This window comes from Streptomyces sp. HM190 (assembly GCF_009857135.1).
Lineage (GTDB): Bacteria > Actinomycetota > Actinomycetes > Streptomycetales > Streptomycetaceae > Streptomyces > Streptomyces heilongjiangensis.
The window spans coordinates 6,656,022-6,711,991 of the sequence record NZ_CP047318.1 but is presented as its reverse complement, the minus strand read 5'-3'; the positions used below and the strand labels follow the sequence as shown (position 1 = coordinate 6,711,991).

The 55,970-nt window shown below is 72.3% G+C and carries 52 protein-coding genes (2 of these 52 cut by a window edge); 15 read left to right on the top strand and 37 right to left on the bottom strand.

The window, feature by feature from the left end:
* On the bottom strand, window positions 1-531 hold the beginning of the coding sequence (ngcE, locus tag GSY65_RS28735) for an N-acetylglucosamine/diacetylchitobiose ABC transporter substrate-binding protein (RefSeq protein ID WP_159774085.1). It extends 939 nt beyond the left edge of the window; 531 of the gene's 1,470 nt are visible here — the first part of the coding sequence; the start codon lies at window positions 529-531; the stop codon falls past the left edge of the window.
* A 483-nt stretch (window positions 532-1,014) separates the two neighbouring features.
* Here ngcE and GSY65_RS28730 point away from each other — a divergent pair, with 483 nt between their 5' ends.
* Complete coding sequence (locus GSY65_RS28730; RefSeq protein ID WP_159774083.1) at window positions 1,015-4,812, top strand: GH92 family glycosyl hydrolase; 3,798 nt, start codon at window positions 1,015-1,017, stop codon at window positions 4,810-4,812.
* A gap of 347 nt (window positions 4,813-5,159) precedes the next feature.
* Here GSY65_RS28730 and GSY65_RS28725 read toward each other — a convergent pair whose 3' ends face one another.
* From GSY65_RS28725 to acnA, 3 genes are all read right to left on the bottom strand, one after another.
* Window positions 5,160-6,737: an IS1182 family transposase gene (locus GSY65_RS28725; protein ID WP_159775663.1), complete on the bottom strand. Its 1,578-nt coding sequence runs from the start codon at window positions 6,735-6,737 to the stop codon at window positions 5,160-5,162.
* Window positions 6,738-6,869: 132 nt separating this feature from the next.
* The gene (locus tag GSY65_RS28720) at window positions 6,870-7,943 is read right to left on the bottom strand and encodes a lytic polysaccharide monooxygenase (RefSeq protein WP_201452698.1); all 1,074 of its coding nucleotides are present in this window, start codon (window positions 7,941-7,943) and stop codon (window positions 6,870-6,872) included.
* Window positions 7,944-8,333: 390 nt separating this feature from the next.
* A complete protein-coding gene (gene acnA, locus GSY65_RS28715) occupies window positions 8,334-11,051 on the bottom strand; it encodes an aconitate hydratase AcnA (RefSeq protein ID WP_159774081.1) in 2,718 nt (905 codons plus the stop codon).
* Window positions 11,052-11,607: 556 nt separating this feature from the next.
* On the opposite strand from acnA, the gene GSY65_RS28710 reads away from it, so the two are divergent.
* Window positions 11,608-11,811: a DUF4236 domain-containing protein gene (locus tag GSY65_RS28710; protein WP_159774079.1), complete on the top strand. Its 204-nt coding sequence runs from the start codon at window positions 11,608-11,610 to the stop codon at window positions 11,809-11,811.
* Window positions 11,812-12,126: 315 nt separating this feature from the next.
* Here GSY65_RS28710 and GSY65_RS28705 read toward each other — a convergent pair whose 3' ends face one another.
* Window positions 12,127-12,348, bottom strand: a complete 222-nt coding sequence (locus tag GSY65_RS28705) for a hypothetical protein (RefSeq protein ID WP_159774077.1) — start codon at window positions 12,346-12,348, stop codon at window positions 12,127-12,129.
* A gap of 274 nt (window positions 12,349-12,622) precedes the next feature.
* On the opposite strand from GSY65_RS28705, the gene GSY65_RS28700 reads away from it, so the two are divergent.
* Entirely contained in the window at window positions 12,623-14,152 is a 1,530-nt protein-coding gene (locus GSY65_RS28700) for a helix-turn-helix domain-containing protein (protein WP_159774075.1), read from the top strand.
* 99 nt (window positions 14,153-14,251) lie between these two features.
* Here the strand turns inward: GSY65_RS28700 and GSY65_RS28695 are convergent, their stop codons facing one another.
* The 12 genes from GSY65_RS28695 to GSY65_RS28640 form a co-directional block, all read right to left on the bottom strand.
* Complete coding sequence (locus tag GSY65_RS28695) at window positions 14,252-15,067, bottom strand: histidinol-phosphatase (RefSeq protein WP_159774073.1); 816 nt, start codon at window positions 15,065-15,067, stop codon at window positions 14,252-14,254.
* Between the two features lie 4 nt (window positions 15,068-15,071).
* Window positions 15,072-15,860, bottom strand: a complete 789-nt coding sequence (locus GSY65_RS28690) for an SDR family NAD(P)-dependent oxidoreductase (protein ID WP_159774071.1) — start codon at window positions 15,858-15,860, stop codon at window positions 15,072-15,074.
* Window positions 15,857-16,858 (bottom strand): hypothetical protein, encoded by a 1,002-nt coding sequence (locus GSY65_RS28685; RefSeq protein WP_159774069.1) that lies wholly within the window; start codon window positions 16,856-16,858, stop codon window positions 15,857-15,859. Before GSY65_RS28685 ends, GSY65_RS28690 begins: the two co-directional genes overlap by 4 nt.
* Window positions 16,855-18,045: a methionine adenosyltransferase gene (locus GSY65_RS28680; protein WP_201452696.1), complete on the bottom strand. Its 1,191-nt coding sequence runs from the start codon at window positions 18,043-18,045 to the stop codon at window positions 16,855-16,857. Before GSY65_RS28680 ends, GSY65_RS28685 begins: the two co-directional genes overlap by 4 nt.
* 58 nt (window positions 18,046-18,103) lie before the next feature.
* On the bottom strand, window positions 18,104-19,120 hold the full coding sequence (locus tag GSY65_RS28675) for an NAD-dependent epimerase/dehydratase family protein (protein WP_159774065.1): 1,017 nt from the start codon (window positions 19,118-19,120) through the stop codon (window positions 18,104-18,106).
* Window positions 19,117-19,563, bottom strand: coding sequence for a type II toxin-antitoxin system RatA family toxin (locus GSY65_RS28670; protein ID WP_159774064.1), 447 nt, complete (start codon window positions 19,561-19,563; stop codon window positions 19,117-19,119). The genes GSY65_RS28675 and GSY65_RS28670 overlap by 4 nt, the downstream gene beginning before the upstream one ends.
* Window positions 19,564-19,629: 66 nt before the next feature.
* Window positions 19,630-20,802, bottom strand: a complete 1,173-nt coding sequence (locus GSY65_RS28665; RefSeq protein WP_159774062.1) for an acyl-CoA dehydrogenase family protein — start codon at window positions 20,800-20,802, stop codon at window positions 19,630-19,632.
* Between the two features lie 189 nt (window positions 20,803-20,991).
* Entirely contained in the window at window positions 20,992-21,645 is a 654-nt protein-coding gene (locus tag GSY65_RS28660; protein ID WP_159774060.1) for an HAD family hydrolase, read from the bottom strand.
* A 44-nt stretch (window positions 21,646-21,689) separates the two neighbouring features.
* Window positions 21,690-22,475: an ABC transporter permease gene (locus GSY65_RS28655; RefSeq protein ID WP_159774058.1), complete on the bottom strand. Its 786-nt coding sequence runs from the start codon at window positions 22,473-22,475 to the stop codon at window positions 21,690-21,692.
* Entirely contained in the window at window positions 22,468-23,472 is a 1,005-nt protein-coding gene (locus GSY65_RS28650; protein ID WP_159774056.1) for an ABC transporter ATP-binding protein, read from the bottom strand. The genes GSY65_RS28655 and GSY65_RS28650 overlap by 8 nt, the downstream gene beginning before the upstream one ends.
* Window positions 23,462-24,022, bottom strand: coding sequence for a hypothetical protein (locus tag GSY65_RS28645; RefSeq protein WP_236580102.1), 561 nt, complete (start codon window positions 24,020-24,022; stop codon window positions 23,462-23,464). The genes GSY65_RS28650 and GSY65_RS28645 overlap by 11 nt, the downstream gene beginning before the upstream one ends.
* Complete coding sequence (locus GSY65_RS28640) at window positions 24,019-25,059, bottom strand: hypothetical protein (RefSeq protein WP_159774052.1); 1,041 nt, start codon at window positions 25,057-25,059, stop codon at window positions 24,019-24,021. The genes GSY65_RS28645 and GSY65_RS28640 overlap by 4 nt, the downstream gene beginning before the upstream one ends.
* A 239-nt stretch (window positions 25,060-25,298) precedes the next feature.
* On the opposite strand from GSY65_RS28640, the gene GSY65_RS28635 reads away from it, so the two are divergent.
* Together GSY65_RS28635 and GSY65_RS28630 are read left to right on the top strand one after the other, a co-directional pair.
* A complete protein-coding gene (locus GSY65_RS28635) occupies window positions 25,299-26,573 on the top strand; it encodes an aspartate aminotransferase family protein (protein ID WP_159774050.1) in 1,275 nt (424 codons plus the stop codon).
* Window positions 26,574-26,637: 64 nt separating this feature from the next.
* Entirely contained in the window at window positions 26,638-27,600 is a 963-nt protein-coding gene (locus GSY65_RS28630; protein WP_159774048.1) for a class I SAM-dependent methyltransferase, read from the top strand.
* A gap of 29 nt (window positions 27,601-27,629) precedes the next feature.
* On the opposite strand, the gene GSY65_RS28625 is transcribed toward GSY65_RS28630, so the two are convergent.
* The 12 genes from GSY65_RS28625 to GSY65_RS28570 all read right to left on the bottom strand — a co-directional run bounded on the left by GSY65_RS28625 (window position 27,630) and on the right by GSY65_RS28570 (window position 38,832).
* Entirely contained in the window at window positions 27,630-28,358 is a 729-nt protein-coding gene (locus GSY65_RS28625) for a helix-turn-helix domain-containing protein (RefSeq protein WP_236580101.1), read from the bottom strand.
* A gap of 100 nt (window positions 28,359-28,458) precedes the next feature.
* Window positions 28,459-29,745 (bottom strand): DegT/DnrJ/EryC1/StrS family aminotransferase, encoded by a 1,287-nt coding sequence (locus GSY65_RS28620; protein WP_159774046.1) that lies wholly within the window; start codon window positions 29,743-29,745, stop codon window positions 28,459-28,461.
* Window positions 29,742-30,269, bottom strand: a complete 528-nt coding sequence (locus GSY65_RS28615) for a hypothetical protein (protein ID WP_159774044.1) — start codon at window positions 30,267-30,269, stop codon at window positions 29,742-29,744. The genes GSY65_RS28620 and GSY65_RS28615 overlap by 4 nt, the downstream gene beginning before the upstream one ends.
* Entirely contained in the window at window positions 30,266-31,237 is a 972-nt protein-coding gene (locus GSY65_RS28610; RefSeq protein WP_159774042.1) for a hypothetical protein, read from the bottom strand. The genes GSY65_RS28615 and GSY65_RS28610 overlap by 4 nt, the downstream gene beginning before the upstream one ends.
* A complete protein-coding gene (locus tag GSY65_RS28605) occupies window positions 31,234-32,268 on the bottom strand; it encodes a phosphotransferase enzyme family protein (RefSeq protein ID WP_159774040.1) in 1,035 nt (344 codons plus the stop codon). The genes GSY65_RS28610 and GSY65_RS28605 overlap by 4 nt, the downstream gene beginning before the upstream one ends.
* Window positions 32,261-33,373: an inositol-3-phosphate synthase gene (locus GSY65_RS28600; protein ID WP_159774038.1), complete on the bottom strand. Its 1,113-nt coding sequence runs from the start codon at window positions 33,371-33,373 to the stop codon at window positions 32,261-32,263. The genes GSY65_RS28605 and GSY65_RS28600 overlap by 8 nt, the downstream gene beginning before the upstream one ends.
* A gap of 443 nt (window positions 33,374-33,816) precedes the next feature.
* Entirely contained in the window at window positions 33,817-34,596 is a 780-nt protein-coding gene (locus GSY65_RS28595; RefSeq protein ID WP_159774036.1) for an SDR family NAD(P)-dependent oxidoreductase, read from the bottom strand.
* Between the two features lie 24 nt (window positions 34,597-34,620).
* Window positions 34,621-35,103, bottom strand: coding sequence for an NUDIX hydrolase (locus GSY65_RS28590; RefSeq protein WP_159774034.1), 483 nt, complete (start codon window positions 35,101-35,103; stop codon window positions 34,621-34,623).
* Window positions 35,100-36,194 (bottom strand): hypothetical protein, encoded by a 1,095-nt coding sequence (locus tag GSY65_RS28585; RefSeq protein ID WP_159774032.1) that lies wholly within the window; start codon window positions 36,192-36,194, stop codon window positions 35,100-35,102. Before GSY65_RS28585 ends, GSY65_RS28590 begins: the two co-directional genes overlap by 4 nt.
* Window positions 36,195-37,148: 954 nt before the next feature.
* Window positions 37,149-37,373: a heavy-metal-associated domain-containing protein gene (locus GSY65_RS28580; protein WP_159774030.1), complete on the bottom strand. Its 225-nt coding sequence runs from the start codon at window positions 37,371-37,373 to the stop codon at window positions 37,149-37,151.
* A gap of 205 nt (window positions 37,374-37,578) precedes the next feature.
* The gene (locus GSY65_RS28575) at window positions 37,579-38,223 is read right to left on the bottom strand and encodes a DUF305 domain-containing protein (RefSeq protein ID WP_159774028.1); all 645 of its coding nucleotides are present in this window, start codon (window positions 38,221-38,223) and stop codon (window positions 37,579-37,581) included.
* A 114-nt stretch (window positions 38,224-38,337) separates the two neighbouring features.
* Window positions 38,338-38,832: a DUF6153 family protein gene (locus GSY65_RS28570; RefSeq protein WP_236580100.1), complete on the bottom strand. Its 495-nt coding sequence runs from the start codon at window positions 38,830-38,832 to the stop codon at window positions 38,338-38,340.
* A gap of 165 nt (window positions 38,833-38,997) precedes the next feature.
* Here GSY65_RS28570 and GSY65_RS28565 point away from each other — a divergent pair, with 165 nt between their 5' ends.
* Entirely contained in the window at window positions 38,998-39,366 is a 369-nt protein-coding gene (locus GSY65_RS28565; protein WP_159774026.1) for a BlaI/MecI/CopY family transcriptional regulator, read from the top strand.
* Complete coding sequence (locus GSY65_RS28560) at window positions 39,363-40,274, top strand: M56 family metallopeptidase (RefSeq protein WP_159774024.1); 912 nt, start codon at window positions 39,363-39,365, stop codon at window positions 40,272-40,274. Before GSY65_RS28565 ends, GSY65_RS28560 begins: the two co-directional genes overlap by 4 nt.
* Before the next feature lie 81 nt (window positions 40,275-40,355).
* Here the strand turns inward: GSY65_RS28560 and GSY65_RS28555 are convergent, their stop codons facing one another.
* A complete protein-coding gene (locus GSY65_RS28555; protein WP_159774022.1) occupies window positions 40,356-41,063 on the bottom strand; it encodes a DUF5134 domain-containing protein in 708 nt (235 codons plus the stop codon).
* A gap of 200 nt (window positions 41,064-41,263) precedes the next feature.
* On the opposite strand from GSY65_RS28555, the gene GSY65_RS28550 reads away from it, so the two are divergent.
* The 4 genes from GSY65_RS28550 (at window position 41,264) to GSY65_RS28535 (ending at window position 44,753) form a co-directional block, all read left to right on the top strand.
* On the top strand, window positions 41,264-41,845 hold the full coding sequence (locus tag GSY65_RS28550) for a DUF4396 domain-containing protein (protein ID WP_159774020.1): 582 nt from the start codon (window positions 41,264-41,266) through the stop codon (window positions 41,843-41,845).
* A 217-nt stretch (window positions 41,846-42,062) separates the two neighbouring features.
* Window positions 42,063-42,917 carry a hypothetical protein gene (locus tag GSY65_RS28545; protein WP_159774018.1) on the top strand — a complete coding sequence of 285 codons (855 nt, stop codon included), beginning with the start codon at window positions 42,063-42,065 and terminating at the stop codon, window positions 42,915-42,917.
* A gap of 135 nt (window positions 42,918-43,052) precedes the next feature.
* Window positions 43,053-43,739, top strand: coding sequence for a class F sortase (locus GSY65_RS28540; protein WP_159774016.1), 687 nt, complete (start codon window positions 43,053-43,055; stop codon window positions 43,737-43,739).
* A gap of 204 nt (window positions 43,740-43,943) precedes the next feature.
* Window positions 43,944-44,753, top strand: coding sequence for a carbonic anhydrase (locus GSY65_RS28535; RefSeq protein WP_159774014.1), 810 nt, complete (start codon window positions 43,944-43,946; stop codon window positions 44,751-44,753).
* 95 nt (window positions 44,754-44,848) lie between these two features.
* Here GSY65_RS28535 and GSY65_RS28530 read toward each other — a convergent pair whose 3' ends face one another.
* Window positions 44,849-45,286, bottom strand: a complete 438-nt coding sequence (locus GSY65_RS28530; RefSeq protein WP_159774012.1) for a DUF6299 family protein — start codon at window positions 45,284-45,286, stop codon at window positions 44,849-44,851.
* 254 nt (window positions 45,287-45,540) lie between these two features.
* On the opposite strand from GSY65_RS28530, the gene GSY65_RS28525 reads away from it, so the two are divergent.
* On the top strand, window positions 45,541-45,729 hold the full coding sequence (locus GSY65_RS28525; RefSeq protein ID WP_055539473.1) for a DUF5999 family protein: 189 nt from the start codon (window positions 45,541-45,543) through the stop codon (window positions 45,727-45,729).
* An 86-nt stretch (window positions 45,730-45,815) separates the two neighbouring features.
* On the opposite strand, the gene GSY65_RS28520 is transcribed toward GSY65_RS28525, so the two are convergent.
* Entirely contained in the window at window positions 45,816-46,214 is a 399-nt protein-coding gene (locus tag GSY65_RS28520) for a RidA family protein (protein ID WP_159774010.1), read from the bottom strand.
* Window positions 46,211-47,350, bottom strand: a complete 1,140-nt coding sequence (locus GSY65_RS28515; protein WP_159774008.1) for an acyl-CoA dehydrogenase family protein — start codon at window positions 47,348-47,350, stop codon at window positions 46,211-46,213. Before GSY65_RS28515 ends, GSY65_RS28520 begins: the two co-directional genes overlap by 4 nt.
* A 177-nt stretch (window positions 47,351-47,527) precedes the next feature.
* Here GSY65_RS28515 and GSY65_RS28510 point away from each other — a divergent pair, with 177 nt between their 5' ends.
* A complete protein-coding gene (locus GSY65_RS28510; RefSeq protein WP_159774006.1) occupies window positions 47,528-49,126 on the top strand; it encodes an AMP-binding protein in 1,599 nt (532 codons plus the stop codon).
* A 15-nt stretch (window positions 49,127-49,141) separates the two neighbouring features.
* On the top strand, window positions 49,142-49,960 hold the full coding sequence (locus GSY65_RS28505) for a PaaX family transcriptional regulator (protein WP_159774004.1): 819 nt from the start codon (window positions 49,142-49,144) through the stop codon (window positions 49,958-49,960).
* Window positions 49,961-50,061: 101 nt separating this feature from the next.
* On the opposite strand, the gene GSY65_RS28500 is transcribed toward GSY65_RS28505, so the two are convergent.
* Both GSY65_RS28500 and GSY65_RS28495 read right to left on the bottom strand, forming a co-directional pair.
* On the bottom strand, window positions 50,062-52,506 hold the full coding sequence (locus tag GSY65_RS28500) for a bifunctional salicylyl-CoA 5-hydroxylase/oxidoreductase (RefSeq protein WP_159774002.1): 2,445 nt from the start codon (window positions 52,504-52,506) through the stop codon (window positions 50,062-50,064).
* Window positions 52,507-53,334 (bottom strand): enoyl-CoA hydratase family protein, encoded by an 828-nt coding sequence (locus tag GSY65_RS28495; protein WP_159774000.1) that lies wholly within the window; start codon window positions 53,332-53,334, stop codon window positions 52,507-52,509.
* Window positions 53,335-53,740: 406 nt separating this feature from the next.
* Here GSY65_RS28495 and GSY65_RS28490 point away from each other — a divergent pair, with 406 nt between their 5' ends.
* A complete protein-coding gene (locus GSY65_RS28490; RefSeq protein WP_159773998.1) occupies window positions 53,741-54,211 on the top strand; it encodes an ATP-binding protein in 471 nt (156 codons plus the stop codon).
* Window positions 54,212-54,285: 74 nt separating this feature from the next.
* Here the strand turns inward: GSY65_RS28490 and argF are convergent, their stop codons facing one another.
* The gene (argF, locus tag GSY65_RS28485) at window positions 54,286-55,293 is read right to left on the bottom strand and encodes an ornithine carbamoyltransferase (RefSeq protein ID WP_159773996.1); all 1,008 of its coding nucleotides are present in this window, start codon (window positions 55,291-55,293) and stop codon (window positions 54,286-54,288) included.
* A 121-nt stretch (window positions 55,294-55,414) separates the two neighbouring features.
* Window positions 55,415-55,970, bottom strand: the end of a protein-coding gene (locus GSY65_RS28480; RefSeq protein ID WP_201452695.1) for an arginine deiminase. Its footprint extends 668 nt past the window's final position; the window shows 556 of its 1,224 coding nt (coding positions 669-1,224); its start codon lies beyond the right edge, outside the window; it ends in the stop codon at window positions 55,415-55,417.

Below are 55,970 nucleotides of genomic sequence, written 5' to 3'. Positions count from 1 at the left end.
GGGGATGAGGGTGTCGCGGACCTTCTTGGCGGGGTCGTCGATCGAGGGGGCGTCCAGGACCGCGGCCAGGTCGAGGAGCTGGTCGTTCTTGTAGAGGACGTCGATCGGGATCTGCTGGGCGCCGGAGTCGTCGACGATGTCCGGCGGGTTGCCCGCGTTGAACCGGGGCTGGAGCTTGCCGGTGATCTCCTGGGTGCCGGTGTGGGTGGAGGTGACGCCCCACTTCTTCTGGAAGGCGGCCTCCCACGCCTTGGCGTAGGTGTCGCCGTAGCCGCCCTTGAAGATGACGACGTCGAGCTTGCTGCCCTTCTTGACGCCGAAGGGGTTGGACTCGGACGTCTCGCCCTGGGCGCCCTCGGAGGAGTCGTCGCCCCCGCCGCCGCTCGCGCAGGCGGACAGGAAGCTCATCGTGGGGACGGTGATCAGGCCCAGCGCGGCGGACCGCTTGATCAGATCGCGGCGGCCCACACCCTCCGCGGTGGTGGTGCCGGAAGCCTCGGGTTCGTTGTTCTCAGCGGTCGTGGATCCCATGCTCAAGTCCTCGCCTTCTCCAGGACTCAGGCGGTGAACCGGATCCTCCCGGCACCGCGATCGGTTCAAGCTGGGGTCGTGCGTGAGGATTCAACAGGGGTGGGACGGCGGTCCGCGCGCGGACACGTCCGCGCCCACCGGTAATTCCCCCCAGGTAGTGCCCGTCCACCGTCGTGCGACCACGATGCGGACGCCGACAGGTATAGTCCACTTCCCGCCAAGGGAGCAAGATCGAATGCAAGGTTGGCCGTCGGTCTTTTCCGAGTTGAGACCTCGCGGAAATACGAGCGTCCATACGGCACTCGACCACAAGTTCCCCGTCATTCGACCCGGATGGCTCACTCAACACCCTTGACACCACTTGTCACTTGAACCACTACTGGTCCCTGCGCAACACGGCAGACAACGTTGTCCACTTCTGGTCGTTCCGTGGTCGTCCACGCGGTCCAGCGGGCTGATCAGGCGCAGGGAGGGTGCTCGCGCATGCGGCACGGATGGGGTTCCACGGTGGCGCTCGGCGCCGCCGCGTTCGCTCTGGTGGTGGCCTCGCAGGGGGCCGCCGTCGCGTTACCGGCCCGGCCGGCGGCGGCCGACCGGGAGTTCCGCTCCTCGTTCGAGTCGGGGGATCCGGCTCCGGACTGGGCCGACACCGTCGACACCGCACCCGACGGCTCCCCCCGCGCCTCCGGCGTCGACGGCGGCTACGCCACCGGCATCCCCGGCAACATCACCGACCGGGTGACGGAGGTCAGGGCGAGCGGTGAGAACACCTCGGGCGGGGAGGTGAAGGAGAACCTGGTCGACGGGGAGCCGGGCACCAAGTGGCTCTCCTTCCAGCCCACCGCCTGGCTGGAGTTCGACCTCGACCGACCCGCCGAGGTGGTGACGTACGCACTGACCTCGGCGAACGACGTCGCGGGGCGCGACCCGAAGGACTGGACGCTGAAAGGGTCCACCGACGGCAAGGAGTGGCGGACCCTCGACACCCGCACCGGCGAGTCCTTCCCCGAGCGGTATCTGACCAGGTCGTACGACATCGCCGCCGACGCGGTCGCCGGGTACCGGCACTTCCGGCTGGACATCACCCGCAACAACGGGGCCTCCACCATCACCCAACTCGCCGACGTGCAGTTCTCCACCGGCGGCGGCCAGGCGCCCGCGCCGAAGGAGATGCGCACCCACACCGACCGGGGGCCGAGCGGGTCGGCGACCGCCAAGGCGGGCACGGGCTTCACCGGGAAGCGGGCGCTGCGGTACGCGGGCCGGCACACGGCGGACGGCCGGGCGTACGCGTACAACAAGGTCTTCGACGTGGACGTGGCCGTCGGACGCGACACCGAACTGGCGTACCGGGTCTTCCCGTCCATGGCGGACGGCGACCTCGACTACGACGCCACGCACGTCGCGGTCGACCTGGTCTTCACGGACGGCACCTCGCTCGGTGAGCTGCGCGCCGTCGACCAGCACGGGTTCCCCCTGACGCCGCGCGGACAGGGCGCGGCGAAGGTGCTGTACGTCAACCAGTGGAACGACGTGGTCTCCCGGATCGGGTCGGTCGCGGCCGGGAAGACGGTGGACCGGATCCTGGTGGCGTACGACTCGCCGAAGGGGCCGGCGAGGTTCCGCGGCTGGCTCGACGACGTGACCCTGCGGGTGCGGGCGCCCGAGCGGCCGAAGGCACACCTCTCCGACTACGCGGTGACCACCAGGGGAACGAACTCCAGCGGCGGTTTCTCCCGCGGCAACGCCTTCCCGGCGACGGCGGTCCCGCATGGCTTCAACTTCTGGACGCCGGTGACCAACGCGGGCTCGCTCAGCTGGCTGTACGACTACGCGCGCGCCAACAACGCGGACAACCTGCCGACCGTCCAGGCGTTCAGCGCGAGCCATGAGCCGAGCCCCTGGATGGGTGACCGGCAGACCTTCCAGGTGATGCCGTCGGCCGCCTCCGGCACCCCCGACCTGGGCCGCACGGCACGGGCGCTGGCGTTCCGGCACGAGAACGAGACGGCCCGGCCGTACTACTACGGCGTCCGCTTCGAGAACGGCGTCACGGCGGAGATGGCGCCGACGGACCACGCGGCGGTACTCCGCTTCACCTATCCGGGGGACGACGCGAGCGTCCTCTTCGACAACGTCACGGACCAGGCCGGCCTGACACTCGACAAGGAGTCCGGGGTCGTCACGGGATTCTCGGACGTGAAGTCCGGGCTGTCGGCGGGCGCGACCCGCCTCTTCGTGTACGGGGTGTTCGACGCGCCGGTCACCGGGGGCGACTCCGCCGGGGTGAGGGGCCACCTCCGCTTCGACGCGGGCGCGGACCGGACGGTGACCCTCCGGCTGGCCACCTCCCTGATCAGCGTCGACCAGGCCAAGGACAATCTGCGCCAGGAGATCCCGGCGGGCACCGCCTTCGAGAGGGTCCGGGACCGGGCGCGGGCGCAGTGGGACCGGCTCCTCGGCAGGGTGGAGGTCGAGGGCGCGACCCCCGACCAGCTGACCACGCTGTACTCCAACCTGTACCGGCTGTACCTGTACCCCAACTCCGGCTTCGAGAAGGTCGGTTCGACCCACCGCTACGCCTCGCCGTTCTCCCCCATGCCGGGCCCGGACACCCCGACGCACACGGGCGCGAAGATCGTCGAGGGCAAGGTGTACGTCAACAACGGCTTCTGGGACACCTACCGGACGACATGGCCGGCCTACTCGCTGCTGACGCCGTCGCGGGCGGGCGAACTGGTCGACGGGTTCGTGCAGCAGTACAAGGACGGCGGCTGGACCTCCCGCTGGTCCTCCCCCGGCTACGCGGACCTGATGACGGGTACCTCGTCGGACGTGGCGTTCGCGGACGCGTACGTCAAGGGCGTCGACTTCGACGCGGAGGCGGCGTACGAGGCGGCGGTCAGGAACGCCACGGTCGTCCCGCCGAACCCGGGCGTCGGCCGCAAGGGCATGGCCACCTCCCCCTTCCTCGGCTACACCAGCACCGACACGCACGAGGGCCTGTCCTGGGCACTGGAGGGCTACCTCAACGACTACGGCATCGCCCGGATGGGCCGGGCCCTGTACGAGAGGACGGGTGAGAGGCGCTACCGGGAGGAGTCGGCGTACTTCCTGGACCGGGCGCGGGACTACGTGGAACTGTTCGACGAGAAGGCCGGGTTCTTCCAGGGCCGGGACGGCACCGGCAGGTGGCGGCTGGACTCCGCCGCGTACGACCCCCGGGTCTGGGGCCACGACTACACGGAGACCAACGGCTGGGGCTACGCGTTCACCGCGCCCCAGGACAGCAAGGGCCTGGCGAACCTGTACGGCGGCCGGGCCGGGCTCGCGAGGAAGCTCGACGCCTACTTCTCCACCCCTGAGACGGCCTCGCCCGACCTCACCGGCTCCTACGGCGGCGTCATCCACGAGATGACCGAGGCCCGCGACGTACGGATGGGCATGTACGGCCACTCCAACCAGGTCGCCCACCACGCGATCTACATGTACGACGCGGCCGGGCAGCCGTGGAAGGCGCAGGAGAAGGTGCGCGAGGTGCTGTCCCGGCTGTTCGTCGGCAGCGGCATCGGCCAGGGCTACCACGGGGACGAGGACAACGGCGAGCAGTCGGCCTGGTACCTCTTCTCGGCACTCGGCTTCTATCCGCTGGTGATGGGCAGCGGCGAGTACGCCATCGGCTCACCCCTGTTCACCAAGGCGACGGTGCATCTGGAGAACGGCAGGGACCTCGTGGTCCGGGCCCCGGAGAACAGCGCGAGGAACGTCTACGTTCAGGACTTGAAGGTCAACGGCACGACCTGGCGGTCGACTTCGCTGCCGCACGCGCTGATCGCGAAGGGCGGGGTCCTGGAGTTCGACATGGGCCCACGGCCGTCGCGGTGGGGCACGGGCGAGAGCGCCGCGCCGGTGTCCATCACCAAGGACGACCAGGTGCCGTCGCCACGCTCGGACGCCGTCGAGGGCGCCGGGGCACTCTTCGACGACACCTCGTCGACGAAGGCCACGCTGACGACGGCGGACCTGCCGGTGCCGGCCCGCACCAGGGCCGTGCAGTACACCCTGACGTCCGCCGACCGCACCGAGGCCCCCACCGGCTGGACCCTCCAGGGCTCGGCGGACGGCGGCACCTGGAGGACCGTGGACCGCCGGTCGGACGAGTCGTTCGCCTGGGACCGCCAGACCCGGGCGTTCTCCGTCCCCGCCCCGGGCTCCTACCGCCACTACCGCCTGGTGCTCGACGCCCCGGCGACCCTCGCGGAGGTGGAGCTGCTGTCGTGACGCCGAGCGCGCGAACACGGTGAACACGCGGGGCCCGGCGGTTTTTCGGGTCCCAACTGACCTGACGGTGGGGGTCGTTGACGGGACAGAGTCTTGTACGGACCACTCGACAACGTTGTCCGGCGTCGAGGGTTCGTACGAGCCTTTCCTCCCCCGAGCCGGTCTCCCCCGTACCGGCCCGGCCCACGGACCGGGTGGGCACGCACCACCCGCCCACCCGGTCCGCCCGAGCACCTCAGAGTCTCACCGGGGCACACGGCCCCTGGAGCCTGCCGTTCGGATCACTAGAAGGCTCATGAAGATCTTGGTGAGGGGCTGTCCGGCCGTCAGGCCGGACAGCCCTCCGGTCATGTACCGGCTGGTGCGATGTGCCAGGTGCCACTGGTGTGGGTGAGTCCGAGGTTGATCAGTCGGCGGAGGTTGAGGGCGGCGGCCCGGGTGTGGAGCCAGGTGTCGTTCTTGATGGTGCCGCGGTAGCGCAGGCGCCGGTTGCCGTGGTGGACGAGCCAGGCGACGGCGCGTTCGACCGGTGGCCGCCAGCGGCGGTAGTCGGCCTGCCGGGCGGGGTCGGTGGCCTGGTGGCGGGCGGCTGTCTGGAGGTCGTGGTGCGGGCGGATGGTCAGGATGCGTCCGGCCCTGGCTTTGGTGCACTGCTCGCGCAGGTGGCAGCCGGTGCATAAGTTGCCGAAGATGGCTTTGCGTTGGCGGTGCTGCCCGCCGGGGTCGGACAGGGCCACGGTGTGTCCGGCCGGGCAGGTCACGGTGGCGGTGGTGGTGTCGATGGCGAAGTCGTCGAGGGTGAAGCCGCCGGGGACGGCGGGCCGCAGCGGTGCGGGCTTGAGGAACAGCCGGTGCCCTGCCCGGTGCAGGGCCTGGCGGGCGTCGCCGGTGGAGTAGGCGGTATCACCGAAGGCGTCCACCGGTGTGTCCTCCTCGGCAAGCAGGTCCAGTCCGACGGCGGCCTCGTGGTGTTCGGGCCCGGCGCCGGGCCGCAGGGCGACGGCGGTGTACAAGCCGGTCTCGGGCTCGACGGCCAGGTGGGCCTTGAAGCCGTCCTGCCGGTGGGAGCGGGTCTTGTGCACGTGCCGGGCTTCCGGATCGGCGGTGGAGACCATCCGGTTCGGGGCGGTGCCTTGGGTGATGCGCCAGCGTCCGTCGCGGCCGTCGGAGTCCTCGGCGGGCTCGACGTCCTGGCCGGCGACCAGGGCCAGGATGCCCACCGCGTTCGCGGCTTTGTCGCCGAGCTGCTGGTCGGGCAGGTGGCCCAGCAGCCGCAGGGCATCTGTGACCAGTGCGTCGACCAGCTCGGCGCGGGCCTGCTCGTCGTTCCAGGCGATGCGGGGCTTGCCCGGGCCGGTGTAGTCGTGCGCGGTGCATCGCGCAGAGGCGACCGCTTCGGCGCCGGGGACCTCGCGGATCACCGCGCGGACGGCGGCGATGATCTGGGTGACGGTGTCCTGGGTGGCGACCGCGTCGTCCAGCACGGTGGAGTCCAGCGCCCGGCGGTGCCTGCCCTTGAGGACGCCGGTGGCCTTCACGACCTCGCGCACGGCCTCGAAGATCCGGTTCGGGCGGGCGGAACGGGCCAGCCGGCGGCGGAAGTAGGCCAGCAGCGACGGATCGAACGCCATGTCGTGAAGTCCCAGCCCGCATGCGGCCTTCCACCGCAGGTCGCACCGCAGTTCCTGCACCGTCTCGAAGTCCGACAGCCCGTGCAGGGCCTGCAAGGTGATCGCGGCGGCCAGGATCTGCGGCGGCATGCTCGGCCGTCCGTTCGCCGACGGGTACATGTCCGTGAACATCTCAGCCGGGAACAGCTCGCCACGATGCTCGGCCAGGAACGCGAACACACTCCCCGCCGGAATCAGTTCCCGGCAGGTCTCCCACACGTCCGGCCCGACCGTCTCGCCGACCCACTCACCCATCGCCACATGACGAGTCTGGCCCTGCCGCTGACACGGCAGGGCCAGAACCCAAGATCTTCATGAGCCTTCTAGGGCGTGTTTCGAAAGGAGCGTCGTCTACCCGAAGGGCAGACGGGACTTTCCCGACACGCCCTAGCCCACCCGGCACGGCAAGGTCGTACTGGAATCACCTCCCGGCCCTTGGACCACGTACCCGAAGGTCGCTGTCGCGCCGGGGGCCAGTGAGCCGTTCCAGTTGGTGTTGTGGACCATCACGTTCTGTCCGCTGTAGGTGGCGGTGCCGCTCCAGAGGCTGTCGACCCGCTGGCCGCTCGGCAGGGTCCAGTCGACCATCCAGCCGAGCATCGGGACGTCACCAGTGTTCTTGACGACGACCTCGGACTGGTAGCCGCCGCTCCACGTGCCCGTCGTGCGGCGGGTCGCGGAGCACTGGCCGGGTACGGGCTCGGTGGGGTTGCCGGGCTGCTTGATGCCGGTCACCTCGCCGTTGCCGCCGTCGAAGACGACGTCGGAGCAGGAGTAGAAGGTCTCCTGGCTGTCGGAGCGCTGCCAGACCATGTAGATGATGTGGCGGCCCGACTTGTTCGCGGGGAGCTGGCCCCGCCAGGAGTAGTTGGCCTCGACGGTGCCGGGGCTGCCGTTCAGCGGCGGGTGGTCGACGCTCAGGAACGGCCGGTCCTCGATGTCGTTCCAGGTGAGCGTCTTCGTCGGGTCGAAGCCGTCCTTGGTGATGTACACGTAGAACCAGCCCGGGTGCGCCGCCCACGCGTTGTACGAGAAGTCGACGTTCGCCCCGGCGGTGAGGTGGGTCAGCGGCCAGTCGCTGCTGGGCGTGTTGAACCCGGTGAAGTTGGTGTTGCCGCCGCTGCACAGCTGACCGTCCGGGACGAAGCCCCGGGTGCGGCCGGCGCCGTCCGAGCGGAGCACCGAGAACCAGTTGTAGAACGGGGTCGTCCCGCTCGTCTGCTGCGCCGCGCGGCAGGCCGGGTTGACCGGTTTGATCTCACCGGTGTCGGTGAGTCCGTCCTGCCAGCACAGGAAGGTACGGCTGCCGGGCTTCATCGGCGTGCCGTGCGCCTCCGCCTTGCCGCTGCCGGCGGTGACGACGAGGCCGAGCGCCGGGATCGTCGTCACGAGGGCCAGCAGGACGAGCAGCAGCGCGCGATGCCGCTTGGGCAGCCTCAATCGCAATGTTGTCAAATGCATGACAAACGCTCCTTGGGTGTACGGCCTTGAGGAACGTGCGTGTGCGCAGGTGCGTGCGTTGCGGATGTACGGGCGCGTACACGCGGATGTACGGATGCGTGTTCCGTGGCTGTGCGGGGGTGCGTGTACGCATGAGTGGTGCGGGGCGGGAACGGTCCCCCGAGGGGCGGGTTCCGGTCCGCCGCTCGGGATGGGAGCGCTCCCACCCCCCACCTGCTTCGGAAGCTAGCGCGAAGTGGTTCGGTTGTAAACCGTGGGCGCAGGAGGGGAGCCGGAAGCGGCCGGGGACACCGGTCCCGGAGCACGCCGGAGAGCCCTTCGCCCGGTGCACGGCGCAGGGCCGCACCCCCGTCGCCGGGGATGCGGCCCTCAACTGCCCTGCCGGATCTCTCAGTTGCGGATCAGGTTGCGCAGCACGTACTGCATGATGCCGCCGTTGCGGTAGTAGTCGGCCTCACCGGGGGTGTCGATGCGGACGACCGCGTCGAACTCGACGCCCGTGTCGGTGGTGACCTTGACCGTGCTCGGGGTGGTGCCCTCGTTCAGCTCGGTGACGCCGGTGATGGAGAAGGTCTCCTCGCCGGTCAGGCCGAGCGAGTCGGCCGACTGGCCGGCCGGGAACTGCAGCGGCAGGACGCCCATGCCGATGAGGTTCGAGCGGTGGATGCGCTCGTACGACTCGGTGATGACGGCCTTGACGCCGAGGAGCGCGGTGCCCTTGGCCGCCCAGTCACGGGACGAGCCGGAGCCGTACTCCTTGCCGCCCAGGATGACCAGCGGGGTGCCGGCGGCCTGGTAGTTCTGCGACGCGTCGTAGATGAAGGAGACCGGGCCGCCCTCCTGCGTGAAGTCGCGGGTGTAGCCGCCCTCGGTGCCCGGCGCGATCTGGTTGCGCAGGCGGATGTTGGCGAACGTGCCGCGGATCATGACCTCGTGGTTGCCTCGGCGGGAGCCGTAGGAGTTGAAGTCACGACGCTCCACACCGTGCTCGGTGAGGTACTTGCCGGCCGGGGTGTCGGCCTTGATGGCGCCGGCCGGGGAGATGTGGTCGGTGGTGACCGAGTCGCCCAGCTTGGCCAGGACGCGGGCGCCGACGATGTCGGTGACCGGGGTGGTCTCCATCGTCATGCCCTCGAAGTACGGGGGCTTGCGGACGTAGGTCGACTCCGGGTCCCACTCGAAGGTGTCGCCGGTCGGGATCGACAGCGCCTGCCACTGGGCGTCGCCCGCGAAGACGTCCTGGTAGGACTTGGAGAACATGTCCTCGCCGATGGCGTTGGCGACGACGTCGTTGACCTCGGCCTCGGTCGGCCAGATGTCCTGGAGGTAGACCGGCTTGCCGTCCTGGTCGGTGCCGAGGGCGTCCTTGGTGATGTCCACCTTCATGGAGCCCGCGAGGGCGTACGCGACGACCAGCGGCGGGGACGCCAGGTAGTTCATCTTGACGTCGGGGTTGATCCGGCCCTCGAAGTTCCGGTTGCCGGAGAGGACCGAGGTGACCGCGAGGTCGTGGTCGTTGACGGCCTTGGAGACCTCCTCCGGCAGCGGGCCGGAGTTGCCGATGCAGGTGGTGCAGCCGTAGCCGACGAGGTTGAAGCCGACCTTGTCGAGGTACGGGGTCAGGCCCGCCTTGTCGAAGTAGTCGGTGACGACCTTGGAGCCCGGGGCGAGGGTGGTCTTGACCCACGGCTTGCGGGTCAGGCCCTTCTCCACGGCCTTCTTCGCGACGAGCGCGGCGGCGACCATGACGTACGGGTTCGAGGTGTTGGTGCAGGAGGTGATGGCCGCGACCGTCACCGCACCGTGGTCGATCTCGTAGGTGGAGCCGTCGGGGGCGGTCACGGTGACCGGGTTGGACGGGGTGCCGTTCGGGGCGACGGCCGGGGCGTCGGAGGCCGGGAAGGACTCCTGGCCGGCCTCGTCGACGACGTCGACGTAGTTGCGGACGTCCAGCTTGAACTGCTCGGCGGCGTTCGCGAGGACGATGCGGTCCTGCGGACGCTTCGGGCCGGCGATCGACGGGACGACCGTCGACAGGTCCAGCTCCAGCTTCTCCGAGAAGTCGGGCTCGGCGGCCGGGTCCAGCCACAGTCCCTGCTCCTTGGCGTACGCCTCGACGAGCGCGAGCTGCTGCTCGGAACGGCCGGTGAGTTTCAGGTAGTTGATCGTCTCGGCGTCGATCGGGAAGATCGCGGCGGTCGAGCCGAACTCCGGCGACATGTTGCCGATGGTGGCGCGATTGGCCAGGGAGGTGGCGGCGACGCCCTCACCGTAGAACTCGACGAACTTGCCGACGACACCGTGCTTGCGCAGCATCTCGGTGATGGTGAGCACGAGGTCGGTGGCGGTGGTGCCCGGGGTCAGCTCACCGGTCAGCTTGAAGCCGACGACACGCGGGATGAGCATCGAGACCGGCTGGCCGAGCATCGCGGCCTCGGCCTCGATGCCGCCGACGCCCCAGCCCAGCACACCGAGGCCGTTGACCATGGTGGTGTGCGAGTCGGTGCCGACCAGGGTGTCGGGGTACGCCTGGCCGCCTCGGACCATGACGGTGCGCGCCAGGTGCTCGATGTTGACCTGGTGGACGATGCCGGTGCCCGGGGGGACGACCTTGAAGTCGTCGAACGCGGTCTGGCCCCAGCGCAGGAACTGGTAGCGCTCCTTGTTGCGGCCGTACTCCAGGTCGACGTTCTGCTTGAAGGCGTCGTGCGTGCCGAACTTGTCGGCGATGACGGAGTGGTCGATGACCATCTCGGCCGGGGAGAGCGGGTTGATCTTCGCCGGGTCGCCGCCGAGGGCCTTGACGGCCTCGCGCATGGTGGCGAGGTCCACCACACAGGGAACGCCGGTGAAGTCCTGCATGATCACGCGGGCCGGCGTGAACTGGATCTCCTGGCTGGGCTGAGCCTGGGAGTCCCAGCCGCCGAGGGCACGGATGTGGTCGGCGGTGATGTTCGCGCCGTCCTCCGTGCGGAGCAGGTTCTCCAGCAGGACCTTGAGGCTGTAGGGCAGGCGAGCCGAGCCCTCCACCTTGTCCAGCCGGAAGATCTCGTACGACTCGTCGCCCACCTGCAGCGTGCTGCGGGCGTCGAAGCTGTTCGCCGACACGACAGTCTCCTTCATTCCATGTGCGCGTACCACCGCATCCTGCCGCCACGTCCCCTTGGCCGATCCGCTAAGGTAAGGCTAAGTTAGGTACCCCTTACCGGGGTGGCGGCCGCAGTGCGCCTCGGCAGATATCTCGATGTCGAGATAACTCTAGTACATGGGCGCGGACAGGTCATGCCCGGGCGGATGTGGCGTGTGCCAATGTCCGCGGACGGCGGGACCGGGCGGGGTCCGCCGGGCAGGCGTTCACCGGGCCGCGGCGCGGGGCTCGGGGTTCCGCGGGCCCACGGCGCGGCGCGGCGCCCGGGTTCGGTTCGGCCGTGACCGCGTCCGGGGTCGGCGGGCGGCGACTCCCTGAAGGCGGGCGAGCCGGGTGCGCCGTGAAGGCCGCGACGGGCTCGACGGGCTCGACGGGCGACGACACCGGACTGGGGGCGGCACCGGACGAGGCGGCGGGGCGACGGCGGGGCGTTCTGGCGAACTCCGCGCGTCGGGCCATCAGTTCGCCGAGTCGGGGTATCCGGAAGGCGTCAGTGACCCTTCGAGGGAGGCTTGCATGCCGCTCACCTTTCGCAAGAGCTTCCGGATCCTCCCGGGCGTACGCCTGAACATCAACAAGCGCTCGTGGTCCATCACCACCGGTGGCGCACACGGGCCACGCCACACGCACAGCAGCACGGGACGCCGTACGACCTCCATGGACCTGCCCGGCCCCTTCGGCTGGCGCCGCACACGCTCGACCCGGTCACGCAGGGGGTGACGCGGGCGGGAGGAGCGGGTGCGGTCACGAGAACCGCGCCGAGCCCTCGCACCGGGTACGGCCCGCCGTCGGGCCAGGGCCATCGCCCCGCCGGCCCTCCCGTCGGCCCCGCGGGCCCGGCGAGTCCCTCCCGCCGGGCCCGCTCCCGTTGACGGCGGGCCACCCGCCCCCCCCGACGCACGCCTGGCCCCCTCCGCGTCCTCACCGCCGCCCGCACCGGACCTTCGCCCCGAGGACGTGCCGTCGCGTTCCGCGACCGCCGGACCCGTACGTCGGCCACGTCGGCCGGCGGCACCGACCGCATGAAGGACCCCGTCACCGCTCACGGCGTCGACGCGGCGGGGCGACGATCTCGTCGTCCGGTACGCCGTCGGCCAGGTGCGCCACCCCCGCGGAGGCCATGGAGCCGTCGTGCACCACCGCGTACTGGTGGACCGCGGACGCCGGCGCGCCGGTGCCGCAGGCCGCGAACAGGGCCGCGGCGGTGGCGCAGCAGCTTTCCGTCCGCCGGTCCACGCGGCCCGGACGGGCCGTCATCTCGGCGGGTCCGGCTGTGGTAGGCCGCGTTCCGGAGGGGCGGGACGGGAGGTTCGTCACGAGGGCTCCTGGCGTGAGGGACCGTCAGGGCACCGCGACCGGGCCCGGCCCGCGCGACGTCCGCACCCCCCGTCGCCGTTCGGAGGACACATCCGTTACTCCTCGGGGGAGAAGTGGCATGCCTCACACGGGAGTACGAGCGACACCGGGCACCCCCACCCGTACGGCCCACCCGGACGTCATGCGCATCTCATATCTGAGATAGCCTCACCGCATGACCGACGACTACCTCGCACGCATCGGCAGGCTCATCCGTGACGCCCGGCAGCATCGCGGCTGGACACAGTCGCAGTTGGCGGAGGCTCTCGGGACGAGCCAGAGCGCGGTGAACCGTATCGAGCGCGGCAACCAGAACATCAGCCTTGAGATGATCGCTCGCATCGGTGAGGCCCTGGACAGCGAGATCGTGTCGCTGGGGTACGCGGGTCCGATGCATCTGCGGGTGGTCGGCGGGCGCCGGCTCTCCGGTTCGATCGATGTGAAGACCAGCAAGAACGCGTGTGTCGCACTGCTGTGCGCCTCCCTGTTGAACAAGGGGCGCACGGTGCTGCGCCGGGTGGCCCGGATCGAGGAGGTGTACCGCCTGCTGGAGGTACTCGGCTCCATCGGCGTCCGCACCCGCTGGATCAACGACGGCGTCGACCTGGAGATCGTGCCGCCGGCCGAGCTGGACCTGGCGGCGATCGACGCGGAGGCGGCCCGCCGCACCCGGTCGATCATCATGTTCCTCGGCCCGCTGCTGCACCGCGTGACCCACTTCAAGCTGCCGTACGCGGGCGGCTGCGACCTCGGTACGCGGACCATCGAGCCGCACATGATCGCGCTGCGCCGGTTCGGGCTGGACATCACCGCGACGGAGGGGCTCTACCACGCCGAGGTGGACCGGTCCGTGACACCGGGCCGCCCGATCGTGCTGACCGAGCGCGGCGACACGGTGACCGAGAACGCGCTGCTCGCCGCGGCCCGCCACGACGGTGTGACCGTCATCCGCAACGCCTCGTCCAACTACATGGTCCAGGACCTGTGCTTCTTCCTGGAGGCGCTCGGCGTCCGGGTCGAGGGCATCGGCACGACCACGCTCACGGTGCACGGTGTGCCGCACATCGACGTGGACGTCGACTACTCCCCCTCCGAGGACCCGGTCGAGGCGATGAGCCTGCTCGCCGCGGCGGTCGTCACGGAGTCGGAGCTGACGGTGCGCCGGGTCCCGATCGAGTTCCTGGAGATCGAGCTGGCGGTCCTGGAGGAGATGGGCCTCGACCACGACCGCTCGACGGAGTACTTCGCCGACAACGGCCGTACGCGTCTGATCGACCTCACCGTCCGGCCGTCGAAGCTCCAGGCGCCGATCGACAAGATCCACCCGATGCCGTTCCCCGGCCTGAACATCGACAACGTGCCGTTCTTCGCCGCCATCGCCGCCGTCGCCCAGGGCAAGACCCTCATCCACGACTGGGTGTACGACAACCGGGCGATCTACCTCACCGACCTCAACCGCCTCGGTGGCCGCCTCCAGCTCCTCGACCCGCACCGGGTGCTCGTCGAGGGCCCGACCCGCTGGCGCGCCGCGGAGATGATGTGCCCGCCGGCCCTGCGCCCCGCCGTGGTCGTCCTCCTCGCGATGATGGCCGCCGAGGGCACGTCCGTCCTCCGCAACGTCTACGTCATCAACCGCGGGTACGAGGAGCTCGCGGAGCGCCTCAACACGGTGGGGGCGCAGATCGAGACCTTCCGGGACATCTGAAGGTCCTCGGAGAGGACGTCGCCACACCCCTTCTGAGCTGTGAGAACACAAGTCAGGAGGGGCGGGGCGGCGTCTGCGGGACTTCTCCGCCGACCGGCTTCAGGCCAGGGGGACCGTGCGGGGCACGCCCCGGCGGAACACCGTCCAGGTGCGAAAGCCGATGTCGTGCAGCACGCGCACCACGTCCGGGTACTGGTCGCAGACGCGCTCGGGGACGTGCGCGTCGGAGGCGAAGGTGAGGGGCACACCGAAGTGGTGGGCGCGCTCCAGGAGGTCGTGCTCCGGGTACCAGCCGCCGTGCATCTTGGTGCCGCCGGAGGTGTTGACCTCCATCACGGCACCGGCGTCGCGGATCGCCCGGAGCATCTCGTCAGCCGCGGCCGGCGCGGGGACGGTCCCCAGTTCCGGGTGGTTGCCCTTGAGGGCGTCCACGTGCCCCATGACCTGGAAGAGCCCCGAGCGCGCGCACTCCGCCACCGCGCGGAAGTACCGTCCCTTGACTGCGGCCAGTTCCTCCTCGCTGTCCTCGACGGTCTCCCAGCGGGTGGTGTCGAAGATGTCCCGGCCCTCGAACATGTGGACGGAGCCGATGACGTAGTCCAGCGGGTACCCGGCCAACTCCCTGGAGTAGGCGTCCATCCGGCCTTGGAAGAAGTCCGCCTCGGTGGAGACGAGGATCTCGATGCTGCGGGCGAACTCCTCCTTCAGCGCCAGTGCCTCGGCGATGTACGAGGGGAACTCCGACTTGGGCATCGCCACCGGGGGCAGCGCGTGGTCGGCCTCCTCCGCGAACATGGGTGTGTGGTCGGACAGGCCGAGCACCTTGACGCCCATGTCGAGTGCCGCCGTGACGTAGTCGCGCAGCGAACCGGTGGCGTGCCCGCACCGCTCGTGGTGCGTGTGGAGGTCGATCACCGGCTCACACCGCCAGGTATCCGCCGTCGACGGGCAGGTCGGTGCCGGTGATGAAGCTCGCCTCACCGGAGAGCAGGAACGCGATCGGCGCCGCGATCTCCTCGGGATCGGCGAACCGCTTCAGCAGGAACTTCCCGCCGTGTTCGGGCGCCGCCTCGGCCGTGGCCCGGTCCAGGCCCAGGGCCTCGCGGTGGAAGCGCTCGTTGTTGGCGTTCCAGACGGTGCCCGGGCTGACCGAGTTCACGCGGATGCCGCGCGGGGCCAGTTCCTCGGCCGTGCACCGGGTGAAGCCGAGTACGGCGGACTTCCCCGTGTTGTACGTCAGATAGCCGCTCTGTGAGATGTGCGCCGAGATCGAGGCCATGTTGACGACGGCCGCGTCCGCGTCGCGCTCCGGGAGGCCCGCCACGAACTCACGGGTGACGAGCGAGAGTCCGACGATGGTCGGGTCGAGCGCGGCGTGCCAGTCCTCCGCGGTCGCCTCCAGCCCCTTGAAGACGAACCCGGCAGCCAGGTTGACCAGCAGTGTCGGCCGGTCCCAGCCGTCCGGGAGGTCCGCCAAGGCCGCCCGGACGGCCGCGGTGTCCATGACGTCGCCCACCGCGAGGTGGACCTCGTACCCCTCGGCCGTCCACTTCTCGACCGCGGCCCGGCCGTGCTCCGCGCTCCTGTCGTAGACCAGGACCCGGCAGCCCTCGGAGCACAGGCGCTCGACGACCGCCGCTCCGATGCCCTGCGCGCCGCCGGTCACCATCGCGGTGCGTCCGGCGAGTCCTCGTTCCCGGCCCCTCATCCTGCCAACTCCTTCGTGGTGGTCCATCGTCCGACGAGGCGGACGGCCTCGTCGCGGTCCAGGTTCTCGGTGGCTCCGTGGGGGGACAGCGTCCGCCCGGTGCCGTCGGTGACGTCCGGGTCGGTGGCGAGCGCGGCCACCGCGTCCAGGTCCACGCCCGCCCGGAGCAGGGCCCGGCCGAAGGAGGTGCCGTCCAGGCCGTCGCCGTCCCCGGCGGTGAAGTACCGCCAGTTCTGGAACATGCCCTCCAGGTGTCCCGCGGACAGGTGCACGGCGTTGCGCCCCTCCGAGAGCTCGGTGCCGTGCTCGCGGGCGAGGGCCCCGAGGGCGCCCCGCAGCGATCCGGGGGCGGCGTGGAACGGGTGCAGCGCGCCGAGCACCTCGTCACGCAGCTCCGCCACGGGTCGCGCGCTGTGGCACTCCAGCAGGCCGACCAGGGCGTTCGGGGTGCGGTAGCCCTGGTCCAGGGCCGGCAGGAAGCCGTTGAGGACCACCGTCGGCCGGCCGCCCACCTCGGTGACGGAGGCGTACGAGCCGGAGCCGAGCTTGTTGATGCCTGCCGCCCGGCAGCGGTCCTCCAGCGCGCGCGGCGACAGGCCGCCGTGAGCGATCGCCACGTAGGCCGACAGGACGTCGTGGACGCCCGTTCCCTCCCGCAGGGCGTCGAGTTCGCGACGGGCGCCGAAGGTCAGGGCGGCGACGCCGTCGACGGCCACCCGGTGCAGGCGGGGATAGTGCAGCAGCAGATCGCCGCGGGCGGCGAAGTCCGCGGCCGGGACCACCGCGCAGCGCAGGACGGACACTCCCTGACGGTCGAGTGCCTCCACCGTCGCCGCCGCCATGGCGGCGGCGTGCGGGGCGGTCATGACCTCGGGCTTGACCACGACGGCGACGTGGCTGCCGCCCTCGGGCGCCGGCGCCTGCGGACGGCCGCTGTCGGCGCGGCGCCGGGTGTCCAGCGCCGTGGCCGACAGGGCGCGTACCTGCTCGGGTGTCACCACAGGGTGATGCCCGTCTCGATCAGTTCCGCCGTCAGGTCGCCGGAGCTCGCGACCGTCTTCTCCACCAGTTCCCTCAGCGTGGTCTCGTCCGCGTCGGGGGAGGTGACGACGACCTCGTCCGGGGCCTCCAGCGGGGCTTCCTTGGAGGTGAAGATGTGCACCTGGGAGGGGCCGCCGAACCGCTCGTGGACCTCGCGGGCCAGGCGCATGGCCATCACGTTGTAGATCTTCCCGGTGTGGTCGAGCGGGTTCTTGCCGGCGGGCGCCTCGATGCTCATCGGGCGCATCGGGGTGATGAGGCCGTTGACGCGGTTGCCGCGGCCGACGACACCGACGTCGCCGGTGTCGGCGACGGAGCCGATCGCGGTGAGGTACGGGCGGCCGTTGCGGTCGGTGGCGTTCATCAGCATCCGCACGTCGTGGATGCCGAGCGAGGCCACGTACGCCTCCAGCTCCTGCTGGATGACGGACTTGCGGGTCCAGTACTGGTCCATCGTCTCGATGTCGGCCGCGAGGAACGGCATGTTGACGACGAGGCTGAACGTGTCCCGGCGGCGGCTGCCGAAGACCTTGACGTCCCAGCCGGTGTCGGCGTGGCGCTTCTTGAAGTCGGCACCGTTGACGAGGTTCTCCAGGCCGAGCACCACCGTCTCCAGACGCGACAGCGGCGCGTAGCCGTGCAGCAGGTTGGTGTCGTTGGAGACGAGACCGGGGGCCCGCAGGGGCACCAGGTCGGCCGCGGAGGCCGGCTGGTAGCGGGAGACGCCGCGGCCCGAGCCCTGGTGGTCGACGATGCCGAGCTCGACCACCAGGTGACGCTCGGCATCGAAACCGGTGGTGACCTCGGAGAGGACGTCGGCGGCGGCGCGGAACATGATGTCGTGCACCGGGATCTCGGTGGAGCCGACGCGGTAGGCGCCCTTGCCGAACACCTTGACGCGGTACGGGGCGGTGATCTCGCCCCGCCCGAAGTCGACGTCGGCGCCGCCGCCGTACAGCGTGACCTTGTCGAACCAGTGGTGGGCGACGCCGCCGAACTCCTTGAGGCAGTGTTGGGAGTAGTAGCGGGACATGCGCTCCGCCATGGCGTCGCACATGGTGTCGGGGTGGCCGACGCCCTTGCGCTCGACGAGCTCGTAGGGGAGGTCCTCGACGGTGCGGGAGTCTCGTTCGATCGACAGCATGGCCATCTCTTCTCGGGTGATGAGGCGGAGGTGGGAGGAGGTGCGGGAACGGGGACGGTCAGGCGCGCCAGGGGCGCGGTGTCCGGCGGGCGGAGGCCTCGTGGGTGTCGGCCCAGCGCCGGATCGACCGGTACAGCACGTCCCGTGTGTCCGGGACCCGGACGGTGACGTCGAAGGGGTCGGTCACCGACAGGTAGCCCTGGTAGGCGCGGAACGCGGTCACCTTCAGCAACTGCGCCCGGTCCAGGTACTCCTCGGCGAACGGCAGGTAGAAGCGGTTCCACTGCTGGGGCGTCACGTACGGCAGCCGGTCCAGCGGGGTCACGTCGTGCTCGGCGCGCCAGTCGTTCAGGGCCTGGAGAACGGTGTCGAAGGCGTCGCCGACCCGCTGGGCGCCGTCGCCCCGGCCGAGCACCGACAGCCGGTGCCCCCGCGGTGGACCGGAGTCGAGCAGCCGCATCACGTGCTCGGCGACGTCGTCGGTGCTGACCATGTCCAGCAGCCCCTTCTCCTCCGCGACGAGCGCGGGCACGGCGCCGTTGCACATCGCGGCGGGCAGCCAGAAGAAGCCGCTGTAGCGGTCGAGCGCGCCGTCCGCCCGGGACCCCATGACGATCGGGAAGCGCACGATGTCGGCGCCGTCCCGCTCGGCGTGGACGATCCGCTCGGCATGCGCCTTGGACCACTCGTAGGAGTTGCGGTAGGCGTCGCGCGAGGGTGAGGTGATGTCGCCCTCGAGGCCCGTGACGAAGGACGAGGACAGGTGGACGAAGTGGGTCTCGGGGCCGGCCAGGGAGAGCACCGCGTACAACGGCACGACGTTGGCGTCCTCGGCGTCCTCGTCGGGGAGGTTCCAGCGGGTGTCGGCGGCGCAGTGGACGACGGTGTCCCAGGGGCCGCGCAGCTCCCGCGGCGGCTCCTGCGCGCCGATGTGCCAGGCGGAGTGGTGCTCCCCCTCACCGCCGCGGCGGCTGACACCGTGCGGGGTGTGGCCGGCCGCCCGCAGCGCGCGCATGACGGCGCTGCCGACGGCCCCCGTGGCACCGGTGACCAGGATCCTCGCGGGCACGGTCACGAGAGCGCCGTGATCCGCCGCTCGATGGCGTGCAGCATGTGCTCGGCGTTCTCCCGCAGTGCCTTGGTGGCGACCGGGTTGAGCATGTCGGCGAGGAGGGGGATGCCTATCTCGAAGTCGACGACGAAGGTGACGACCGAGGTGCCGTCGCCGGTGTCCTCGACGCGCCAGTACCCGTTGAAGACGTCGAGGTCCCCGGAGACCTGGTCGAAGGACATGACCCTCGCGTCGTGGTCGAGCGTGTCGGACTCGATCCACTCCAGGACCGAGCCCTTGAGCAGCACGGACCACTCACTGGTACGGGCCCCGGTGTCGGTCTCGCCGATCACGGTGACCGACTCGACGTTCTCCATGTAGGCGGCGTAGTCCTCGAGGCGGGTGACGGCCGCCCAGGCCTCGGCCGCCGGGGCCTTGATCGGCAGGTTGACCTCGACATGCGGCATGGTGGTGTGTCTCCTTGTGTGGTGCCCGGGGTGGGGTCCGCGGCGTCCGGCGGCAGCGGCGGGGCGTCAGTCGGCCGGGTCGAAGGTGATCTCACGCCCCGTTCCGAAGCTGCCGACGACCTCGTCGCAGACCAGGAGGGACGGCGGGTGGTGGTGGGCGGCGAGCGAGTCGAGCGCGAGCCCGGCCGCCTGCTGTCCGCGCCCGTAGAGGCGGCTGCCGACGACCGGGGTGAGGAGGGACACCACCCGGTCGCGGGTGTCGCTGAGGGTGGCGCGCAGGCCCACCGCGGCGGCCATGGCCGCCGCTCCGTCCAGGGTGCCGCCGTCGATGTCCGCGGCGAGCTGACGGCAGGCGCTGCCGAGGGTCAGCAGTTCGCGGGTGGCGCGGCCGAGCAGGGCGGTGCGCGGGCCGAATCGCCGCGAGACGCTCACCCCGTGGTACGCCGTGTCCAGCAGGCCGCTGAGGACCCCGTGGTACGTGGCGGTCAGCAGCACCGAGAACCAGGCCATGCCGGAGGTGACGTTCTCGTCGATGACGTCGGCGGGGCCGCGGTGGAAGACGAGCCGGTCGTCGACCTCCACGTCCCGCAGGACCAGCCGGGCGGTGTCGGAGTCCCGCATGCCGAGCGAGGGCCACTCCCCCTCGGCGTCCAGTCCGGGCGAACTGCTCGGGATCAGGGCGAGAATGGTCTCGTCGGTGCCGGTGACGCGGGCCGTCAGGCAGACCAGGGTGGCTGTGGTGGCCAGCGAGCAGGGGTACTTGACGCCGCTGACGCGGTAGCCCTTCTCGGTCGGGACGGCCTCGGAGCGGCTGGTCATGAAGTTGGGGCTGCCGCCGGGCTCGGCGAACGCGGACGCCACGAGGGCGCCGGAGCGTGCGATGCCCTCCAGCAGCATCCACGTGGTGTCGCGGTGGCGTCCGAAGTAGTCGACCATCAGGCCGACCGTGAAGGCGTGCATGTTCAGGGCGACCGCGGCGGAGGGGTCGAGCCTGCCGAGCGCGCGCTGCGCCGCCGCCGTCTCGGCCAGGTTCGCGCCGGCGCCGCCGAGGTCCTCTGGGATCGGCAGCGCGGCGTATCCGCCCGCGGCTAGGTCCTTGATGCGTTCGGCGCCGGTGGCTCCCTCGCGGAGCGGGGGCGGCGTCCATGCCGTGCTCCAGCCGGCGTCCAGCAGAGCCCGGTGCGGCGGCACGCCGTCGTCGTCGGGGTGTCCTGCCGTGTTCTCGGCAGCCGTGCCCATGGTTCTCCCTTCGCCCGTCACGGACCGGCCGGCCCGGTGGTCGGCGTGCCCGGCTCGCCGTGACGGATCGACTCTAGGCAGCACGGACGCCGTGGTTCAGCGGGTGTTTCTTTGTGCGGAACGCGAGATCACGCGGATGCGGCTCCGCCGGTCGTCACGGGTCCGGCACGGGCCTCGGCCGGATCTTCGTCACAGATCGAGCAGGGTGAAGAACGCCTCCGGCACGGGAGCACCGGGCGTCACGCGGACGGTGTCCCAGCCGAGGGCCGCGGCGGGTACGAGGTCGAGTTCGGCCGAGTCGCCCACCATCACCCGGCGCTCGAAGTCGCCCTCGCCGATCCGCCGGAACGCGCGGGCGTCGGGCTTCTTCGGGCCGCCGTCGGCGGTGAACAGGGCCCGGTCGAAGATGTCGGGCGCCTCGGCCTGGCGCAGCAGATCCCACATCAGGGTGCCGGGGAGGTAGCAGTTGGACAGGAGCCGGAGCGTGTGACCCGCCTCGTGCGCCCGGCGCGCGGCCTCCGCGACCGGCGCGCACAGGGTGTACCCGTCGGGGTCGGCGCAGCCCAGCGCTCGCCACAGGGCCCCCTCCACCGCGGCCCGCTCCCGGACGGCGCCCCGGGCGCGCAGGGCGCCCTCCATCAGGTCGAGGGTCGCGGGCTGCGAGGCGCCCGGGTCGGTCATGGCCTCGTACAGGGTGCCGTACACCGTGTGCACGACGGCGCCGGCGGACGCGGGGTCCAGGTCGAGCGCGTCGGCGAGGACGGCGGTGAACCGTTCCGGGCCCGGCAGCGGCCGGGACGTGAGCAGGGTGTCGAAACAGTCGAAGACGACGAGCGCGGACATGGGTGTCTCTCTCTGACGGCGTACCGGATCCTGCGGCGTACGGCTCAGGACCAGGAGAGTTTGCGGTGGTCGGCCCGGAAGAAGACGAGGGTGACGACGGTGAGTCCGGCCGTGAAGGCGCAGAGGACGCCCGCCGGCAGCAGGACGTCCGTGACCCCGCCGCCGCGCAGGATGACCTCGTTGAAGCCGCGCATCGCCCAGTGGCTGGGCACGGCGGGAGCGAAGGGCTCCGCCCAGTCCGGCATCGCCGACTGGGGGGTCAGGGCTCCGCCGAGTCCCGCGAAGACCAGGGCCAGGATGTTGGCGATGACGCTGAGCTGGGAGATCGTGCGGCACAGCGCGACCAGCGCCATGCCCACCATGACCACGCAGAGCGCCAGCGGCAGCGCCACCACCACCAAGGCGAGGTAGGAACCCGTCACCCGCAGGTCGAACAGGGCCGCCCCGGCCCCGAAGATGACGGCGAGCTGGAGCACCGCGGCGGCCAGCGGCACGACGACGCGCGCGGCCAGCAGCTCGACCGGGCGGGCCGTGCTCGCGCGCAGCCGGTCCCAGGTGTTCCAGCCGTGTTCGCGGAACATGGCGAAGCCGACCACGTTCACCAGGAAGAAGAGGAACATCACCGCCATGCCGGGGACACCCTGTTCGGCGCCGTTGGCGTCGGCGGCCTCGCCGCCGGCCCGCAGGGCGGCGCGGAACAGCGGTTGCATGAAGCCCATGATGAGCAGCGGCATGACCGTGCGGACCACCAGGGGCGCGGGGTCGCGCAGCAGCAGCCGGACGTCCTGCCGGACGAGGGCGGTGACCCGTGTCAGTGCCCCGTCACGCATGCTGCTCCGCCTCGATCCTGTCCGTGCTCGCGTGGTCCTCCCCGTTGTCGCTGTGCTGCCCTGCGGTGAGCCTCAGGAAGACGTTGTCGAGGCTGGGGCGGACGACGCGCAGGGCGGACAGCCGGACGGCGGCGTCGCCCAGGGCGGCCAGCACCCGGGCCGTGACCAGGTGGGGCTGTTCCACCCGGACGAGGAGCGTGTCTTCTCCCTGCCGGGTCACCGGCCAGGGCAGGTCGAGTTCGGGAGGCGCGCCGGAGAAGACCAGTTCCACGGCGCTGTCGCCGTGCCGCCGGACCAGTTCGTCGACGGAGCCGCGGGCGATGACGCGCCCCTGGTGCAGGACGGCCACGTCCGCGGCGAGGTCCTCGATCTCGGGGAGGTAGTGCGTGGAGTAGCAGACGGCGGTGCCCTGTGCGGCCAGCTCCCGTACGTGGGCGACGAGGCGGGCCCGGGTCTCCACGTCGACACCCGCGGTGGGCTCGTCGAGGAGCACCAGCCGCGGCCGGTGGATCAGTGCCATCGCGGTGTGCACGCGGCGCTGCTGGCCGCCGGAGAGCCGGGACGCGGGGCGGTCCATCAGTCCGGTGAGCGCGAGGGGTTCGGCGACCTCCTCGGTGCGCCGCCGGGCCTCCTTGCCGCGCAGACCGGCCAGTTCGGCGAAGAACTGCAGATTCTGACGCACCGTCAGGGGCGGGTAGATGCCCAGTTCCTGCGGCGCCAGGCCGAGTTCGCGGCGGGCCCGGCGCGGATGCCGCGCCACGGAGTGACCCAGTACCTCGATCTCCCCGGCGTCCGGCCGCACCAGGCCCGCGACCAGGGACATCAGCGTGGTCTTGCCCGCGCCGTTGTGTCCCAGCAGGCCCACGATCGTGCCCTCGGCGATCTCCAGGTCGACGTGGTCGAGGGCGATCGTGCCGCCGTAGCTCTTGCCGACCCCGCGCACGGAGAGGGCCGGTGGCCGGTCCGGGGCACGCACCGGCGCCGGCTCAGTCGGCACGGCGCGTCCAGGCGTCCGGCAGCAGCGGGGGCAGACCGACGCGGTCCATCGGAGCCTGCCAGGTACGGGCGAGTTTGAAGCCCTTCATCATGCCGCTGCCGGACCGGACGTCGGGCAGCGGTTCGGTGTACCCGAGCTGCGCCTCGGTCTCCGCGAGGTGGTCGCGCAGCCGCTGGAGCCACGCCTCGCCGCGCTCACCGGTCGCGTCCAGCCCTTCGGCGGCGAGCGCCGTCCCGGCCTCCGCCTCCTCGGCGGGAAGGCCGGCGAACGGATCGAAGGCGGCCTCGTCGTGGCCGTACATCAGCTCGCCCTCGGTGCGCAGCCCGCGGATCGACAGCGACAGCTGGATCAGGTCGTACGCCATGAGGACGGCGACCTCGTCCTGTCCGGCGGCGACGGCGCCCTCGACGTCCTCCAGGCGGGCCCGGCAGCCCAGGAGGAGGCGGGCGGCGCCGTGGCCGCGGAAGGTGAGCAGCCGCCGGAGGTCGGCGGACGCGCCGGCGGGACCGGTGGCCGTGTCGCCGGTCACGGTCGTGGGGGAATGTGTCACGCGGGAACCTCCGGAGCCGGGTGGGCGACACCGAGCCACACCATGTTGTGCGTGAAGAGCGGAAGAAGATCCTCGGGGGGCGAGGTGCCGGCCGGCCCCGACCAGACGACGCCGTCGCTGTCGGCGGCCGGCAGGCCGAGCCGGCGTACCTCCAGGGCCCGCAGCTGCCAGCGGTCCACGACCGTGCGGTCGTCCAGTTCCATGGCCCCGGCACCGGTGGCCCAGCGCAGCACGGAGTGCAGCGTCCCGGCGGGGCCGACGAGCCGTTCGACGGCGTCGAGGCAGAACGGCACCCGCTCGCGGGGGTCGGCGGGCGTCAGGACGGTGCGGAGCAGCCTCAGGTTCTCGTGGTCGCCGAGCGCCTTCAGCTTCTCGCCCGCCCACTTGGCGGCGAAGTACAGTTCCCCGCCGTCGACCGCACGGGCGTTCAGCGCGGCGACGACCGCCTCGCGGGCCCGGACCGCGGCGGTCAGCGGCTTGGCGTCGAGCAGCCAGCGGGCGGCCTGTGCGAGCCGGTGCGCCTCGACCACCCACCACTCCCGCAGGACTTCCGCGAGCCACGGCCCGCGCAGCCCCGCGTGCCAGCCGTCCCAGGGCTCGACGACCGCGAGGGGCAGTCCGAGAGCGAGCCGGGAGACGGTGCTGAGGGTACGGCGCCGGTGGTTCCAGGCGTCCTCGGTGACGCTCTCGAAGCGCGGCCACGGCTCGGCGGTCAGCGCGGCGGCGCTGTCCCGGACGGTGCTCGCCCGGCGGATGCCGATGTCGATCAGCGTGCCGTGCTCGTGGGACTGGATGGGGAAGCGCTTGAGGTTCTCGTTCTCGACGAGCACCAGGAGATCGAGGTCGCTGCGCACGTTGCCGAAGCCCGCGAGCACCGACCCGGCGGCCACCGCGAGGGCCGGCGTCCCCATGCCCTGGTCGGCCTCCTTGAGCACGGCGTCCTTGCTCATGCCCCGCAGGTCGAGGAAGGCGGCGAGGCGCCTTTCCAGGACATCCGGTTCGGGGAACGCCGCAGCGCCGGGGGAAGTGGTCTCCATGCGTCGGTGCACCTTTCGGATACGGACGGCGAGGATGATCACCCTGTCAAGGGCGTTGTCCGGGTTCAACGCGTGTTCCGGCAGCCGGAACACCGCTTCCCAGGGACGCGCGCGGAGGGCTAGAACCGTGTCCCGACAGCTGCGGACCGTCCGCCCCGCCGACCGGCGGCACTCCCGTGAGGGGCACCGCGTCGTGCGGTCCGCGATCCGCCGGACCACGGAAGAGGACGGCCGCGCACATGACCGCGAACACCGGCGACAGGACGGCCCGGGAGACGCTCACCGCGATCCGGCGGCACGTCTCGCCGCAACTGGCCCTCGTCTACGGCATGAACGGCTCGGGCGCCGTCGAAGCACGGGGCGAGGGCGCGCGGATACACCTCTCCGACGGCCGCGCCGCGCTCGACTTCGGCAGTTACGCGGTGACACTGCTGGGCCAGCGCCACCCGGCCGTGGTGGCGGCGGTGCGTGACGAGCTGGACGCGATGCCGGTGTCCAGCCGGGTCCTGGGCAACCGGGCCACCGCGGCGCTCGCCGGGGCGCTGGCCGACTGGGCCGACCCGGGCCGTCTGACGAAGGTGTGGCTGGGACTGAACGGCGCGGACGCGGTGGAGGCGGCGCTGAAACTGGCCCGCCGGGCCACCGGCCGCCGGCGGGTGATCGCGGTCGAGGGCGCCTACCACGGCAAGTCCCTGGGCGCGCTGGCCGCGACCTGGAACGCCCGCTACCGCGAGTCCCTGGAGCCGCTCCTGGGCGGGGTGACCCACATTCCCGCGGACGTCTGCGCGGTACCCGGCGCCTTCGGGGGCGAGGAGGTCGCCGCCGTCCTGTTCGAGCCCGTGCAGGGCGAGGGCGGCGTACTGCCCCTGGACCCGGCGTTCCTGAAGGCCCTGGCCGACGCGGCCCGCGCCCACGGCGCGTTCGTCATCGCCGACGAGGTGCAGACCGGGCTGCGCCGCTGCGGCCCGCGCCTGAGCAGCACCGGCCTCGGTCTCGAACCGGACGCCGTGCTGCTCGGCAAGGCACTGGGGGGTGGGGTGCAGCCGGTGTCCGCCGTGGTGGCGACGCCGGAGCTGTACGCGCCGCTCGCCGCGGACCCCTTCGTGCACACGACCACGTTCTCCGGGCACCCGCTCGGTGCCGCGGCCGGTGTGGCGGCGCTGCGGGTGGTGGAGGAACTCGCCCCGCGCGGCGCACGCCTGGCGGAGGTCTTCGGCTCCGGCCTGGCCCGGCTGGCGGAGCGCCACGCCGGTCTGGTCACCGCGGTGCGCGGACAGGGCCTGCTGTGGGGCGTCGAGTTCGCGACGCGGGCCGCCGCCGGCGAGGTCCTGATGGAGCTCGGCCGCCGGGGCCTGGTCGTCTCGCCCTGTCTGGGCCGGCCGGAGGTGCTGCGGCTGCTGCCGCCGCTGGTCGCCACGGACGAGGACGCCGAGGAGGCGCTCGCCCTGCTGGACGCCGTCTGCTCGGCGGTGCCCGACGAGTTCCGGACACCGGCCGCCGGGGCCAGGCCCTGACCGTCCCACGCCCTGCTCCACGACCGTCCGGGCCTGGCCCCGGCAGCAACGCAAGGAGGACGAGATGAGCACGGAACCCGGCGCCCCGCCCGGAACCCGGGAGACACCGGCGGTGAAGAGGACTCGGGGGACACGGAGCACCCCGGAGACACCGTCGGCGCCCGACCAGACCGGCGTCCAGTACCGCTACCACCGCGACCTGTTCCCCGCGCTGCACGACTGGGAGAACACCGAGCGGGCCATCGTGGAGTTCACCGGCGAGCAGGGACCCGACGGGCTCCTGGGCCTGGACCAGATGGGTCACTTCGGCCCACAGGGGTGCGACGCGGTGGTCGGCGCCGTCGTCGCCCGCCTGGGCGCCGGCCGCGCAGTCGACCTGTGCGAGCTGGGCAGCGGTTTCGGCGGCGCGCTGCGCTACACCGTGGACAGGCTCGCGGCCGCGGGCGTCGAGGTGCGGCGCTCCTACGGTGTCGACCTCGTCGCCGAGCACTGCGAGGTCAGCGCCCGGATCAGCCGAGCGCAGGGCCGCACCACGATGGCGGAGCTGTGCGCCTCGGCCGCTGCCGTGCCCCTGGCCACCGCCTCGCTCGACCTGGTGCTGGTCACGGGCTCGATGCCGCACTTCCCCGACCCGGGCGCCGTACTGCGTGAGGCGGCGCGGCTGCTGCGGCCCGGCGGGCTGCTGGTGCTCACCGAGGAGGTGAGCCTCACGCCGGACGGCGAGGAGCCCTCGGAGGCGTTCCGCGCGGTCCATCCGCGCGGTGTCTTCTTCACCACGTCGCTGACCGACCGGACGGACCAGCTGGCCCGGGCGGGTTTCGGCGACGTGGAGCGGAAGGACCTGACGGACTGGGCCGTGGCGCTGCTCGCCGACCGGCTGAAGGTGGTGCGCATCTTCCGCGGGAGCGTGGCGAACATCTACGGAGGAGCGTCGGCGGACCTCATCCGGGACACCCTGACCGCGGCCCGGGAGGAGTACCTCGCGGGCAGACTGCTGCCCACGCTGTTCGTGGCCGGGAAACCGTAGCCGGGCGGGCCGGCGGGTGCCGTACACCGTCAGGAGGCGGTCACCAGTTCGGGATTGCGCCGCAGGGCGAGGGAGACGGCGGCGCACGCGGCCTTGAGGTGCGCGGCCGCCAGGCCCACGTGGAACCCGGCCTGCGGCGCCGCGACGGCCAGTGCCCCGGCAGCCGCGCCGGATGCCGTCAGGACCGGGGCGGCGACGCCCACCACGCCGGGCACGCCGCGGACGACCGCGAAGCCCTGATGCCGCACGCGGGCCGGCTCGACCTCCCGGACGCGCGCGCCCCGGCCGGCCACGCCGTCGTCCTCCGCGCAGAAAGCCCGGAACACCCTCGTCGCGGCCCGGTCGGAGGCCCGGGTCTCCTCCGTGCCCAGTCCGCGGCCGGGTTCGTGGGTGCGCCGGACGGCGTCCACCAGGGCGGCGTCCGCGCCGGTGGGGTCGGCGACGAACACGAACGCGCTGCCGTGGGTGAGCCGGTGCAGTTGTTCCGCGTGCGGGAAGGCGATGTCGCGGAGCATGAGCTGGCCGGGCACCCGGGCCCCCAGCACGAACAGGCCCATGCCGAGTCTGAGTCCCTTCTCCCCGCGCTCCAGCATGCCTTCCTTGACGAGCTCGGTGATGATGCGGTGGGCCGTCGCCTTGGGCATGTCGGCCCGGCGGGCGATCTCGGAGAGCGGGAGTTCCGGCTCGCCGGACCGGAAGGCGCGGAGGACGCCGAGACCGCGCGCGAGCATGGAGCGGGAGCTGTTATCGACGGACAAAAGGATGACCTCCGTGTCGGGGCGGAGCGGTGGTGCGGTGCCGGCCCGGTACGCGACCGGGCGTACCGGGCCGGCGCGGGCTTCCGAGAGGGGGCAGCCGCTACGCGGCGAGGGCGCCGGCGGCGTGCCGGTCGCGCAGTTCCTCGGCGTGGGTGACGACCTTGCGGATGCCTTCGGCCCAGGCGTCCATCAGGTCGAAACGCTCGTCGGAGTACGTGGGCAGCCGCAGGGCGCGGGCGATGTAGGCGTCGACGCCCGGGAACTCGTCGCCCCGGTACACGCGGTAGGTGTTGTCGCCGGGGTGGTACGTGCCGGAGTGCCAGGACGGGCTCCGGAAGGCGGCCTCGCGGTGCAGCGGAGGCGAGGTGGGCCGGGTCAGGGGTACGCCCTCGGCCCTGACGGCGGCCGTGAAGACGTCGACGGGCAGGCCGCCGAGCTCCTCGGCGACGTAGAGGGGCTGGTAGCTGACGTAGTGGGCGACGCGGTCGACGTGCCGCTGCCGGACCGGCGGGGTGATGCCGGGGATGCCGTCCAGGAGGGCGCCGAGCCGTCCGTAGTTCCGCTCACGTCCGGTCAGCACGGTGTCGAGCCGGGCGAGGGCGCCCCGGGCGAGGGCCGCGCCGACCGGGTGGATGCGGTAGTTGAGGCCGAAGCCGGTCCGGCCAAAGGCACCGTACTCGTCGCTGGTGACGTCCTCCTCGCCGCGGTCGATGCAGTGACCGAGCATCACCGCGCGCTCGTAGATCCTGCGGTCGTCGGTGACGAGAACGCCGCCCTCGCCCGCCGTGACCTGCTTCTTGGCCTGGAGGCTGAAGGCGGCGACATCACCGTGGCGGCCCACCGGCCGGCCGGAGCACTCCGCGCCGTGGGCCTGGGAGCAGTCCTCGACGACCGCGAGGCCGTGGTCGCGGGCGAAGGCGGTGATGCGCTCCATGTCGGCGGGGAAGCCCATGAGGTGGGTGACCACGACGGCCTTCGTGCGCGGCGTGAGGTGGGCGGCGAGCCCGTCGGGGTCGAGGATCCCGGTGTCGGGGTCCACGTCGGCGAGGACGGCGACACCGTTGCAGGTGAAGACCGGCATGGCGGTGGCGAGGAAGGTGTAGGCCGGGGCGATGACCTCGTCGCCGGGACGCAGGTCCAGGCCGAAGAAGGCCGAGTGCAGCGCGGACGTGCCCGAGTTGACGGCGAGGGCGTGGGCGGCGCCGAGACGCTCCCGGTAGCCGTTCTCCAGGGCCTGGACCTCGCCTTCGCTGCCGTTGTAGGTGATCTCACCGCGGCGCAGCATCGCGGTGACCGCTCCGATGTCCTCCTCGGTGATGTTCGGCCACTTGGGCCGCTCGGCCGGGGTCAGCAGGGGCTCTCCGCCGAGGAGCGCGAGTCGCGTCATGCCCGTTCCTTACTGAGTAGTTCTCGGATGTCCTGCGGGGTCCGCAACCGCAGGCAGGGCACGGAGCGGGCCTGCATGCGGGCGAACAGGTCGGTGTTGGCGCGCCGGACCGCGGGGAACTCCCGGTGGGCCCAGAGCACGAGCTGCAGGGCGCTGCCCAGGCGTTCGCGGTTGCCGTTCCACAGCTCCTCCCGCGTGCGCAGCCGTCGTACGGTGCGACGCAGCAGCCGGGCGGTGGTGGCGCCGCGGGGCGGGTCGACCCAGACGACGGTGTCGGCGAGTTCCTCCAGGAGCGGGTGGGCCGCGTCGTACTGCCCGTCGGCGATCCAGCCGTCGGTACGGTCCAGGGCGGCGACGTCGGCGAGGAAGTCCGCCTCGGGACGCCGCTGCCAGCCGGGCGCCCAGAACATGGCGTCCAGCTCGTAGTGGGGCAGGCCCCGGGCCTCGGCGAGGGCGCGGGCGACGGTGCTCTTGCCCGCGCCCGAGGGGCCGACCACCCACACCCGGCTCCCGGTCGTGCTCATGTCCTCCGCCCTTCTCCCCTGGCGGGGGCCGGTACGGGGATGTCTCCGTCGAGGAGCCGGGTCAGCGCGGCGGTTCCGTCGTGCAGGGCGGAGAAGTCCTGCCGGAGTTCGACGCCGGGCACCTGGGCCGCCAGGCGGGCGAGGAGGTCCTGCCGGACCGCAGGCGGGACGGGGCCGAAGAACGGCAGCAGGAAGTCGGCGTGCTTGACCGCGGTGGGCAGTTCGTTGGCCGTGAGCCGGGCGAGGGTCTCCTCCGGGCCGAGGGGCACGACACCGGGTTCGGGGTGGAACCGGGGGAAGACCAGAACCCTGACCGGTGCCTCGGCCAGCAGCGGAGGGCCGCCCGCGAGGGCGCGCAGTTCCGCCGGGTGGAGCAGGCGGTCGGTGTCGCCGGGCAGCCCGACGGCGGCGAAGGTGTCGCCGCGCACGGACACCCGGCGGGGCCAGCCCCGTCCGGTCCAGCCGCCGGTGTCCGTACGGACGGAGACGTCGTCGTTGCCGACGAAGCGGAGCCCGTGGCGCAGGGCGGACAGGACGGTGGAGGTCTTCCCCGCTCGTTTCGCGCCCAGTACGAGCGCGCCGTGTCCGTCGTCCCGGGCGACCAGCCCGGCGTGCAGGAAGACCTCCGGTTCCTCGGTGTGCATCAGCCGCAGCAGGATGCGGGTGAACCGGACCAGGTTGTGCCGCAGGAAGGAGCGTGGCATCGCCGGGTCGAACAGCACCTCGCGGGTCGTTCCGTCGTACCAGAGCCGGGTGGGGGGTTCGGCGGCGCTGGTGATGACCACCTCCTCCCCCGCCGGCCGCTTCCGGTCCGCGGTGCCGATCCGCCAGCGGGCGTCGCCGGGACCGCCGGGTTCGGTGGCGACCCGGACATAGGGGCCGAGCAGTTCCCGGACGTACGCGGCCGAGTCGGCGCTCATGTCCAGCGCCACCGCGTGCCCCGGGGTGCGGCACACGTACCACGTCATCGCGGAGTTCCCTGCGGAGCTGTGGCGATGACGTCGGAGAGGATGCCGCGGACCGTGCCGGCGCCCTCGGCCCGCCAGCCGAGGTACCACTCCAGGATGCCCGGGGCACGCCGCGCGACCTGCCGGAGGTAGTCGGGCGACGGGACGAAGTTCAGCTCGAGGACCGGGACGAGGGAGGCGAGTTCGTCCGGTGTGAGCGGCTCGCGCGCGGTCGCGGCGGCGAGGACCGCACGGGCCCGGTCCGGCAGGACCTGGAAGCTGCCGCGGGCCTTGCGGGGCAGGAACAGCAGCGCCCGCGCCACGTCGTAGACGCGGGAGCGCAGCTGCAGCGCGTCCCAGTCGAGGACGCAGGCCAGCTCCCCGCTGTCGGAGTACAGCAGGTTGGAGCCCGCTACCTCGCCGTGGGTGAGGACCTCGGGGAGGTCGCCGTACCCGGCGAGTTCGGTGCGGGCCCGGCGCAGCACCGCCGTGTAGGCGCGCCGGGCGTGGGCGCGCACGGCGGCGCTCACGTACGGGGCGGCTATCTCGTCGACCTCGTCCAGCGCCACGTGCGGGGGCCGCTCGGTGGTGAGCCAGAACTCCAGGTTGCGGGTGGAGCTCTGGCCGTCCGCGGGCAGCCCGTCGACCGGGACGCGGTGCAGTGCCGCCAGGAAGGCACCGGCCTGTTCGATGTCGCCCGGCCGGTCCGCGTCGAAGGGCCGGCCCTCCCGCCAGGGCCGCAGTTGCCAGACGGAGCCGTCGTGGACGGCCGAGCTGCCTCCCTGCGCCGTCGGCACGGGAGCCTCGACCGGGATACCGGCGGCGGTCAGCCGGGGCAGGGCGGCGTGCTCGAAGGCCAGCCACTGCGGGGCGACGTCCCGCCCGAGCCGCTTGAGCGCGTACTCGCCCTGCGAAGTGGTCACGCGCCAGACGGTGTTGACGCTCTCCCGGTTCAGTGCCCACGCCCGGTGGCTGCCGAGGCCGTAGCTCCGGTCGAGGACGCGGGCCACGGCGGGGTCGCGATCGGGCAGCCAGGAGGCGGCGTCAGGCATTCCCGTCGACCGCCTGCAGCGCGTGGTGCTCGCCGGCCTTGCGCACGAAGGCCTGGAAGTCGTGCAGTGCCTCGGACTCCTTGGCCCCTGTCTTCGGGCTCTTGAACAGGAAGGCGCAGACCGGGTCGATGATGCCGACCATGCCCTGGCGGGAGGCGCTGTGCGCGGTGCGGACGGCGTTGGCCAGCACCGCGGCGGCATTGGGGCTGTCCTCGACCTCCAGGCGTAACTCCATGTGCACGGGGGCGCCGATGATGCTCTCGCCCTCGATGCGCAGGAAGCACACCTTGCGGTCGCCGAGGTGCTTGACGAAGCCGTTGGGGCCCGCGGCGACCTCGCGGGAATCGATGCCGGCGTTGGCGAGGGCCCTGCGCTTGGAGAGCTGCTTCGAGCGGGACCTGGCCGGGTCGGAGAGGTTCAGGAAGTCGGTGTTGCCGCCGACGTTGAGCTGGTAGTTGTCCTTGACCTCGACACCGCGGCTCTGGAAGAGCTCGATCAGGGCGGTGTGCAGGGTGGTGGCGCCGAGGTGGCTGCGCAGGTCGTCACCGAGGAGGGGAGCGCCGCGATCGGTGAACAGGGCCGCCAGCGCGGGGTCGTTGGCGACGGGCTCGGGGGTGGCGTTGACGAAGCCCGCGCCCGCCTCGGCGGCGGCCCTGGCGTAGGTCTGGACGGCCTCGGTCGAGCCGGTGGGCAGCAGGCAGACCACGATGTCGGGTCGTGCGTCGGCCAGGGCGGCGGCCAGCGACTCCGGGGTCGCGACGGCGGTGGCGGGATGGGCGTCGACGGCGTCGCCGAGCGCGCCGTCGAGGCCGTCGAGCAGCGGGCCGGCCTGGACGGTGACGCCCAGGTGCGGCACGTCGACGTGACGGACGGCGGCGGTGCGTCCCGCGTACACGGCCTCCGAGAGGTCCTGGCCCACCTTCAGGGCGTCGACGTCGAAGGCGGCGACGAACTCAACGTCGCCGAGACGGTGGCCGCCGATGTACTCGTGCATCACGCCGTTGGAGGGGCCGGGCCGCTCCCGGTCCAGGACCACGGACTGCACGAAACTCGAGGCGCAGGAGCCGACGCCGGCCAGCGCGACCCTGATCACGTTGTTACTCAATGCATTCCTCCGGACGTATACCTGACGATCGTCAGGGATTACTCGGCGTACTGAGGCATGTCACTCGGCCGAGGATCGGTGCGAACAATGGATCTGGTCCAGCAATGTCCGCCCGGTTGCGGAAAAACGTATAGCAGTGGACTCCATTTATCCACCAGGAGAATCGAAAAATCGAAAACCCGTGGGGGCATCTCTCCACCACACGCGACGGCGATATCCCCGAGCGCGCGGCATCACGCATGGCACCGAATTCGGGGTTCACCTCGCACAGGCCCCCGAAAAACGCAGGGAAAGGGAGCAGGAAATAGCAGCAGAAGCCGCCCGCAAACTCTCGGACAAAAAGCAGGAGAGATCTACGGCGGGTGCGGGTTCACGAATTCATCGGCGCCGGGTGAGCGGCGCCGGACAAGAGGACCTGGTGGCCCTCGCACGGGACGACGAGATCACGTCACGGTGAGCCCGGCATCGACCATGAGGTTCTCACCGGTGATGAAACCGGCCTCCGAGGAGAGCAGGAAGACGACGGCGGAGGCGATCTCCTCCGGGTCGGCGGTGCGGTGCAGCATGTGCCGGCCGCCGATGTCCGGACGGGCGTCCGCCTCCTCGCGCGACACCCCGTACTTCTCCTTGTAGCGGCGCGCGAGGTTGTCGCTCCAGACCGTGCCCGGGCTCACCGCGTTCACCCTGATTCCCGCCTCGGCCAGGTCGGTGGCCATACACCGGGTCATGCCGATGATGGCGGCCTTGGTGGCGCTGTAGGTGACGGACCGGGGCTGCGCGATGTGCGCGGAGATCGAGGAGACGTTGACGACGCTGCCGCCGCCGGCGGCCTCCATCAGGGGCGCGCTGTGCTTGACCATCAGGGCGTGGCCCATGATGTTGACGTCCGTGACGCGCCGCCACTCCTCCACGGTGGCCTCGATGCCGCGCGTGATGAACGCGGCGGCGCAGTTCACGAGGAGTTCGACACCGCCGAACGTGGTCCGTGTCGCCTCGACCGCGGCCACCACGTCACTCTCGTCGGAGATGTCGCCGTGCACGAAGCCGACGTGCTCACCGCCTGGGCGCCGCGCCAGTTCCGCGACCGCGGACTTCCCGAACTCCTCGTTCGTGTCCATGATCATGACGCGGGCGCCCTCCTCGAAGAGGCGCTCGGCGACCGCCCTGCCGATTCCCTGGGCGCCGCCGGTCACCAGGGCGGGCCGTCCTCGCAGTCCCCTCATGTGCTGGTCCCTCCGATTCCGTGCTCAGCTGCCGACGACATCGGGCTCGGCGGGGGCGCCGTCGGTGAGCACGGCGCGCAGCCGGGGTGCCAGATCGGCGGGCACCAGCCGGTCCGTGGCGGCGTCCAGCTCGTCCAGCGTCCACCACCGGTGACCGGAGACCGTGTCGATCTCCCCCTGGCTGAAGCCGCTGGTGTCGACGGAGAAGTGGGCGACGCGGCAGAGGTAGAACCGCTCGCGGCAGTCGTAGGTGTTGCCGCCCCAGGAGGCGATGGCCTCCCGGTACCAGATCTGGGGGCCGATCTCGAACTCGGTGCGTCCGGTCTCCTCCTCGACCTCCCGGCGCAGGGCGTCCTCGGGCGACTCCCCCTCCTTGATGCCACCGCCCACCGGGTACCAGAAGGTCTCTCCGTTGGCGTCGTCCACGCTGGAGAACAGCAGGAGCCTGTCGTCCTCGTCCAGCAGCACGGCACGGGCGCTGTAACGGATCTGCGGGGTGGTGGTCACGAGGGGTCTCCTGTCTTGTCGGCGCCGTCGCGCGGGGCGAGCCAGGCCGCCAGAACGTCGCTCTTGTAGGTGGCCGGTGTCCACGTGGCGTGCCGGGCGGGGACGGCGGCGGCCAGTTCGCCGAGCCTGTCCTTGACGTCACCGGCCGGTTCGGGGCTCGCGTCCGCGGACAGCCACCGGCCGCGGTAGGCCGTGTCGGGCACGAGGATGTGCTCGGCCAGGGCGGCCACGGCCTCGTCCTCGGCGAGCGGGCCGGACAGGGGCCGGGGGGCGCTCGTGTTGTCGAGCAGCACCAGCATGTCGATCCGCGCCGAGGCCAGGAACTCGACTCCGGCCAGACGCCGCATCTCCTCGTTGCTGAGTGAGATCTTGCCCTTGGGATCCGGTCTGCGGACGGCCGCCTCGCCGTGTCTGATCAGACGGTCCGTCTCGCCGGGCGCGATACCGAGTCCGGCCGCCGCTTCCCGGGTGAGGCGGGTGGACAGCGGCAGACCGACCACGGCCCATTCCGGGCCGTCGGGCAGCAGCAGGCACCGGTCGGTGGCGACGCAGTGGCCGCCGGCGCGGGCGAGCTGGACGGAGGCCGAGGTCTTGCCGGCGCCGGAGGGACCGGCGAGAACCACCCCGGTGCCGTCGGGCAGGACGGCCGCCGCGCCGTGCAGCATGAGCGCGCCGCGGTCGACGAAGTGCTCGCGCACCAGTTCCCGCATGGTGCGGGTGACGACGAGTCCCAGCTCGTGCTCGTGCGCGGTGACGATTTCCCAGGTGAGGAAGTCGGTGGTGATCAGGGCGTGCGAGAACTCGTGACCCTCCTGCGAGACGAGGACGAACGCTCCGTCCTCGTTCCGGTGGCAGCCGTACCACCAGCCGGCGTAGGACTCACGACGCTCGGTCGCCGCTCTCGCGGTCAGTTCCGCGAGTCGCGACGGGGAGCTGACGGCTTCGATGTCGATCCGCGTGGCAGCCCGGTCCGGCTCCTCGCGGGCGAGACGGTGCTGGCTGCTGACGTAGCCGAGGACCTCGGGAGCCTCGGCCCGGACCCGTAACTCCAGGTCGCGCCAGGTGGTCCGGGTCTCGCGTTGTAATCCCAAGGTGAAAAGCCTCCATGACGCAGAAGAAGTGACCGTGCGGCACCGGCCTGCGGTTGCTCTACTTTCCTCGCGTACCGGAGTCGAAGGCGGTCACGATCGGTCCTCCTGTGGCGGATGTCTCCGCAGGAGCTGCTTCTGCGGAGGAGCGCGTTCTCTTCTGCATTCAGCTTCCTTCTGTCGCGACGGACAGTGATCACCTCAGCGGATATCCGTTGCGACACTTGTCTTCATGTCACGGCAGAACCCCACCGCACCGCCGGATCACTTCAGGAAAGGGACGGGAGAGACCGAGCGACAATGATCGGTTTTCACTGACTGGGCAGAGGGTCGACCGGCCGGTAGGTCACCGACCCGTTGCCCTCCGGGTCTTGCGTGCTGACCCCATGGACCCTACGTACTGCAAGTGATCATCGCAAACATCATTGCGACTTTCAACGCTCAAGTTCCCTTTCGGCGAGGGCGCGTGGGGCAGTTCCTCGCACGAAAGACCGCCGGAACACCGCATCAGCCTCCTCGACCCCTTCCGATAATGTGGCGCGAAATCGGCGCAGAATTGTCTGGTGTGGGCGGTTTCAACCTTTTCCGACCCCGGTCGGACCGCGGCGGGACGTACCGGAGCCCCTCTGCCGTGGCGCGGTTCTCGCCTTGGGTCGGCGGTGAGGCTGCCGTCCCCGAGGGGCTGCGGTACCACAGAGGACGAAGGCCGCTTCCTGCGCGCCGCCCGCGCGAGGGCCCGCGCGACGATCCGGGGCAGCTGAGGGCCGCACGTCCGGGCCCGCCGCCGGCCGGGAGTCGCGGAGCGCGGCGGCGGGCCGGGCGACCGGATACCGGGCCACCACATGCCGGCGACCGGATTCCTGGGGGGCGCCCCTCGGGGGAAAGACCCGCGGGCCGCCCCGGTGCCGGTCGGTCAGGTCCTGGGCCCGGGTCGCTCGGGCCGGCCGTTCAGGTGGCTCAGGCCGCCGTCCGGCGTACGATCTCCGCGACCTCGTAGCCCGCCTCGACGATCGCCGCGCGTACGGCGGCGTCCTCGACCGGGTCTCCCGAGACGATCACCAGCCCCGATCTGACGTCGACGTCCACGGCCGTGACGCCGGGCACGCGTACGACCTCCTCGGTGATGCTCGTGGCGCAGTGGCCGCAGGTCATTCCGTCCACGGTGAAGATCTTGTCCGCCATCGGGTCGCTCCTGTCCTTCTCCTCCCCGGGCCGCCCCCGAGGGGCCGACGACGCCGGGGCGTGTGGCACGGGGTACGGCCCTGCGGCGCGCCGTGTTCAGCGCGCCGGCGGGGGCCGCGGCATTGCGGGGGCGTGACCGCCGGCGACAGGCGGCGACGGTGAGCGGCGGACGGCGGCGGTCACCCCCGGCGGCGTCCGCCGGACGTCAGCCCTCGTCGAGCATCTTCTCCATCTGCTCGATCTCGTCGGTCTGGGCCGTGATGACGTCCTCGGCGAGGTCGATCGCGGGGCCGTACCTCCCCTCGGCCTTCTCGGTCTCGGCCATCTCCACGGCACCTTCGTGGTGTTCGACCATCAGCGTCAGGAACTTCTCGTCGAAGGCGGCGCCGGAAGCCTTCTCCAGGGCGGCCATGTCCTCGGCGCTCATCATGCCGGGCATGCCGGACGCCATGTCGTGCCCCATGCCGGCCATGTCCTCGGGGACCTTCTCCCCCCAGGTGGTGAGCCAGCCGGACATCGTCTCGATCTCCGGGTCCTGAGCGCCCTTGATCTTGGTGGCGAGGTCCTTGACCTGCTGTGAGGCGGCGCGGCCGGCGGCGAGTTCGGCCATGTCCACGGCCTGGCGGTGGTGCTGGATCATCTCCTCGGCGAAGCCGACGTCCGCCTTGTTGTGGCCGCCCGCCTCGGCCCCGCCGGACGAGCCGGCCTGGGGCGAGCCGGACTCGGAGGCCGTCGAGCCCATGTCGTGGCGGTCGCCGTCGTCGTCGCCGCACGCGGTCAGGACGAGGGCGGCGGCACCGGCGGTGACGGTGAGGGCGGCACGGCGGAGGAATCCGCGGGATGCGGTCATGGTGGTACTCCTGCGTTCACGTGGTTCGGGTGGGGAAGCCGGATGGTCCGGAGGGAGAGGTGTCCGGTGCACGGCGTCGCGGCCCTCTCGGCGCGCGGCGGCGTGCGGGCTTCTCTAGATCCGCAGGAGTTGGAGTGCGGCGAGGGAGGGTGGCGCGCGGCCGCCTTCGGGACCGGAGGCCCTCATCGACGCCCGCACGGGCGCCCGTTCGGCCCACGTCACCACGTCGGGCACCAGCACCGGCACCACGGCCGGGGCCTGACCGACGGACGCCGACGCACACGTCGGGTCCGCGTGGTGCGTGTGTCCCGCACCGCCGTCGGTGTCGTGACCGCACGCCCCCGGCATCGACACCCGAACGGGCACCTCCGCGCCGCCCGTGTGCACCGCGCTCGCCGCGCTCTCGCCACTGTCGCCCCGCGCCCCGCTCGTCGTCATGCGGTCGTGCCCGGCGGCGGCGTGGAGTGCGGGGACCGGTCCGAGACCGTGCATGCCGAGCAGGCCCAGCAGCAGGGCGCACACCATCAGGCCCCGGGCCCGCAGGGGCGGGCGCGGCCGGCGGTGCGGCGCTCCGAGGCCGGTCACGGCCCCGTCGTGGGCACGGTTCATGGGTCCCTTGCCTGTCGGGTGGGTCGGGGTGCGCCGGGCGCGGGTCGGGGGCACCGGCGAGGCGGGCCCGGTGTCGGTGGCCCGTGGACGGCCCACCAGTTCTACTAACCTACTATGGACTTACGTAATGGTGGTGCACGTCGGGTGGGGCGAGGGAGTCAGGTCATGCGCCGGCTGGGGGAACTGGAAGCAGAGATCATGGATCGCCTCTGGACGTGGAACCGCCCCGCGACGGTGCGCGAGGTCGTCGACGACATCAACCGGACCCGGCCCGTCGCGTACACGACGGTGATGACGGTCACCAACATCCTCTACAACAAGGGCTGGTTGCTGCGCGGCAAGCAGGGCCGAGCGTGGCTCTACTCACCCGTCCGCAGCCGCGAGGCGTACGCCGCCGCGCTGATGGAGGACGGTCTGGGCGCGAGCAAGGACCGCCCGGCCGCGCTGGTCCACTTCGTGGAGAACATGACCGAGGAAGAGGTGGCCGCCCTGCGCAAGGCCCTGCGGACCGTGGGACGACAGGCGAAGCCGTGAACGCGACGCCCGCCCTGGTCGCCCACACGGCCCTGGTGGGGTTCGTCGCCCCGCCGCTGCTGGCGCGGGCCCACTGGCCGCACCGGGCGCCCGCCGCGGCCCTCGCGGTCTGGCACGCGCTGGCCCTGTCGTTCTCGCTGGGGGTCGCGCTGACCGCGTATCACCTGGTCATGCCCGCCGGCCATCCGCACGCGGGACTGCCGGGTCTGCCGCACTCCTGCGGGCTCGCCGTCCTCGGCAGCGGTACCGCTCCGCGGACCGCCGCCCGGGTCGCCGTGGCCCTGCCCGCCGCGCTCGGGCTCGCCCTCGCGGGGAGCGTCGCCTTCCATGCCGTACGGGCCCGTCGGGCACGGGCGCGGCACCGGCGGGCGGTGGATCTGGTGGGGCGCCGGTCGGCCCGGCTGGGTGCCGTCGTCCTGCCGTACGCCGTGCCCGCCGCCTACTGTCTGCCGGGCCGCTCGCCCAGGATCGTGGTCAGCGACGGGGCCGTGCGCGGGCTGACGCCCGAACAGCTCGGCGCCGTGCTGGAGCACGAGCAGGCCCACGTCGCGGGCCGTCACCATCTGGTGCTGGCCGCCGCGGAGGCGTTCCACTCCGTCTTCCGCCGGCTGCCCGTGGCCCGCCACGTCCGGGAGCAGACGGCGCTGCTGCTGGAGATGGTCGCCGACGACCGCGCCCTGCACGGTCACTCCCGTGAGGCCCTGGCGACCGCGATGTACGAGATGGCGGCGGCACGGGCCCCGCGGGGCGCGTTCGGGGCGGGCGGCCGGGCGGTGCTGATCCGGATGCGGCGCGTGCTCGGGCCGCCCCGGGCTCCCCACCGGGCCCTGTCCCCCGCCCTGGCCGCCCTGGCGGTGACGGCACCGCTGCTGCCCCTGCTCGCCTTCTGCCCACCCGGCCTCACCTGACCCGAGCCCGGTCACCCGACCGCACGAAGGCCTCGTGCGGGCCGGGCAGCGACCTGCGCCCGTGCGGCGCCGTCGTCGTCATCACGCCGTCATCATCAGCAGCATCGTCGCCATCGAGCCGCCCATGCCGACGTGACCGGCCAGACGGGCGTTCGGCGCCGAGAGCAGAGCGGGGGTACGGGCGGCCCGGCGGTCACGGGCCCTCGTCGCGGGCGCCGCGGGCGCCGTGACCGGGCCTCGCAGACGGGCCCGTACGGCCAGGGCCACGAAGACCACGAAGTAGGCGGCCAGCACCCAGAAGGCGGCGCGCCACAGAACGGCGGAGCCCGAGGACGCGGCGGCCTCGATCACCCCGTGGCCGCCGCCCACGCCCCGCATGCCGGCCGTCGCACCGTGCCCGTGCCCGTGTCCGGAAGGGCCCAGGGCAAGGGCCGGTCCGGAGTTCTCACCGGGCACGGCCAGGGTCATGAGCACCATGGCGGCGCTGCCGATCACGAGATGCGTGCCGTGCCCCAACTGCCGCATCCCGCCCCGTATGACGTGCCGTACGGCAAGGGCCACGCCCCCGACGCAGAGCGCGGCGAAGACCGCCGCCCACCACAGGCCGTACGTGCCGTAGTGGAGTGCCGTCGGGGGTGCCGCCATCACGGCCATGCCCGCGCCCATGGCGGCCTCGGCTCCCGCCTCGAACCGGGCCCAGCCGTCGGCCGACGCCATCCGGACGAGGCTCCCGAGGGCCGCCCCCGCTCCCAGTACCACCAGCGTCCAGCCGAGAAGGTGTCCCGTCACATCGCCACCGCCGCTCGTCGATCACTACGTATCTCCTTAGTACGCAAGGGGCCGCGGTCCGACTCGGCGGGGCACGCGGCACCACGCGACGAAAGACCGCGAAACGGACACCCACACCCTCTGGCCATATACCCCCCAGGGGTATAGAGTGCCGGGTGTCGAGGACGGACCACCACGGACGAGGATGGGAATGACCGGCCATGGACCACAGCACTCACCACGACGTCGGCGCACACGACCACGCCGCGCACGCCGCACCCGGAGGACACGAAGGGCACTCCGGCCACCCGGCGCCGCACGACGGCCACGACGGCCACGACGGCCACGGCGGGCACGGCGGGCACGGCGGGGCCTCCTGGGGCATGGCGGCGAAGGCGACGCTGCACTGCCTGACCGGGTGCGCCATCGGCGAGATCCTCGGGATGGCCGTCGGCACGGCCCTGCGGTGGGGCAACGCGCCGACGATGGTGCTGGCCATCGCCCTCGCGTTTGTGTTCGGGTACTCCTTCACCCTGTTCGCCGTACGGCGCGCCGGCCTCGACCTGCGCAGCGCGATCAAGGTGGCGCTGGCCGCCGACACCGTCTCCATCGCTGTGATGGAACTGGTCGACAACGCGATCATCGCCCTGACACCGGGAGCCATGGACGCGCACCTCTCCGACGGGCTGTTCTGGTCGGCGCTCCTCGGCGGGTTCGCGGTCGCCTTCCTGATCACCACGCCGGTCAACAAGTGGATGATCGGCCGCGGCAAGGGACACGCCGTCGTCCACGCCTACCACTGACACCTCCTCCGCCCCCCGGGCCGCCGCCCCGGCGGCCCGAGGGGGTGCGTCCGGAGCCGAACGGGTGGTCGAGCAGGGGAGCGGACGGCCGGGTTCACCCGGCTGAGCGCCTTGAGTGGTGGCGAGCGGAAATCCGACTGACGGTTGATCACGTCAAGGCCGGGTCTCTTCAGCTGACGAAGCACCAGCTGCCCGGTCCTGGCGGAAGGACCATCAAATGCGTTCAGCCCGCATGCTTTTCGCGACAGCGGCGGCCACGGCCGTCCTCGCCATCACCGCCCCCGGCGCCTACGCCGGCGGGGACGAGTGGGACCGCGAGGACCAGGGGTACAGCAAGGAGCACCACAAGGACGGCCACCACGACGGCCCCCGCGGCGGCGTTCACACCGGCGGCGGCGCCCTGACCGCGGCCCAGAACGACGAGTGGACCTCCGAGGGCAAGGAAGAGAAGTCCTGGGGCGAGAAGGACGGCCACCACGACGGCCCCCGCGGCGGCGTTCACACCGGCGGCGGCGCCCTGACCGCGGCCCAGAACGACGAGTGGACCCCCGAGGGCAAGGAAGAGAAGTCCTGGGGCGAGAAGGACGGCCACCACGACGGCCCCCGCGGCGGCGTTCACACCGGCGGCGGCGCCCTGACCGCGGCCCAGAACGACGAGTGGACCCCCGAGGGCAAGGAAGAGAAGTCCTGGGGCGAGAAGGACGGCCACCACGACGGCCCCCGCGGCGGCGTTCACACCGGCGGCGGCGCCCTGACCGCGGCCCAGAACGACGAGTGGACCTCCGAGGGCAAGGAGGAGAAGTCCTGGGGCGCGGAGGACAAGCAGAAGGAGGAGAGCGGCGACCAGGGCAAGGAGTCGTGGAAGGAGGACAGTGACAAGGAGTCCTGGAAGGGCGACCACGACAAGGGCGGCTGGAAGGGTGAGCACGACAAGCCGCGTGGCGGGATGCACACCGGCGGCGGCGCGCTCGCCTCACCGGCCATGACCGCCGGCGGGCTGGCGGTCCTCGCGGTCGCGGGCACCGGCGTGTACGCCCTCCGCCGCAAGAACGCCGGCGGAAGCGCGGCCTGATCCATGCCTGGCGACATATCCGGCCCGATAGCGGCCGCGGCCGTCACACCGTGCATCGTGTGACGGCCCGGCCGCCCGGATTCCGCTCCCCCCGCCCTTCCCGTTCCGCTGCCGTGCCTTGTGAGGTGGTGTCCAATGGCAGCCCATCCCTCCCACCCCGGCGGCACCGGTCCCGGACCGACCCGCCGCGGGAACCGCCCGAACGTGACCATGCTGGTCGCCCTGGGCCTGCTGATCGTCTCCGTGATCCTGTTCGGCCGCGAGGGCTCCGACGCCTCCGCGCCATCGGACGCCCGGCACGCCCCGCATGCCTCGGCGCCCCCCTCCGCGACGGCGCCCTCCCCCTCCTCCCGAGGTCCGAGCCGCCCCCTCCCCCGCTCGCGACCGGTGCGGCTGCACATCCCGAAGATCTCCGTCGACGCCCCCTTCACCCCGTTGGGCATCGGCGCCACGGGGCAGCTGGAGGCGCCGCCCCCCGACGACGTCAACCTGGTGGGCTGGCACTCCGGCGGCGTCACCCCGGGCGAGACGGGCACGGCCATCATCGCCGGACACGTCGACACGGCCACCTCCCCGGCCGTCTTCGCGCGACTCGACACCCTCACCAAGGGCGACGTCTTCGATGTCGTACGGGCCGACGGGCGCAAGGCGAACTTCGTGGTCGACGACGTGGAGACGTTCGCGAAGAACGCCTTCCCGGACGAGCGCGTGTACGCGGACGCGAACCGCCCCGAGGTCCGGCTGATCACCTGCGCCGGCGACTACGACCGCTCGGCCAAGGACTACACCGACAACCTGGTGGTCTTCGGGCACCTCACCTGAGCCCGGCGCCTCCCGGCCCGCGACAGGGCCGCCGCGCCGCTGGGAGCGCTCCCCCCGCCGGGCGAACGACGGATGACGGACTGTCCAAGACCTCTCCCGCAGTCGGCCAAGAACGGTTCAACGGCCGACCATGGCTGATCAACGCTCGGCCATGATTCCGCAAGGCGAACGTTCAGACGTGCGCCCGGACGTACGTTCCTGCGCGTGAACTCTGACCAAGCACCTCACAGGGGCGACGACGCCGAGGCGTCAGGTTCCGCCGACGGCCCGATATCCCTCCCGCGGCCCCGCGGGCGCCGGTCGCTGCTGCGTGCCGCGCTCGCGGGCACCGCCGTCCTCGGCAGCGGACTCGCGGTCGGCGCCTTCCCCGCCGAGGCGGAACCCGGCTCCCGCACCACACGCTCCACCCCGGCCGCCGCCCCCACCCGGCCGGACACTCCCGAGAAGGCGCTGCGGGAACTGTCGAAGGGCAACCGCCGGTGGCGGACCTTCCACCAGCAGCACCCCGACCAGGACGCCACCACCCGCAGGGCCCTGACGACCGGTCAGCACCCCTTCGCGCTCATCCTCGGCTGCATCGACTCCCGCGTGCCCCCGGAGCTGGTCTTCGACCAAGGGCTCGGCGATCTCATGACCGTGCGCAGCGCGGGCGAGGTACTCGACGAGGCGGTGCTCGGCAGCGTCGCCTACGGCGTGCTCGAACTGGACATCCCGCTGGTGATGGTGCTCGGCCACCAGTCCTGCGGTGCCGTGAAGGCGGCCGTCCGGGCGGACAGCACCGGTGAGGAACTGCCGGCCCACATCCAGTACGTGGCCGACCAGATCCGCCCGGCGATCGACCACCACGTGGAGGGCGACGCCCGTGTGGCGGCGACCGTCGACGCGAACGTCCGGCTGGTCCGCTCGAAGCTGGCGGCCGAGCCCGACCTCGCCGCGAAGGTGAGGACGGGCGAGGTGGCCGTCGTCGGCGCCCGCTACGACCTGACCACCCAGCGGGTGCACCTGCTGAAGTAGTCCGCCGCGGGACGGACGGAGCGGGGGCGGACCGAAGGGCACCGGCGGCAGTCCGCCGGTGCCCTTCGCCTTCGGTGTCCTGGGCGTCCTGGGGCTCAGCCCTCGACGAGGGTGACGTCCTGCTGGCGGACGGCGTGGAAACGGGGCAGCGGCAGTGACCCGACGGACAGTTCCATGACGGTGGCCTCCACCCGGGCCGGCCCCGGCTTGAAGCGGCCCGGCTCGGCCCTGTCGGTGTGGGTCCATCTGTGGTCGGCGCCGTCGCAGACCGCCGTGGAGCCACCGACGCCCGTGCGGACCCGGCTGTCGCCCTGCCGCAGCGACGACGAGACGAAGACGGGCCCGCTGCCGCCGAGGCAGCGGTAGGTACCGGACAGGGTGAGGGTGCCGTCGGGGGCGACCTTCCCGGTGGCGTCGACCGTCACCGTCTCCGACGGTTCGGCCGCGGCACCGGCGGACGGTGTGGCGGCGCACATCAGCAGCGCGGCACCGGCGGCCGTGCCGAGCACCCGGCGCACGTGGGGAGCGAGCATGGATGACCTCCTTGAACGGGGCCTACAGAGGTACCGGCCACACCGTGCGGCGATGGCGATCATCACCCCTGGGTCGGCGCGTCGCATCCGCCGTCCCCCGTACACCCCGGGCTGTGTCCGCGTCGTGTCACAGGACGTCCGGGTGTTGTCACGTCTCGCCGCGACGCCTTGTCGCCGCGTTCCGCGGGCGGGCATCGTCAGTGCCGCGAGGCGGTGACTCACCGCCGGCACTCACGATGACGTGGAGGTGCGCCATGTGTTCACACCAGCCCCTGTGCCCCGCCGCCGACAGCACGAACGCCGACGCCGCGCACATCGTGGCCTTCCACCCCGAGCAGGGCTGGAACCTGCTGTGCAACGGGGCGATCGTCTTCGACGACACCGGTGAGATCCTGCCCGACGGCCGTGTCGTCGCCCCGAGCCGGCTCACCGTCGCCGCCTGAGACCGCCGGGTCACTCGGTCACTCGGTCACTCGGTCACTGGGCCACCGGGGACCGGCCCGGTCGTGACCGCCCGGCGCGCCGCGGGCTACGGCAGGACCGCGAAGCCGTCCAGTTCGACCAGGGCCCGTTCGTCCCAGAGCCGGACGACACCGACGACGGCCATGGCGGGATAGTCCCGGCCCGCCAGCCGCCGCCACACCTGGCCGAGCCGCGACACATGGGCGCGGTAGTCGGCCACGTCCGTGGCGTAGACGGTGACGCGGGCCAGGTCGGCCGGTGTGCCGCCGGCGGCCTCCAGTGCGGTCAGCAGATTGCCGAGCGCCCGCTCGAACTGCTCGACCAGCGTCTCCCCCACGACCTTGCCGTCCACGTCGAGCGCGGTCTGGCCCGCCAGGAAGACCACCCGGCCCCCCGTGGCCACCACCGCGTGCGAGAAACCGGTGGGCGGCGGCAGCTGGGCCGGGTTCACCCGTTCGACGCTCATGACGACGGCTCCCGTTCCGCGGTCCGTGCGTACAACTCCTTCGCGATGACGGCCCGTTGCACCTCGCTCGCTCCTTCGTAGATCCGTGGCGCCCGCACCTCCCGGTAGAGGTGTTCGAGGAGGTGGCCGCGGCGCAGCGCGCGGGCGCCGTGCAGTTGGACGGCCGCGTCGACGACGTACTGGGCGGTCTCCGTGGCCAGCAGCTTCGCCATCGCCGCTCGGCCGGGGACGTCCGGGGCGCCGGAGTCGTACGCCGTGGCCGCCGCGTAGACCATGAGCCGGGCGGCCTCCGTGCGCAGCGCCATCTCGGCGACCTGGTGGGCGACGGTCTGCAGGTCGCGCAGCTTCCCGCCGAACGCCTCGCGCCGGGCGGTGTGGGTGAGGGTGGCGTCGAGGGCCGCCTGGGCCATGCCGACCGCGAAGGCGCCGACGCTGGGGCGGAACAGGTTGAGGGTGCCCATGGCGACGCGGAAGCCCCGGTCGGGCGTGCCGAGGACGTCGTCCGCGGTGACCGGGACGGCGTCGAGGGCGAGGGCGCCGATGGGGTGCGGGGACAGCATGTCGAGCGGGGTACCGGTGAGGCCGGGACGGTCGGCGGGGAGCAGGAAGGCGGTGACGCCGCGGGCGCCCGCGGCGGGGGTGGTGCGGGCGAAGACGGTGTAGAGGTCGGCCTCGGGGGCGTTGGAGATCCAGCACTTCTCTCCGGTGAGCCGCCAGCGGCCGGGGCCGTCGGGCTCGGCCCTCAGCTCCAGCGCCGCCGCGTCCGAACCGGCGCCGGGCTCGCTGAGCGCGAAGGCCGCGACCGCGTCGCCGTCACTGACCCGGGGGAGCCAGCGGGCGCGCTGGGTGTCGGTGCCGTGGGCGTGGACGGGGTGGGCGCCCAGCCCCTGGAGGGCGAGCGCGGTCTCGGCCTCGGTGCAGGCGTAGGCCAGGGACTCGCGCATCAGGCAGAGGTCGAGGGCGCCGGAGGTGAACAGGCGGCGCAGCAGGCCCAGTCGGCCGAGTTCGGCGACGAGGGGGCGGTTGACGCGGCCGGGTTCGCCCTTCCCGGCGAGGGGGCGCAGCCGGTCGGCGGCCAGGGCGCGCAGGTCGGCGCACCGGGCGAGTTGCTCCGGTTCGAGCGAGAATGCGGTCATTGCCGTCCCCTCTCCCCCATCGGGCCGCTTCAGGTTATCGCGATCTGTTGACTGCCGTCACCAAGGCGATACGCTCCAGGTGCGAGCCCGTCACGACGTGCGAGTCCACCCACCGCATGCGGGTCCACCACCGCGTGCGCGTCCACCGCCGCAGGGACCGAGCAGGGGGCGAACGTCATGAAGTCCAGGGTCACCGCCCATGTCGACACCTTCGCCCGCGACCGCCTGCCGCCCCCGGACCAGTGGCCCGATCTGGTGTTCGACCTTCCCGAGCTGCGCTATCCCGACCGGCTCAACGCCGCCGCCGAACTGCTCGGTGGCACCGACCCCGGCCGCCCCGTCTTCCGCACGCCCGCCGGGGAGACCTGGACGTACGGGGAGCTCTCCGCCCGCGTCGACCGGGTCGCCCATCTCCTGACCACCGCACTCGGGGTCGTCCCGGGGAACCGGGTCCTGCTGCGCGGGCCCACCACGCCCTGGCTGGCCGCCTGCTGGCTGGCGGTGCTCAAGGCGGGGGCGATCGCGGTGACGGTGCTCGCACAGCAGCGGCCGTACGAGCTGGTGAGGGTCTGTGAGCTGGCGCGGGTCACGCACGCGCTGTGCGACGTCCGCTCCGTGGACGACCTGGTGAAGGCCGAGGTACCCGGGCTGAGGATCACGACGTACGGCGGGGACGGGCCGCGGGACCTGCTCCGGCTGCCCGCGCCGGACGGGCCGTTCGCGGCGGTCGGCACGGCGGCCGAGGACGTGGCGCTGATCGCCTTCACCTCCGGTACGACCGGGCGGCCCAAGGGATGCGTGCACTTCCACCGGGACGTCCTGGCCGTGGCGGACACCTTCTCCCGGCACGTCCTGCGGCCCCGGGCCGACGACCTGTTCGCCGGGTCTCCCCCGCTCGGCTTCACCTTCGGCCTCGGCGGGCTCGTCGTGTTCCCGATGCGGGCGGGGGCCAGCTCCCTGCTGCTCGAACAGGCGGGCCCGAGACAGCTGCTGCCGGCGCTCGCGGAGCACCGGGTGTCGGTGCTGTTCACCGCGCCGACGGCGTACCGGGCGATGCTCGGCGACCTGGACGGGCACGACCTGTCGGCGCTGCGGCGGTGCGTGTCGGCGGGTGAGAACCTCCCGGCGGCCACCTGGCGGGCCTGGCACGAGCGGACCGGGCTGCGGATCATCAACGGCATCGGTGCGACCGAGCTGCTGCACATCTTCATCTCCGCCGCCGACGACGCCGTACGGCCCGGCACCACCGGGGTTCCCGTACCGGGGTGGCACGCGCGCGTGCAGGACGCCGACGGGGTGCCGGTGCCGGACGGGGAGCAGGGGCTGCTCGCGGTGCGCGGGCCCGTGGGGTGCCGTTACCTCGCCGACGAACGGCAGCGGGAGTACGTGCGCGGCGGCTGGAACGTCACCGGCGACACCTATGTCCGTCAGCCGGACGGGTACTTCCGCTATGTCGCGCGCGCGGACGACATGATCGTCTCCGCCGGGTACAACATCGCGGGACCGGAGGTCGAGGACGCCCTGCTGCGCCATCCGCAGGTGCTGGAGGCGGCGGTCGTGGGACGGCCCGACGAGGCGCGCGGGCAGGTCGCCGTCGCGTACGTGGTCGTCGCGGCGGGGGCCGAGCGGGACGGCGAGGCGCTGCGCGCGTTCGTCAGGACCGAGCTGGCACCCTACAAGTGTCCGCGCGAGATCGTGTTCCTGGACGCCCTGCCGCGCACGGCGACCGGAAAACTCCAGCGGTTCCGTCTGCGCACCGCTGGTGACCAGCACTGATACCGAAGACCTAAAATGATCAACGTGTCCGAACAGCACGCTCCACGTTCGCTCATCGTCACCTTCTACGGCGCGTACGGCCGTTCGGTGCCGGGTCCCGTGCCCGTCTCCGAGCTGATCCGGCTGCTCGCCGCGGTGGGTGTCGACGCGCCCTCCGTCCGTTCCTCGGTGTCCCGGCTGAAACGCCGCGGCCTGCTGCTGCCCGCCCGGACCGCGGCGGGCGCCGCCGGGTACGCGCTGTCGGACGACGCGCGGCAGCTCCTGGAGGACGGCGACCGGCGGATCTACGCGACGGCTCCCGAACAGGACGAGGGCTGGGTGCTCGCCGTGTTCTCGGTGCCGGAGTCCGAGCGGCAGAAGCGGCACGTGCTGCGCTCCCGGCTCGCCGGCCTCGGCTTCGGCACGGCCGCGCCGGGCGTGTGGATCGCGCCCGCCCGGCTGTACGAGGAGACCCGGCACACCCTCGTCCGGCTGCGGCTCGACCCGTACGTGGAGCTGTTCCGGGGCGAGCACCTGGGGTTCGCGGCGACCGCCGAGGCGGTGGCGCGGTGGTGGGACCTGGCCGGGATCGCCAAGCAGCACGAGGCGTTCCTCGACCGGCACGCGCCCGTGCTGCACGACTGGAAGCACCGCACCGACACCCCGCCGGAGGCGGCGTACCGCGACTACCTGCTGGTCCTGGACTCCTGGCGCCATCTGCCGTACGTCGACCCGGGACTGCCGGCCGCGCTGCTGCCGGCCGACTGGCCGGGGGTGCGGTCGGCGGCGGTCTTCCGGGCCCTGCACGAACGGCTGCGGGACGCGGGGGCGGAGTTCGCGGGTCTCGGGGCGTAGAACCCGGGGCCCGGTCGCGCAGCGTCCGCCACACCGGCGTGCGGCGGACGGCCGGGGAGTCGGCGGGCCTGGTGCGACCGGGCCCCGTGCGACCGCCGGGGTCAGGGGGCGCCGCCCAGGGTGAGCCGCGGTCTGGGGGCGTCGGTCCGGCCCGTGTTCGGGCGGCGGCTTCCCGCCCGGTAGGGGTCGGGCCAGGTCACGGCCGAGCCCTCGTAGCCCTGTTCAGCCGCGGCGTGGAGGGTCCAGTGCGGGTCGTAGAGGTGGGGGCGGCCGAGGGCGCAGAGGTCGGTACGGCCGGCGAGGATCAGGGAGTTGACGTCGTCCCAGGACGAGATCGCGCCCACGGCGATCACGGGAATCCGCGCCTCGTGACGGATCCGGTCCGCGTACGGCGTCTGGTACGAGCGGCCGTACGCGGGGCGCTCGTCGGCCACGACCTGCCCGGTGGAGACGTCGACGGCGTCCGCCCCGTGCGCGGCGAAGGCGCGGGCGATCTCCACGGCCTCGTCGGCGGTCGTGCCGCCCCGCGCCCAGTCCGTGGCGGAGATCCGGACCGTCATCGGCCGTTCCTCCGGCCAGACGGCTCGCACCGCGTCGAACACTTCGAGGGGGTAGCGCAGCCGGCGGTCGAGTGGGCCGCCGTACCGGTCGGTGCGGCGGTTCGTCAGCGGGGAGAGGAAACCGGAGAGCAGATAGCCGTGCGCGCAGTGCAGTTCGAGGAGGTCGAAGCCGCTGCGGGCGGCGCGGCCGGCCGCAGCGGTGAACTGCTCTCGTATGTCGGTGAGTTGGGCGCGGGAGAGTGCGCGCGGGGTGGGGCTCGCCGGGGTGTGCGGGAGCGGGGAGGCGGCGACGAGGGGCCAGTTGCCGTCCTCCAGCGGCTCGTCGATGCCCTCCCACATGCGTTTGGTGGAGCCCTTGCGCCCGGAGTGGCCTAGCTGGACGCCGATGGCCGTGCCGGGTGCCCGGTCGTGCACGAAGGTGACGACGCGGCGCCACGCCTCGGCCTGGCGGGCGTTCCACAGTCCGGCGCAGCCGGGGGTGATGCGCCCCTCGGGGCTCACGCACACCATCTCGGTCATCACGAGCCCGGCGCCGCCGAGCGCCCGTGCGCCCAGGTGGACGAGGTGGAAGTCGCCGGGGACGCCGTCGGTGGCCGAGTACATGTCCATGGGGGACACGACGACCCGGTTGCGCAGGGTCAGACCGCGCAGCCGGAAGGGCGTGAACATCGGGGGCGTGCCCGGCGGGCAGCCGAACTCCCGTTCGACGGCGCTCGTGAAGTGCGCGTCGCGCAGCCGGAGGTTGTCGTGGGTGACGCGGCGGCTGCGGGTGAGCAGGTTGAACGCGAACTGGCGGGGCGGCTGACGCCGGTACAGGCCGATGTTCTCGAACCATTCCAGGCTGGCCCGCGCGGCACGCTGCGTCGAGGCGACGACGGGGCGCCGCTCCTCCTCGTAGGCGGCCAGCGCCCGGTCGAGGTCGGGCTGTTCCTCCAGGCAGGCGGCCAGCGCCAGGGCGTCCTCGACGGCCAGCTTCGTGCCGGAGCCGATCGAGAAGTGCGCGGTGTGCGCGGCGTCGCCGAGGAGGACCAGGTTGCCGTGGGACCAGCGTTCGTTGACGACCGTGCGGAACGTCGTCCAGGTGGAGTTGTTGGAGCGCAGCGGGCGTCCGCCGAGCGCGTCCGAGAACAGCTTCGCGCAGCGTTCCACGGACTCGGCGGTGTCCCGTTCCCCGAAGCCGGCGGCCCGCCAGACCTCCTCGCGCATCTCGACGATGACGGTGGAGGCGTCGGGCCGGTTCCGCGCCCCCGGGGTCCGCGTCGAGGGGTGGCGGTCGGGCGACGGGCGGGAGTAGGGGTAGCCGTGCAGCTGCATGAAGCCGTGTTCCGTCTCCAGGATCTCGAAGCGGAACGCCTCGAAGGCGAAGTCGGCGGCCAGCCAGATGTAGCGGCAGCGGTGGGTCTCGATGGCCGGCCGGAACACCGCCGCGTACGCCTCGCGTGTCGCACTGTGCACACCGTCGGCCGCGATGACCAGGTCGTTCGTCTGGCGGAGCCAGTCCGGGTAGGGCGCTTCCGTGCCGAAGCGGAGGCGGACGCCGAGGGCGCGGCAGCGGTCCTGGAGGATCTGCAGGAGTCTGCGGCGGCCGAGGGCGGCGAAGCCGTGACCCCCGGAGGTGTGGCGGGTGCCCCGGTGGACGACGTCGATGTCGTCCCAGCGCACGAGGTCCGCGCGCAGCGCCTCGTACACCACCGGGTCGGCGTGTTCGATGCCGCCGAGGGTCTCGTCGGAGAGGACCACGCCGAAGCCGAAGGTGTCGTCGGGGGCGTTGCGTTCCCAGACGGTGATGTCGCGGGTGGGGTCGAGGCGTTTGAGGAGGGCGGCGGCGTAGAGGCCGCCCGGTCCGCCGCCGATGACCGCGATGCGGTGGGGGTGGCCGCGGTGCGCGGGCGCCCGCGGGTGGGCGGGGGCCGGTCGCGCCGCGGGGCGGGCAGGCGGGTCGGCGGTGTCCCGTGCCCGTGGCCGCGCCGTCCGGTCGGCGGGCATTCAGCGGCCTCGCCATGTCGGTGGGCGCTTCTGGGTGAACGCCGCGTGGAACTCGGCGTAGTCCTCGCCGTTCATCAGCAGGGCCTGGGTGGCGGCGTCCAGTTCGACGGCCGCGGCGAGCGGCATGTCCAGCTCGGCGGTGAGCAGGGCCTTGGTCTGGGCGTGCGCGAGGGCGGGGCCCTCGGCGAGGCGGCGGGCCAGGGCGATGGCGGCCTCGTCGGCCTCGCCCGCGCCGGTGAGCCGGCTGACGAGGCCGATGCGTTCGGCCTCGTCGGCGTGGACGGGGTCGCCGAGCATCAGCAGGCGGGTGGCGTGACCGAGGCCGACGACGCGCGGCAGGAGGTAGGCGGCACCCATGTCGCCGCCGGACAGGCCGACGCGGGTGAAGAGGAAGGCGAAGCGGGCGGTGGGGTCCGCGACCCGGAAGTCGGCGGCCAGGGCGAGGACCGCGCCGGCGCCGGCCGCCACCCCGTGCACGGCGGCGATCACCGGGAACGGGCATTCGCGGACGGCCCGGACGACCTGCCCGGTCATGCGGTTGAAGTCGAGGAGCTGGGCGGTGTCCATGCCGAGGGTGGCGCCGATGATCTCGTCGACGTCGCCGCCCGAGCAGAAGCCGCGGCCCTCGCCGGCCAGCACCAGGGCGCGCACGGACCGTTCCCGGGACAGCTCGGCGAGCAGGTCGCGCAGGTCGGCGTAGGCACCGAAGGTGAGCGCGTTGAGCTTGTCGGGGCGGGCGAGGGTGACCGTGGCGACGCCGTCGGCGAGCGAGCACCGCAGATGTCGCCAGTCGGAGGTGCGGGCGGCGGAGCCGGTGAAGGGACTCATGACGGGCGGCCTCCTCGGGGGGCTACCGCGACGCTGCGGCTGCTTACCTGCTCCTACGAAGCTATCACCGTTATCTGACCGTCGTCACGAGTGCGCGATAGGCGAAGGGGTGGCGGTGGGGTGGGCAGCCGAAGGGGCCGCGGGTGGGCGGGCGACGCAAGGAGCCGGGAGCCGTGGGTGGGCGGGCGACGCAAGGAGCCGTGACGGGCGGGGCGACCGGTCCGGCGGGCCGGTGACTCGGTCACGGACGTTCGACAAGCACGTAACGGCGGGCTCCGCCGTGCGCGGCGGGGCGTCGGTAGGGGTAAACCGCCCGGCAGCGGGGCCGAAGGTCCCGCACGGTGCCCGGCGAAAGACCGCGAAGGGACGCGCCGTACCATTCCTCACGCTGAAAGCAGGACGAGCCATGACCTGCTCCATGAACGGACCCGCCACCTTGCACGAGCCCTCCACCCCCTCTTCCTGGCGCGTCGCGCTGCCGCAGACGGCCGCGGCCGTGCCCGTGGCGCGTGCGCTGGTCCGGACGGCTCTGACCGACCTGGAGCACGGGACGGACTGCGACACGGCGGAGCTGCTCACGGCGGAGCTGGTGGCGAACGCGGTGGAGCACGCGGCGGGGGACGGCCCGATAGAGCTGGTCGTCGAACTGCTGCCGACCGGCTGCACGGTCGAGGTGCACGACCCGGACCCGGCGCCGCCGGGCGACCTCACGGCACCCGGGTACGACGAGCCGGACCCCTGGCAGGAACACGGCCGGGGCCTGCTGCTGATCCGGGCCCTCAGCTCGGCGTGCGGCCACCGCCCCACGCACTCGGGCAAGGCGGTCTGGTTCCGCCTCCCGTCGGCGCCGCACCAGCAGCGGCCGGGGCTCCACTAGACGACACACCCAGCGGTTCCAGCAGGGGTACGGCGAGGCCGGGGCAGGGGGCCGGGGCCTGCGCCGGGCCGGGCTCAGGCCAGGGTGGCCACCAGGACCGCCTTGATCGTGTGGAGGCGGTTCTCCGCCTCGTCGAAGACGACCGAGTGGTCGGACTCGAAGACCTCGTCGGTCACCTCCAGCGAGTCCAGGCCATGGCTCTCGTGGATCTCCCGGCCGACCTTCGTGCCCAGATCGTGGAAGGCCGGCAGGCAGTGGAGGAACTTGACGTCGGGGTTGCCGGTGGCGCGCAGCACGTCCATGGTCACGGCGTACGGGGAGAGCGCGGCGATCCGCTCGTCCCAGACCGACTTCGGCTCGCCCATCGACACCCAGACGTCGGTGGCCACGAAGTCGGCGCCGCGCACCCCCTCGTCGACCTGCTCGGTGAGCGTGATCCGCGCCCCGCTGATCTCGGCGAGCTTGCGGGCGCGGGCGACGACCTCCCCGGCGGGCCAGTAGGAGCGGGGGGCGACGACACGGAAGTCCATGCCGAGCAGCGCGCCGGTGACCAGGTAGGAGTTGCCCATGTTGAAGCGGGCGTCCCCGAGGTAGGCGAAGGCGATGCCGGCCAGCGGCTTGTCACTGTGCTCGGTCATGGTCATCACGTCGGCGAGCATCTGCGTGGGGTGCCAGTCGTCGGTGAGGCCGTTGTAGACGGGCACCCCGGCATACGCGGCGAGTTCCTCGACGTTGGCCTGGCTGTCCCCGCGGTACTCGATCGCGTCGAACATCCGGCCGAGCACGCGGGCGGTGTCCCGGACGGACTCCTTGTGCCCCATCTGTGAGCCGGAGGGGTCGAGGTAGGTGGTCGAGGCGCCCTGGTCGGCGGCGGCGACCTCGAAGGCGCAGCGGGTGCGCGTCGAGGTCTTCTCGAAGATCAGCGCGATGTTCCTGCCCGTCAGGCTCCGGGTCTCCGTCCCCGCCTTCTTCGCCGCCTTCAGCTCCACCGCCAGCTCGATCAGCCCGCGGAACTCCTCGGCGGTGAAGTCCAGCTCCTTGAGGAAGTGGCGCCCGGCGAGGGCGGGGAGGGCGGTCGCCATGGGGACGCTCCAGGGTCGGTCGGGGGCAGGTGGACTGCGGAACGGATGGAAGTCTATACGATGTTCCACATTTCTATACAGGGCCATGGGTCGCGTCCACGCCGGCCGCCCAGCCGGTCGCTCACACGGGCGCCCTCTCCACCGGGCAGCTCATGCAGCGCGGCCCGCCCCTGCCCCGCCCCAGCTCGCTCCCGGGGATCTCGATCACCTCGATGCCCCGCTTGCGCAGATGCGTGTTGGTGGTCACGTTCCGCTCGTAGGCCACCACGACCCCCGGCTCCACGGCCAGGACGTTGCACCCGTCGTCCCACTGCTCGCGCTCGGCGGCGTGCACGTCCTGGGTGGCGGTGAGCACCCGGATCTCGTTCAGCCCCAGGGCGGCGGCGATCGCGCGGTGCATGTGCTCCGGCGGGTGGTCGGTGACCTTCAGCTCCTTCTCGCCGACGCCGGGCTCGATGGTGTAGGAGCGGAGCATGCCGAGCCCGGCGTACTGGGTGAAGGTGTCGCCGTCGACCATGGTCATGACCGTGTCGAGGTGCATGAAGGCCCGGCGCTTCGGCATGTCCAGCGCGACGATGGTCCGCGCGGAGCCGGCGGCGAACAGTTTGTGGGCGAGCATCTCGACGGCCTGGGGCGTGGTCCGCTCGCTCATGCCGATGAGGACGGCGCCGTTGCCG

Excerpts from the sequence above, each read along its gene's own strand:
- GSY65_RS28730 (WP_159774083.1), top strand. The coding sequence starts at position 1,015 with ATGCGGCACGGATGGGGTTCCACGGTGGCGCTCGGCGCCGCCGCGTTC.
- GSY65_RS28725 (WP_159775663.1), bottom strand. The coding sequence starts at position 6,737 with ATGGGTGAGTGGGTCGGCGAGACGGTCGGGCCGGACGTGTGGGAGACC.
- GSY65_RS28720 (WP_201452698.1), bottom strand. The coding sequence starts at position 7,943 with ATGCATTTGACAACATTGCGATTGAGGCTGCCCAAGCGGCATCGCGCG.
- GSY65_RS28710 (WP_159774079.1), top strand. The coding sequence starts at position 11,608 with ATGCCGCTCACCTTTCGCAAGAGCTTCCGGATCCTCCCGGGCGTACGC.
- GSY65_RS28705 (WP_159774077.1), bottom strand. The coding sequence starts at position 12,348 with ATGACGGCCCGTCCGGGCCGCGTGGACCGGCGGACGGAAAGCTGCTGC.
- GSY65_RS28700 (WP_159774075.1), top strand. The coding sequence starts at position 12,623 with ATGACCGACGACTACCTCGCACGCATCGGCAGGCTCATCCGTGACGCC.
- GSY65_RS28690 (WP_159774071.1), bottom strand. The coding sequence starts at position 15,860 with ATGAGGGGCCGGGAACGAGGACTCGCCGGACGCACCGCGATGGTGACC.
- GSY65_RS28680 (WP_201452696.1), bottom strand. The coding sequence starts at position 18,045 with ATGCTGTCGATCGAACGAGACTCCCGCACCGTCGAGGACCTCCCCTAC.
- GSY65_RS28670 (WP_159774064.1), bottom strand. The coding sequence starts at position 19,563 with ATGCCGCATGTCGAGGTCAACCTGCCGATCAAGGCCCCGGCGGCCGAG.
- GSY65_RS28665 (WP_159774062.1), bottom strand. The coding sequence starts at position 20,802 with ATGGGCACGGCTGCCGAGAACACGGCAGGACACCCCGACGACGACGGC.
- GSY65_RS28660 (WP_159774060.1), bottom strand. The coding sequence starts at position 21,645 with ATGTCCGCGCTCGTCGTCTTCGACTGTTTCGACACCCTGCTCACGTCC.
- GSY65_RS28655 (WP_159774058.1), bottom strand. The coding sequence starts at position 22,475 with ATGCGTGACGGGGCACTGACACGGGTCACCGCCCTCGTCCGGCAGGAC.
- GSY65_RS28640 (WP_159774052.1), bottom strand. The coding sequence starts at position 25,059 with ATGGAGACCACTTCCCCCGGCGCTGCGGCGTTCCCCGAACCGGATGTC.
- GSY65_RS28635 (WP_159774050.1), top strand. The coding sequence starts at position 25,299 with ATGACCGCGAACACCGGCGACAGGACGGCCCGGGAGACGCTCACCGCG.
- GSY65_RS28630 (WP_159774048.1), top strand. The coding sequence starts at position 26,638 with ATGAGCACGGAACCCGGCGCCCCGCCCGGAACCCGGGAGACACCGGCG.
- GSY65_RS28620 (WP_159774046.1), bottom strand. The coding sequence starts at position 29,745 with ATGACGCGACTCGCGCTCCTCGGCGGAGAGCCCCTGCTGACCCCGGCC.
- GSY65_RS28615 (WP_159774044.1), bottom strand. The coding sequence starts at position 30,269 with ATGAGCACGACCGGGAGCCGGGTGTGGGTGGTCGGCCCCTCGGGCGCG.
- GSY65_RS28610 (WP_159774042.1), bottom strand. The coding sequence starts at position 31,237 with ATGACGTGGTACGTGTGCCGCACCCCGGGGCACGCGGTGGCGCTGGAC.
- GSY65_RS28605 (WP_159774040.1), bottom strand. The coding sequence starts at position 32,268 with ATGCCTGACGCCGCCTCCTGGCTGCCCGATCGCGACCCCGCCGTGGCC.
- GSY65_RS28595 (WP_159774036.1), bottom strand. The coding sequence starts at position 34,596 with ATGAGGGGACTGCGAGGACGGCCCGCCCTGGTGACCGGCGGCGCCCAG.
- GSY65_RS28580 (WP_159774030.1), bottom strand. The coding sequence starts at position 37,373 with ATGGCGGACAAGATCTTCACCGTGGACGGAATGACCTGCGGCCACTGC.
- GSY65_RS28575 (WP_159774028.1), bottom strand. The coding sequence starts at position 38,223 with ATGACCGCATCCCGCGGATTCCTCCGCCGTGCCGCCCTCACCGTCACC.
- GSY65_RS28570 (WP_236580100.1), bottom strand. The coding sequence starts at position 38,832 with ATGAACCGTGCCCACGACGGGGCCGTGACCGGCCTCGGAGCGCCGCAC.
- GSY65_RS28565 (WP_159774026.1), top strand. The coding sequence starts at position 38,998 with ATGCGCCGGCTGGGGGAACTGGAAGCAGAGATCATGGATCGCCTCTGG.
- GSY65_RS28550 (WP_159774020.1), top strand. The coding sequence starts at position 41,264 with ATGGACCACAGCACTCACCACGACGTCGGCGCACACGACCACGCCGCG.
- GSY65_RS28545 (WP_159774018.1), top strand. The coding sequence starts at position 42,063 with ATGCGTTCAGCCCGCATGCTTTTCGCGACAGCGGCGGCCACGGCCGTC.
- GSY65_RS28540 (WP_159774016.1), top strand. The coding sequence starts at position 43,053 with ATGGCAGCCCATCCCTCCCACCCCGGCGGCACCGGTCCCGGACCGACC.
- GSY65_RS28530 (WP_159774012.1), bottom strand. The coding sequence starts at position 45,286 with ATGCTCGCTCCCCACGTGCGCCGGGTGCTCGGCACGGCCGCCGGTGCC.
- GSY65_RS28525 (WP_055539473.1), top strand. The coding sequence starts at position 45,541 with ATGTGTTCACACCAGCCCCTGTGCCCCGCCGCCGACAGCACGAACGCC.
- GSY65_RS28520 (WP_159774010.1), bottom strand. The coding sequence starts at position 46,214 with ATGAGCGTCGAACGGGTGAACCCGGCCCAGCTGCCGCCGCCCACCGGT.
- GSY65_RS28515 (WP_159774008.1), bottom strand. The coding sequence starts at position 47,350 with ATGACCGCATTCTCGCTCGAACCGGAGCAACTCGCCCGGTGCGCCGAC.
- GSY65_RS28510 (WP_159774006.1), top strand. The coding sequence starts at position 47,528 with ATGAAGTCCAGGGTCACCGCCCATGTCGACACCTTCGCCCGCGACCGC.
- GSY65_RS28505 (WP_159774004.1), top strand. The coding sequence starts at position 49,142 with ATGATCAACGTGTCCGAACAGCACGCTCCACGTTCGCTCATCGTCACC.
- GSY65_RS28500 (WP_159774002.1), bottom strand. The coding sequence starts at position 52,506 with ATGCCCGCCGACCGGACGGCGCGGCCACGGGCACGGGACACCGCCGAC.
- GSY65_RS28495 (WP_159774000.1), bottom strand. The coding sequence starts at position 53,334 with ATGAGTCCCTTCACCGGCTCCGCCGCCCGCACCTCCGACTGGCGACAT.
- GSY65_RS28490 (WP_159773998.1), top strand. The coding sequence starts at position 53,741 with ATGACCTGCTCCATGAACGGACCCGCCACCTTGCACGAGCCCTCCACC.
- argF (WP_159773996.1), bottom strand. The coding sequence starts at position 55,293 with ATGGCGACCGCCCTCCCCGCCCTCGCCGGGCGCCACTTCCTCAAGGAG.